The organism is Bradyrhizobium sp. GW821-FHT12B03, from assembly GCF_058807535.1.
This window is the reverse complement of record NZ_JBXAQU010000002.1, coordinates 624,431-679,731: the sequence shown is the minus strand read 5'-3', so window position 1 is coordinate 679,731 and position 55,301 is coordinate 624,431. Positions and strand designations below refer to the sequence as shown.

General features: G+C 64.5%; 56 protein-coding genes and 1 pseudogene (2 of these 57 running past the window's edge). 10 read left to right on the top strand and 47 right to left on the bottom strand.

What is annotated here, in order from left to right; translation table 11 throughout:
* Positions 1-383, top strand: partial view of a hypothetical protein gene (locus tag AC1RUR_RS07125; protein ID WP_492842383.1) — the 3' portion only. The gene continues 172 nt to the left of window position 1, outside the view; only the last 383 of its 555 coding nucleotides appear in the window; the start codon falls outside the window, past its left edge; the stop codon is at positions 381-383.
* Positions 384-890: 507 nt separating this feature from the next.
* On the opposite strand, the gene AC1RUR_RS07120 is transcribed toward AC1RUR_RS07125, so the two are convergent.
* From AC1RUR_RS07120 to AC1RUR_RS07100, 5 genes are all read right to left on the bottom strand, one after another.
* The gene (locus tag AC1RUR_RS07120; RefSeq protein ID WP_492842382.1) at positions 891-1,598 is read right to left on the bottom strand and encodes a hypothetical protein; all 708 of its coding nucleotides are present in this window, start codon (positions 1,596-1,598) and stop codon (positions 891-893) included.
* The gene (locus AC1RUR_RS07115; protein ID WP_492842381.1) at positions 1,595-2,032 is read right to left on the bottom strand and encodes an acyl-CoA thioesterase; all 438 of its coding nucleotides are present in this window, start codon (positions 2,030-2,032) and stop codon (positions 1,595-1,597) included. The genes AC1RUR_RS07120 and AC1RUR_RS07115 overlap by 4 nt, the downstream gene beginning before the upstream one ends.
* A complete protein-coding gene (locus tag AC1RUR_RS07110; RefSeq protein WP_492842380.1) occupies positions 2,032-2,940 on the bottom strand; it encodes a fumarylacetoacetate hydrolase family protein in 909 nt (302 codons plus the stop codon). Before AC1RUR_RS07110 ends, AC1RUR_RS07115 begins: the two co-directional genes overlap by 1 nt.
* A 52-nt stretch (positions 2,941-2,992) precedes the next feature.
* Complete coding sequence (locus tag AC1RUR_RS07105) at positions 2,993-4,099, bottom strand: cupin domain-containing protein (protein WP_492842379.1); 1,107 nt, start codon at positions 4,097-4,099, stop codon at positions 2,993-2,995.
* A gap of 186 nt (positions 4,100-4,285) precedes the next feature.
* Positions 4,286-5,302: a carbon-nitrogen hydrolase family protein gene (locus tag AC1RUR_RS07100; protein WP_492842378.1), complete on the bottom strand. Its 1,017-nt coding sequence runs from the start codon at positions 5,300-5,302 to the stop codon at positions 4,286-4,288.
* 127 nt (positions 5,303-5,429) lie between these two features.
* Here AC1RUR_RS07100 and AC1RUR_RS07095 point away from each other — a divergent pair, with 127 nt between their 5' ends.
* The 4 genes from AC1RUR_RS07095 (at position 5,430) to AC1RUR_RS07080 (ending at position 10,285) form a co-directional block, all read left to right on the top strand.
* Entirely contained in the window at positions 5,430-7,589 is a 2,160-nt protein-coding gene (locus AC1RUR_RS07095) for a thiamine pyrophosphate-dependent enzyme (RefSeq protein ID WP_492842377.1), read from the top strand.
* Complete coding sequence (locus AC1RUR_RS07090; RefSeq protein ID WP_492842376.1) at positions 7,586-9,151, top strand: indolepyruvate oxidoreductase subunit beta family protein; 1,566 nt, start codon at positions 7,586-7,588, stop codon at positions 9,149-9,151. Before AC1RUR_RS07095 ends, AC1RUR_RS07090 begins: the two co-directional genes overlap by 4 nt.
* Positions 9,152-9,308: 157 nt before the next feature.
* Complete coding sequence (locus AC1RUR_RS07085; protein ID WP_492842375.1) at positions 9,309-9,803, top strand: MarR family winged helix-turn-helix transcriptional regulator; 495 nt, start codon at positions 9,309-9,311, stop codon at positions 9,801-9,803.
* A complete protein-coding gene (locus tag AC1RUR_RS07080; protein WP_492842374.1) occupies positions 9,803-10,285 on the top strand; it encodes a MarR family winged helix-turn-helix transcriptional regulator in 483 nt (160 codons plus the stop codon). Before AC1RUR_RS07085 ends, AC1RUR_RS07080 begins: the two co-directional genes overlap by 1 nt.
* 89 nt (positions 10,286-10,374) lie before the next feature.
* Here the strand turns inward: AC1RUR_RS07080 and AC1RUR_RS07075 are convergent, their stop codons facing one another.
* From AC1RUR_RS07075 to AC1RUR_RS07005, 15 genes are all read right to left on the bottom strand, one after another.
* Complete coding sequence (locus AC1RUR_RS07075; RefSeq protein ID WP_492842373.1) at positions 10,375-11,103, bottom strand: SDR family NAD(P)-dependent oxidoreductase; 729 nt, start codon at positions 11,101-11,103, stop codon at positions 10,375-10,377.
* A gap of 2 nt (positions 11,104-11,105) precedes the next feature.
* The gene (locus AC1RUR_RS07070) at positions 11,106-12,722 is read right to left on the bottom strand and encodes an ATP-dependent acyl-CoA ligase (protein ID WP_492842372.1); all 1,617 of its coding nucleotides are present in this window, start codon (positions 12,720-12,722) and stop codon (positions 11,106-11,108) included.
* 7 nt (positions 12,723-12,729) lie between these two features.
* Positions 12,730-13,206, bottom strand: a complete 477-nt coding sequence (locus AC1RUR_RS07065; RefSeq protein WP_492842371.1) for an aromatic-ring-hydroxylating dioxygenase subunit beta — start codon at positions 13,204-13,206, stop codon at positions 12,730-12,732.
* Positions 13,203-14,543, bottom strand: a complete 1,341-nt coding sequence (locus AC1RUR_RS07060) for an aromatic ring-hydroxylating dioxygenase subunit alpha (RefSeq protein ID WP_492842370.1) — start codon at positions 14,541-14,543, stop codon at positions 13,203-13,205. The genes AC1RUR_RS07065 and AC1RUR_RS07060 overlap by 4 nt, the downstream gene beginning before the upstream one ends.
* A gap of 17 nt (positions 14,544-14,560) precedes the next feature.
* Positions 14,561-15,511: a PDR/VanB family oxidoreductase gene (locus tag AC1RUR_RS07055; RefSeq protein WP_492842369.1), complete on the bottom strand. Its 951-nt coding sequence runs from the start codon at positions 15,509-15,511 to the stop codon at positions 14,561-14,563.
* A gap of 36 nt (positions 15,512-15,547) precedes the next feature.
* The gene (locus tag AC1RUR_RS07050; protein WP_492842368.1) at positions 15,548-15,805 is read right to left on the bottom strand and encodes a hypothetical protein; all 258 of its coding nucleotides are present in this window, start codon (positions 15,803-15,805) and stop codon (positions 15,548-15,550) included.
* A 67-nt stretch (positions 15,806-15,872) separates the two neighbouring features.
* Positions 15,873-16,814 (bottom strand): SMP-30/gluconolactonase/LRE family protein, encoded by a 942-nt coding sequence (locus AC1RUR_RS07045; protein WP_492842367.1) that lies wholly within the window; start codon positions 16,812-16,814, stop codon positions 15,873-15,875.
* Positions 16,815-16,831: 17 nt separating this feature from the next.
* Positions 16,832-17,569, bottom strand: a complete 738-nt coding sequence (locus AC1RUR_RS07040; RefSeq protein ID WP_492842366.1) for an ABC transporter ATP-binding protein — start codon at positions 17,567-17,569, stop codon at positions 16,832-16,834.
* Positions 17,562-18,347: an ABC transporter ATP-binding protein gene (locus AC1RUR_RS07035; protein ID WP_492842365.1), complete on the bottom strand. Its 786-nt coding sequence runs from the start codon at positions 18,345-18,347 to the stop codon at positions 17,562-17,564. The genes AC1RUR_RS07040 and AC1RUR_RS07035 overlap by 8 nt, the downstream gene beginning before the upstream one ends.
* Entirely contained in the window at positions 18,344-19,324 is a 981-nt protein-coding gene (locus AC1RUR_RS07030) for a branched-chain amino acid ABC transporter permease (RefSeq protein ID WP_492842364.1), read from the bottom strand. Before AC1RUR_RS07030 ends, AC1RUR_RS07035 begins: the two co-directional genes overlap by 4 nt.
* Positions 19,311-20,207: a branched-chain amino acid ABC transporter permease gene (locus AC1RUR_RS07025; protein WP_492842363.1), complete on the bottom strand. Its 897-nt coding sequence runs from the start codon at positions 20,205-20,207 to the stop codon at positions 19,311-19,313. Before AC1RUR_RS07025 ends, AC1RUR_RS07030 begins: the two co-directional genes overlap by 14 nt.
* On the bottom strand, positions 20,204-21,109 hold the full coding sequence (locus tag AC1RUR_RS07020) for an NAD(P)-dependent oxidoreductase (RefSeq protein WP_492842362.1): 906 nt from the start codon (positions 21,107-21,109) through the stop codon (positions 20,204-20,206). The genes AC1RUR_RS07025 and AC1RUR_RS07020 overlap by 4 nt, the downstream gene beginning before the upstream one ends.
* Before the next feature lie 4 nt (positions 21,110-21,113).
* Complete coding sequence (locus AC1RUR_RS07015; protein ID WP_492842361.1) at positions 21,114-21,863, bottom strand: SDR family NAD(P)-dependent oxidoreductase; 750 nt, start codon at positions 21,861-21,863, stop codon at positions 21,114-21,116.
* Between the two features lie 82 nt (positions 21,864-21,945).
* Complete coding sequence (locus AC1RUR_RS07010) at positions 21,946-23,151, bottom strand: ABC transporter substrate-binding protein (protein ID WP_492842360.1); 1,206 nt, start codon at positions 23,149-23,151, stop codon at positions 21,946-21,948.
* A gap of 90 nt (positions 23,152-23,241) precedes the next feature.
* Positions 23,242-24,045, bottom strand: coding sequence for an HpcH/HpaI aldolase/citrate lyase family protein (locus AC1RUR_RS07005; protein WP_492842359.1), 804 nt, complete (start codon positions 24,043-24,045; stop codon positions 23,242-23,244).
* A 113-nt stretch (positions 24,046-24,158) separates the two neighbouring features.
* Between AC1RUR_RS07005 and AC1RUR_RS07000 the strand changes: the two genes are divergently transcribed.
* Positions 24,159-24,836 carry a GntR family transcriptional regulator gene (locus AC1RUR_RS07000; RefSeq protein ID WP_492842358.1) on the top strand — a complete coding sequence of 226 codons (678 nt, stop codon included), beginning with the start codon at positions 24,159-24,161 and terminating at the stop codon, positions 24,834-24,836.
* Positions 24,833-25,408 (top strand): cysteine hydrolase family protein, encoded by a 576-nt coding sequence (locus tag AC1RUR_RS06995; protein ID WP_492842357.1) that lies wholly within the window; start codon positions 24,833-24,835, stop codon positions 25,406-25,408. Before AC1RUR_RS07000 ends, AC1RUR_RS06995 begins: the two co-directional genes overlap by 4 nt.
* A gap of 40 nt (positions 25,409-25,448) precedes the next feature.
* Here the strand turns inward: AC1RUR_RS06995 and AC1RUR_RS06990 are convergent.
* Positions 25,449-26,130 (bottom strand): annotated as a pseudogene (locus AC1RUR_RS06990) (IS5 family transposase).
* Between the two features lie 169 nt (positions 26,131-26,299).
* Complete coding sequence (locus tag AC1RUR_RS06985) at positions 26,300-27,118, bottom strand: alpha/beta fold hydrolase (protein WP_492842356.1); 819 nt, start codon at positions 27,116-27,118, stop codon at positions 26,300-26,302.
* A gap of 289 nt (positions 27,119-27,407) precedes the next feature.
* Here AC1RUR_RS06985 and AC1RUR_RS06980 point away from each other — a divergent pair, with 289 nt between their 5' ends.
* Positions 27,408-27,890: a cupin domain-containing protein gene (locus AC1RUR_RS06980; protein ID WP_492842355.1), complete on the top strand. Its 483-nt coding sequence runs from the start codon at positions 27,408-27,410 to the stop codon at positions 27,888-27,890.
* A 125-nt stretch (positions 27,891-28,015) separates the two neighbouring features.
* On the opposite strand, the gene AC1RUR_RS06975 is transcribed toward AC1RUR_RS06980, so the two are convergent.
* From AC1RUR_RS06975 to AC1RUR_RS06880, 20 genes are all read right to left on the bottom strand, one after another.
* Positions 28,016-29,035 (bottom strand): ABC transporter substrate-binding protein, encoded by a 1,020-nt coding sequence (locus AC1RUR_RS06975; protein ID WP_492842354.1) that lies wholly within the window; start codon positions 29,033-29,035, stop codon positions 28,016-28,018.
* A gap of 37 nt (positions 29,036-29,072) precedes the next feature.
* Positions 29,073-29,864, bottom strand: a complete 792-nt coding sequence (locus tag AC1RUR_RS06970; protein ID WP_492842353.1) for an ABC transporter permease — start codon at positions 29,862-29,864, stop codon at positions 29,073-29,075.
* Positions 29,861-30,688: an ABC transporter ATP-binding protein gene (locus AC1RUR_RS06965; RefSeq protein WP_492842352.1), complete on the bottom strand. Its 828-nt coding sequence runs from the start codon at positions 30,686-30,688 to the stop codon at positions 29,861-29,863. Before AC1RUR_RS06965 ends, AC1RUR_RS06970 begins: the two co-directional genes overlap by 4 nt.
* Positions 30,689-30,744: 56 nt before the next feature.
* A complete protein-coding gene (locus tag AC1RUR_RS06960) occupies positions 30,745-31,596 on the bottom strand; it encodes an HTD2 family dehydratase (protein ID WP_492842351.1) in 852 nt (283 codons plus the stop codon).
* A gap of 23 nt (positions 31,597-31,619) precedes the next feature.
* Positions 31,620-32,810, bottom strand: coding sequence for a CaiB/BaiF CoA transferase family protein (locus AC1RUR_RS06955; protein WP_492842350.1), 1,191 nt, complete (start codon positions 32,808-32,810; stop codon positions 31,620-31,622).
* A complete protein-coding gene (locus AC1RUR_RS06950) occupies positions 32,807-34,006 on the bottom strand; it encodes a CaiB/BaiF CoA transferase family protein (RefSeq protein WP_492842349.1) in 1,200 nt (399 codons plus the stop codon). Before AC1RUR_RS06950 ends, AC1RUR_RS06955 begins: the two co-directional genes overlap by 4 nt.
* Positions 34,007-34,099: 93 nt before the next feature.
* A complete protein-coding gene (locus AC1RUR_RS06945; RefSeq protein WP_492842348.1) occupies positions 34,100-35,311 on the bottom strand; it encodes an FAS1-like dehydratase domain-containing protein in 1,212 nt (403 codons plus the stop codon).
* Positions 35,312-35,346: 35 nt separating this feature from the next.
* Positions 35,347-36,237 (bottom strand): succinate--CoA ligase subunit alpha, encoded by an 891-nt coding sequence (locus AC1RUR_RS06940; protein ID WP_492842347.1) that lies wholly within the window; start codon positions 36,235-36,237, stop codon positions 35,347-35,349.
* Positions 36,234-37,370 carry an ATP-grasp domain-containing protein gene (locus AC1RUR_RS06935; protein ID WP_492842346.1) on the bottom strand — a complete coding sequence of 379 codons (1,137 nt, stop codon included), beginning with the start codon at positions 37,368-37,370 and terminating at the stop codon, positions 36,234-36,236. The genes AC1RUR_RS06940 and AC1RUR_RS06935 overlap by 4 nt, the downstream gene beginning before the upstream one ends.
* Before the next feature lie 319 nt (positions 37,371-37,689).
* Positions 37,690-38,490: an N-acyl homoserine lactonase family protein gene (locus AC1RUR_RS06930; RefSeq protein WP_492842345.1), complete on the bottom strand. Its 801-nt coding sequence runs from the start codon at positions 38,488-38,490 to the stop codon at positions 37,690-37,692.
* A 9-nt stretch (positions 38,491-38,499) separates the two neighbouring features.
* Positions 38,500-39,456 carry a Bug family tripartite tricarboxylate transporter substrate binding protein gene (locus AC1RUR_RS06925; protein WP_492842344.1) on the bottom strand — a complete coding sequence of 319 codons (957 nt, stop codon included), beginning with the start codon at positions 39,454-39,456 and terminating at the stop codon, positions 38,500-38,502.
* Positions 39,457-39,529: 73 nt separating this feature from the next.
* Positions 39,530-40,423, bottom strand: coding sequence for an NAD(P)-dependent oxidoreductase (locus AC1RUR_RS06920; protein WP_492842343.1), 894 nt, complete (start codon positions 40,421-40,423; stop codon positions 39,530-39,532).
* Between the two features lie 34 nt (positions 40,424-40,457).
* Positions 40,458-41,165, bottom strand: coding sequence for an ABC transporter ATP-binding protein (locus tag AC1RUR_RS06915; protein WP_492842342.1), 708 nt, complete (start codon positions 41,163-41,165; stop codon positions 40,458-40,460).
* Positions 41,158-41,919, bottom strand: coding sequence for an ABC transporter ATP-binding protein (locus tag AC1RUR_RS06910; protein ID WP_492842341.1), 762 nt, complete (start codon positions 41,917-41,919; stop codon positions 41,158-41,160). The genes AC1RUR_RS06915 and AC1RUR_RS06910 overlap by 8 nt, the downstream gene beginning before the upstream one ends.
* Complete coding sequence (locus AC1RUR_RS06905; RefSeq protein WP_492842340.1) at positions 41,916-42,863, bottom strand: branched-chain amino acid ABC transporter permease; 948 nt, start codon at positions 42,861-42,863, stop codon at positions 41,916-41,918. Before AC1RUR_RS06905 ends, AC1RUR_RS06910 begins: the two co-directional genes overlap by 4 nt.
* A gap of 41 nt (positions 42,864-42,904) precedes the next feature.
* Positions 42,905-43,774 carry a branched-chain amino acid ABC transporter permease gene (locus AC1RUR_RS06900; RefSeq protein WP_492842405.1) on the bottom strand — a complete coding sequence of 290 codons (870 nt, stop codon included), beginning with the start codon at positions 43,772-43,774 and terminating at the stop codon, positions 42,905-42,907.
* A gap of 67 nt (positions 43,775-43,841) precedes the next feature.
* Positions 43,842-44,999, bottom strand: a complete 1,158-nt coding sequence (locus AC1RUR_RS06895; protein ID WP_492842339.1) for an ABC transporter substrate-binding protein — start codon at positions 44,997-44,999, stop codon at positions 43,842-43,844.
* A gap of 78 nt (positions 45,000-45,077) precedes the next feature.
* Positions 45,078-46,091: a hypothetical protein gene (locus AC1RUR_RS06890; protein ID WP_492842338.1), complete on the bottom strand. Its 1,014-nt coding sequence runs from the start codon at positions 46,089-46,091 to the stop codon at positions 45,078-45,080.
* Positions 46,088-47,608, bottom strand: coding sequence for an FAD-dependent tricarballylate dehydrogenase TcuA (gene tcuA, locus AC1RUR_RS06885; RefSeq protein ID WP_492842337.1), 1,521 nt, complete (start codon positions 47,606-47,608; stop codon positions 46,088-46,090). Before tcuA ends, AC1RUR_RS06890 begins: the two co-directional genes overlap by 4 nt.
* 207 nt (positions 47,609-47,815) lie before the next feature.
* Entirely contained in the window at positions 47,816-48,520 is a 705-nt protein-coding gene (locus tag AC1RUR_RS06880; protein WP_492842336.1) for a GntR family transcriptional regulator, read from the bottom strand.
* Between the two features lie 187 nt (positions 48,521-48,707).
* Here AC1RUR_RS06880 and AC1RUR_RS06875 point away from each other — a divergent pair, with 187 nt between their 5' ends.
* Both AC1RUR_RS06875 and prpB read left to right on the top strand, forming a co-directional pair.
* A complete protein-coding gene (locus AC1RUR_RS06875; protein WP_492842335.1) occupies positions 48,708-49,940 on the top strand; it encodes a 2-methylaconitate cis-trans isomerase PrpF family protein in 1,233 nt (410 codons plus the stop codon).
* Positions 49,941-49,959: 19 nt separating this feature from the next.
* Complete coding sequence (gene prpB / locus AC1RUR_RS06870; protein ID WP_492842334.1) at positions 49,960-50,889, top strand: methylisocitrate lyase; 930 nt, start codon at positions 49,960-49,962, stop codon at positions 50,887-50,889.
* A 36-nt stretch (positions 50,890-50,925) separates the two neighbouring features.
* On the opposite strand, the gene AC1RUR_RS06865 is transcribed toward prpB, so the two are convergent.
* The 5 genes in view from AC1RUR_RS06865 to AC1RUR_RS06845 are tightly spaced (at most 35 nt apart) and all read right to left on the bottom strand, a layout consistent with a single transcriptional unit that may run on beyond the window.
* Entirely contained in the window at positions 50,926-51,687 is a 762-nt protein-coding gene (locus tag AC1RUR_RS06865) for an SDR family NAD(P)-dependent oxidoreductase (protein WP_492842333.1), read from the bottom strand.
* 35 nt (positions 51,688-51,722) lie between these two features.
* Positions 51,723-53,462 carry a nitrilase-related carbon-nitrogen hydrolase gene (locus tag AC1RUR_RS06860; protein WP_492842332.1) on the bottom strand — a complete coding sequence of 580 codons (1,740 nt, stop codon included), beginning with the start codon at positions 53,460-53,462 and terminating at the stop codon, positions 51,723-51,725.
* 10 nt (positions 53,463-53,472) lie between these two features.
* Positions 53,473-54,462, bottom strand: a complete 990-nt coding sequence (locus tag AC1RUR_RS06855; protein WP_492842331.1) for an acetamidase/formamidase family protein — start codon at positions 54,460-54,462, stop codon at positions 53,473-53,475.
* Between the two features lie 27 nt (positions 54,463-54,489).
* Positions 54,490-55,209, bottom strand: coding sequence for an ABC transporter ATP-binding protein (locus AC1RUR_RS06850; RefSeq protein ID WP_492842404.1), 720 nt, complete (start codon positions 55,207-55,209; stop codon positions 54,490-54,492).
* Position 55,210: 1 nt separating this feature from the next.
* Positions 55,211-55,301, bottom strand: the 3' end of a protein-coding gene (locus tag AC1RUR_RS06845) for an ABC transporter ATP-binding protein (RefSeq protein ID WP_492842330.1). 626 nt of this gene lie beyond the right edge of the window; 91 of the gene's 717 nt are visible here — the last part of the coding sequence; its start codon lies off the right edge, out of view; it ends in the stop codon at positions 55,211-55,213.

The window sequence follows — 55,301 nt, the reverse complement described above, 5'->3', positions numbered from 1 at the left end:
ATGTGGGTTTGGCAGAATTGGCGAGAGCCGAAGCCGCCAGGCACGCAGGGACGTGGGATGCCTGGGCCTTTGCCTGCATCGCTCTCCAGCCAAATGACAAAGAAAAGCCCGTCCTTCTCGTGGATGCGGGAGAAGCGCCGGTCGCGAACAACGTTCGTGTCATCCAGGAGCTTCGCCTGCCCGATAACGGCTTCGGCCTGTACGGCAGACCACGGTTCAGCTTGAACGTCGACGGCGATGCCTTGCCGCTGGATGAAGCGGAGGCCTCGCGTTGGCATGCCTTTCTCCACAAGGGGATCAGCAAGCTGAAGGCCGCCGCCGACAATTGGGAACGATGGAGCATCCCGTCACCCGATGAAACGGCGTTGCTTACACCGAGATGACGCCAAGGGCCGTATATGGTCCACCGCAATGGATTTCGACTGACGCCGCTTAGGTCCGCCTTGGCTCGAGGAGTAGATCTGGTTTACCGATCGTGAATATTTCGGCTTCCGCGGCCCTTTTCGGACGCGTTGAGCCCTGCAATTCGAGTCTGCCATGAGCGCCAAAGCGGACGTCAGGCGATCAATTCCAATTCACGGGCTCACGCAGCATTCTTTCACGCTCTCGGCCGTCTATCGCGGAAGCGGCCGCAGGCTCGGTGCACCTCTCCCGCCTGCGGGACGGGATCTCCCCGCGTCGAGATTGCCAGGGATTGCGGAGGTTGTCCCTGCGTGGTGAGAGCCCTCACCCGCCGCGCTCTGCGAGCGCGTCGGCCTCTCCCGCAAGCGGGAGAGGCGAAGCAAGCCCACGGACAATCTTCGTGAAATTCATATCCGATTGCCCTACCTTGCGAGGGAGGGAGCACACTTCCCTCGTTGCGGCATTTGAACCTGATCCCCTCATGGCTCCTAGCGCCCAGGGATCACCACCTTTGTCAGCATCGGAAAATGCTTGTTGCCGCCGGCGAATGGCGGAAACTTCACGAAATCCGCGCGCATGCGCTTGATGACGTCGGAGCTGAGCGCCTGCGCGAGAGCTTGCGGGCTGTCGAACACCAGCTTGTTGCGCTGCATGTGCTCCACGCGCTGCGACGGCAGCCGGTCGATCCAATCGATGCGGGTGTAGATCTCGATCTGGCGGACGTTGGGGAAGGTCCGCATGATCGACGGATGGTGCTCCAGATAATGCAGGTTCCAGGCGTTCATGTCCTCGGCCGGGCCGGGATAGTGCACGAGGTAGCTGCACGGAGTTATAGCCCCAACGGGATGTTCGGCGACATCGACGGAAAACGCGCGCGTCAGCATCGCCTGATGCGTGACATCAAGTCCGGCGAGGCCCGGCAAGCCCGCGCCCGTTGCAAGACCGGCAAGGACGCCGCCGCGGTCCATCGCCGCCTCGCAGGCGAACAGGTCGGGAAAGCGCAGTTGAAGCGCAAACACCGGGCCGGAGCCGTCGGCCTTGTAGGGATGATCGACCGACTGTTCGAGCGGCGTGAACAGCAGGCCCTCGGTCATGTCAGGGATCGATCCGAGCAGCCTGGCTACGGCGGCAACCTCGTCAGGGTGAATGCGCCGTTCGCCTGTGGACTCCGAGAATGTCATGAACAGCGAGATCATGCGGGCGTTACCTCCGCGCCCTCGCCTACGCCCACCTGGGCCATCAGTGCGGCCCTGATATCATCGGGCCACGGGATCGCATGATGATCCACCAGCGACGTTGCGGCCAGGATCTGGCGGGCGCGCCAGCGCACGACGTTCGCGCCGGAGACGACATGCTCCAGATGGAGCGACGATCCGCCGACCCTGGCGATGCGCAAGTTGAACGTCAAGAGATCGCCGAACATCGAGGGACGGGAGAAGTCGCACGCGAGATGCACCGTGGGCGTCCCGATCTTGCGGACCGTGATCAGCTCCGGCCATGGAAATCCGATTGTCGCCCAGAAGTCCTCGACGACGCCGTTGAGGATGTTCAGGTAGGACGGGAAATACGCGATGCCGGAAGGGTCGCAATCGCCGAACCTGAGCTCGCGATCGAACGAGAAATTCGTCATCAGATCGCAACGACCGGGTGCCTGATGACGCCGACCCCGTCGACCCCTGCTTCCACCACGTCGCCCGGCCACAGCCATTCCTGCGGGCTCATGCCGGCGCCGACGCCTTCCGGCGTTCCCGTGGCAATGATGTCGCCCGGCTCCAGCGTCATGCCCGACGATATGTCGGAAATCAAAACCGGGATGTCGAAGATCATGTATTTGGTGTTGGAGTCCTGCTTCATGACGCCGTTCTTGGTCAGCCACAGCCTGAGATCATGTGGATCGGGAATCTCGTCCGCGGTCACGATGCAGGGGCCGAACGGCGCATAGGTGTCCATGCCCTTGGAGAAGATCCACTGGCCGGCGCGGCGATTGTCGCGCGCGGAGATGTCGATCATCACCGAATAGCCGAAGACGTGGTCCATCGCCTTGTCGGTCGCAATGCGCGTTGCGGTCTTGCCGATGATGACGGCGAGCTCGACCTCCCAGTCGAGTTGCTGCGTCATCTTCGCGTTATGCTGGATCGCGCCGCCCGGGCCGATCACCGAGGTCGGCGGCTTGGAGAAGACGACCGGCTGCTTCGGCAGGTCCTTGTCGGTATCCAGGCTCTTGGCGGATTCGGCCACATGCGCGCGATAGTTCAGCCCGATGCCAAAAATGTTCTTGCGGGGCCGCGGGATCGGGGCCTGCAGCTTCACGTCCTCGACCGGAACGGCGGAGCCGGCGGGCAAGCGTCCATCGGCGTCGTCCAGCCGCTCCTTCAGCGCCGGCAGCAGCGTCACGCTGTTGTCGATGAATGACAGCATGTCGCTCGGCCATGTCACACCGCTGGACGCACCGAGGTGCTCGACATCGACGACCAATCCGTTGACGAGAACGCCGAGACGGGCACCGCTGGAGCCCAAAGTGTAAGTGACGAGGCGCATGGAAGCTTGATCCGGCTCTTTCGGTTGAATTCTGGAAGCGGGCGGTAGAGCGTCAGGCGGCCACTGGCTGGTGACCGGCGTTGTCGCCATAGGCTTCTTCCCGATAGAAGCCGAGGCTTTCGATGACGGGAAGATCGTTGAAGCAGAACAGGCAGGCATCCTCGCCGTCCGAGAGGTTGCCATGCTCGTGCCAGGCCCAGGACGGCACGCAAAAAATGTCGCGCTCCTGCCACTCGAAGCGTTTTCCGCCGATCACGGAATAGCCGCGTCCCTTGGCGACCTGGTAGATGAAGCTCCCGGTATGCCGGTGCGATTTTGTCTTCTCGCCGGGCCGCAGCAGCTGCATGCTGGCGCCGATCGTCTGCATCACGTGGCCGCCGGTGACGGGATTGACGTAGTTCATGAGAATGCCGTCATAGAGCGAGCCGTCGGTCGCAGCGGCGTATTTGCGCAAGGACTCGTAGGTCGGCTCCCACTCGTATTTGAACATGGGGGAATAGCCCTTCGACCATGTCGAGCCGGCCGGGCGCAGGCCGGGATTGCCCCAGGTCTTGGTCGTGCCGTCCACGGGATAGCCTGACTCTTCCTGCTGCACCCTGGGATGGACCGCGAAGAAGTTTGCTTCCAGCGCATTGACCAGGGGGATGTCGAGGCCGTCCTGCCAGATGCAGACCGAGCCGCCGGCTTCGACGCCATGCTCATGCCAGGTGCCGTTCGGCGTGAGCACGAAATCCCGCGCGCCCAGCGTCATCTTGTGACCGTCGACGATGGTGTAGGCGCCCGCCCCTTCCATGATGAAGCGCAAGGCGGAGGCCGAATGCGCGTGCGCCGTTGCGACCTCGCCAGGATGCATCACCTGCAATCCCGAATAGAGCCAGCCGACCGCGGCCGAGACGTCGCGCCGGCCGGGATTGTTGAGATAGATCACCCGCCGCCCCGCCTTCTCCGGCGAGACCAGCTCCACCGAGCGCAGCACGTGCTCGCGCAGATCGTTGTAGCGCCACAGCACGGGAACGGAGGCCGATTGCGGCTCCCATGGCTCGATCTTGTTGGCGACCGTCCACAGTGCGCCGGCCTCGTACTTTTCGAGGTCCTTGTAATAGGCCTTGAGCTCGGGGGTGTCTTCGACATTGGCCCGGCCGATGACGTTCTCGCGCATCTTATCCTCCAAGTCCCGTCTTGTGGCGTTAGCTAGAGCATGGTGACCAAGCTCGTCATGCCCGGGGTTGTCCCGGGCATCCACGTTCTTTGTCCCGCACGAAAGGTCGTGGATGGCCGGGACAAGCCCGGCCATGACGGTGTGGATGTATTAGCACCATGCTTCAAGTCAGCGTGTCCCAAACCATTATTCCGATCTCAGTGGGATCGGCGTGAAGCCCTGCCCCGCGGCATCGCCCTCGCCCTCCATCAGGCCAAGCGGCGCCAGCGGACGACGGTTGACCCGCAGATCAAACACGTCGAACCGGTTATAGTGCCCGACGATATCGTGCATCTGCTTCGGCTGGATGCAGCGCTCGAGATCGATGTCGGCGTAGACGATGCCTTCGTCGTCGATCAGGGCATTGCCGACCACGCGGCCGTCAGGCCCGATGATGCCCGAGAAGGCGCTCGACTTCCGCTGCAAACGCGCGCGTGCGTCCGGAACGATTGCCTCCATCGCGGTGATGATCTCCTCCGACACCGTCGAACAGGCGACGACCGTAAAAATCTTGCCTTCAAAGGAGTGGGCAATCGCGCGCAGCTTGATCGCCTCCGCCATGTCGTAGTCCGGCGGCGCGACGGGCAGCGAAATGTAGCTGGCGACATGCACGAGCTCACCCTGACCCAGCAGCGCAAAGCGCGCGAGCGTGTTGGTGTTCTCGCCGCAGGCAAGGCCGCCGAGACGCCCGATCCCGGTATCATAGACGCGCAGGCTCGATCCGTCACCGCCGGTCCAGGTCAGCTTCTCTGCCCAGGTCGGCACCAGCTTGCGATGCTTGCCGAGCAATGCGCCGTCCGGGCCGATGAAAACCATGGTGTTGTAGATCGCGCCCAGCGAGACGGGGCTGCGCTCGTTGACGCCGAGCACGACGTGGCAGCCGGTATCGCGCGCGGCCTTGCAGACGACATCGACCTCCGGACCCGGCACGAGGACCGAGGCCTTGGCGAGCTTTTCGAACCAGGCGCTGCCCGTGACGGGATCGGTGATCCAGTTCCAGTAGGGATAGCCGGGAACGAACACTTCGGGGAACGCGACGAGCTTGGCGCCGTTGGCTGCGGCTTCACGGACCAGTGAAGCCGCCTTGTCGGCGGTCGCGCCGGCGTCGAGATAGACAGGTGAAGCCTGGACGGCGGCAGCTCTAAAGCGAGGCAGCTTCAGCATGGGCCCTACCCTGTCGCCGGCTCATGACCGCCTTGCCGGAGCGGAGGTCCGCTGGCGTGTTAGCATGGCGCGGCGTTGACTTACTTCACATGTAAACGTATGCTATCGCATATTTCTGGAGGGTGCAATGGCTGAACGTTCCTTTGCTCGCGAGGTCGAGGATCTCCGGCTCGGCGACGGCGATACATTCCGCGGCGAAGGCATCCTCGCCATCACCAAGGCGCTGCTGCAATCCGGTGTCGCCTATGTCGGCGGCTACCAGGGCTCGCCGATCTCGCACCTGATGGACGTGCTCGCCGACGCCAAGGACGTGCTCGACGATCTCGGCGTCGTGTTCCAGAGCTCCGCCAACGAAGCGGCCGCGGCCGCAATGCTGTCGGCCTCGGTGATGTATCCCCTGCGCGGCGCGGTGGCCTGGAAGTCGACCGTCGGCACCAACGTCGCCTCCGACGCGCTGGCCAATCTGGCATCGGGCGGCGTCACCGGCGGCACCATGATCATCGTCGGCGAGGACTATGGCGAGGGCTCCTCGATCATGCAGGAGCGCACGCATGCGTTTGCGATGAAATCGCAGATGTGGCTGCTCGATCCCCGCCCCGATCACGAGTGCATCGTCAATCTGATCGAGAAGGGTTTTGAGCTCTCGGAGGTCTCGAACACGCCCGTGATGCTCGAGGTCCGCGTCCGCGCCTGCCACATGCACGGGACCTTCGCCTGCAAGGACAACCGCAAGCCGGCGCACACCATCAAGGACGCGCTCAACAATCCCAGGCGCGACGTCAACCGCATCGTTCTGCCGCCGGCGGCCTATGAGCACGAGCAGGAGAAGATCAAGACGCGGATGCCCGCGGCCATCGGATTCATCCGCGACAACAGGCTGAACGAATGGATGGGGCCGAAGCACGGCAAGGTCGGCATCATCATGCAGGGCGGCATGTACAACAACGTGATCCGCGCGCTGCAATATCTGGGGTTGTCGGATGCCTATGGCAACACGCAAGTTCCGCTCTACGTCATGAACGTCACCTACCCCGTGATCGACACCGAGGTCGCCGAGTTCTGCGTCGACAAGGATGCCGTGCTGATCGTCGAGGAAGGCCAGCCGGAATATCTGGAGCAGGCGATCAACACGGTGCTGCGCCGCAGGGACATCCAGGCGTGCATCCATGGCAAGGACGTGCTGCCGATGGGCGGCGACTACACCGCGCAGGTCCTGCTCGGCGGCGTCAGGGAATTCCTGGAGAAGACCGAGCCGCGGCTGCTCGGCAACCGGCCGCCGGCGCCGGATGCGGCGCCCGTGCTCAATCACCCCGCGGTCGAGAAGCTCAAGCAGGTCGTGCCGGCGCGTCCGCCCGGGCTCTGCACCGGCTGCCCGGAGCGGCCGATCTTCGCCGCCATGAAGCTGGTCGAGGAGGAGCTCGGCCAGCACCACGTCTCCGCCGACATCGGCTGCCATCTGTTCTCGATCCTGCCGCCCTTCAACATCGGCGCGACCACCATGGGCTTCGGCCTCGGCCCGGCCTCGACCTCGGCCTTCAACGTCAAGGCCGACAAGCGCTCGATCGCGGTGATGGGCGACGGCGGCTTCTGGCACAACGGACTGACCAGCGGCATCGGCAATGCCGTGTTCAACAAGCATGACGGCGTGTTCGTCATCGTCGACAATTTCTACACCTCGGCGACCGGCGGGCAGGACATCCTGTCGTCGCGCGCGACCAACAAGCGGCGCGACACCAATAATTCGATCACCAAGGCCGTGAAGGGCATCGGCGGCCAATGGGTGCGTCAGCTCGACCGCACCTACGACGTCGGCAAGATGCGCGACACGCTGAAGGAGGCGCTGACGACCACGGACGAAGGCCCCAAGGTGATCGTCGCCTCCTCCGAATGCATGCTGAACAAGCAGCGCCGCGTGAAGCCGCAGATCAACAAGGCGATCAAGGACGGGGTGCGTACCGTCAAGGAGCGCTTCGGCGTCGACGAGGACGTCTGCACCGGCGACCACGCCTGCATCCGGCTCTCCGGCTGCCCGTCGCTGTCGGTGAAGCAGCTCGATGATCCCCTGCGCGACGATCCGGTCGCGGCGATCGACAATTCCTGCGTCGGCTGCGGCAATTGCGGCGAGGTCTCCGAGGCCGCGGTGCTCTGCCCCTCGTTCTACCGCGCCGACGTCATCCACAATCCGACCCGTTGGGACATGTTCAAGTCCAAAGTCGCGATGGCCGTGATCGGCTGGCTGCAACGGCGGCGCGATCGCCGGCGCCCCGCGCTCGAGGCGCTGGCATGAGAGACGAAACGGTCCGGCTGGCCCTCCCCGCCGCTGGCGACGCGACCGAGCGGCCGATCTCGATCGCGATCGTCGCGATGGGCGGCCAGGGCGGCGGCGTGCTGACCGACTGGATCGTGCAGCTGGCCGAGAACCATGGCTGGGTCGCGCAATCGACCTCGGTGCCCGGCGTGGCGCAGCGGACCGGCGCCACGATCTATTATATCGAGGCGATGCCGCCGGCGGGCGGCCGCAAGCCGATCCTGTCGCTGATGCCGACGCCCGGCGACGTCGACGTGGTGATGGCGGCGGAGTTCATGGAGGCCGGCCGCTCCATCCTGCGCGGCCTGGTGACGCCGGATCGCACCACGCTGATCGCGTCCAATCATCGGTCGTTCGCGATCGGCGAGAAGATCGCGCCGGGCAACGGCATCGCCGACGGCGGCGCCGTCACCGGCGCCATCGGGATCGCCGCCAAGACCGAGATCATCTTCGACCTGAACGCGCTGGCGATTGCGCATGGCAGCGTCATCTCGGCGGCGATGTTCGGCGCGCTCGCCGCGGCCGCTGTGCTGCCGTTCAGCCGCGACAGCTATCTCGACGTGATCCGTGCCGGCGGCAAAGGCGCCAAGGCCAGCGTCGAGACGTTTGAAGCCGCCTTTGAGCGGGTCAAGGCCGGTCCTGCCGAGGTCGCAGCACCCGCGCACGTCAAACAGGCCGACACGATCCCCTCTTCCGCGACGCCCGATCCGCATCTTGCCGGGCTCGTCACGCGATTGACTCAGGAGCTGCCCGAACCCGCGCTCACCATGGCCCGCGCCGGCTTGAAGAAGGTGGTCGACTTCCAGGACGTCGCCTATGGCACCGAGTATCTCGACATCCTCAAGACGCTGCACGCGGCCGACCGCAACGCCGGCGGTGGCGCGCGGGCCTATGCCTTCACGGAGGTCGCGGCAAAATACCTCGCCAACGCCATGACCTATGACGACGTCATCCGCGTCGCCGACCTCAAGACGCGCGCCGGTCGCCGCGCCCGCATCGAGAGCGAGCTGGAGATGTCGGAAGGACAGCTGCTCCAGACCACCGAATTCATGCATCCCCGCATGGAGGAGGTGATGGGCGTGCTGCCCGTCGGCGTCAGCCGCTGGCTCGCCGCGCGGCCGCGCCTGCTCGGCTGGCTCGATCGCCGCGTCAACAAGGGGCGTCGGGTGCGGACCTACTCGCTGCCCTGGTTCCTGGCGCTCTATGTCGTGGCCGGGCTGCGCGGCCTGCGCCGCCGCTCGCTGCGTCACGCCGTCGAGACGGCGCACCGCGACGGATGGCTCAAGGCCGCGACCGAGGCGGTCGGCAGCAACTACCAGCTCGGTGTCGAGATCCTGCAATGCCACCGGCTCGTGAAAGGCTATTCGGATACCCACAGCCGCGGGCTGTCGAAATTCGACAGGACGCTGGCGGCGATCAAGCTGGTGGAGCGACGCGAGGATGCCGCCGATTGGGCGCGCCGGCTGCGCGAGGCGGCGCTGAAGGACAGCGCCGGCAAGGACCTCGACGGCGTGATCCAGACCATCAAGACTTTTGCATGATTCCATCGCAGCGGGGCGCAGGATTGGATTGCCGTTCGCCTCACGGGACGTCAGGATCAGGCGGCTTGACTACGATTCTCAGGTTGCTAATCGGAGCGAAGGACCCCGCGATCATTTCCTCCAATTGACGAAACATTTTGTCCTCGATGGTCATGCAATGCCGGCAGCACTCAAAGAGAACATTGTTCCCGTCCCCGGGCAGATCGAAACCCGGCTCTGGCTGCAATTGCTGTCGCTGCATGGCGAGCTGTTCGCCTCGCTGAATTCGATGCTGAACTCCGAGTTCGGCCTGTCGCTCGCAAAATTCGATGTGCTGGCCCAGCTCGATCGCTACAGGGACGGCCTTGCGCTCGGGCAGTTGTCGCAAAACCTGAAAGTGACCGGCGGCAACGTCTCGGGCCTCGTGCAGCGTCTTCTCGCCGACGACCTCATCAGCAAGGAAATGTCCAGCGAGGATCGGCGGTCCTTCATCGTGCGGCTGACGCCCAAGGGCGACGCGCTGTTCAGGAAGGCGGCCGACATCCACAAGAAGCATCTCGCCAAACGGCTCGAGAACGTTTCGGCCCAAGAGCTGGACAGCGCCCTGTCCGTGTTGAAATCGCTCTCCTCGAAACTTCGCACCGAGAGCAAAAAGCAAAGTCGCAAGAGATAATGGCCAGAGAATCCAAGAGCAGATGGAAGTCGGGTCCGCCGCGGACGCGGGACCAGCTGCAAACCTACATTCCGTACCTGTTCAACCGGCTCGCCAATCGCTGGAATCTCGACCAGAACCGCGACCTCAGCGAACACGGCGTCAACAATGTCGTGTTCCGGACGCTGTCGGTGCTGTTCATCTACAAGACCCTGACCGTCAACGAGATTGCCGTTCTCGCGGTGACCGAGCAGTCGACGGCGAGCCGCATGGTGGAGTCCATGGTGACGTCGGGCCTCGTCAAGCGCGAGATCGCCGAGGAAGACCAGCGCCGCCGCGTCGTGGGGCTGACGCCGGATGGCGAAGCACTGCTGCGCAAGATCTGGCCGATCATGGCGAACAATTACGACAAGCTGATCGAAGGCATCGACCCCGATGACATCGAGGTCTGCGGGCGCGTGCTGGCCAAGATGGTCGAGAACATCCGCCAGAACCAGATTTAGGCGGCGGGCTCAATACACCTCTCCCGCAGGGGAAGGTGAACCAGCGGCGAAGCTCCGTACCAATCTCGTCATGCCTGAACGCTAGGGAACTACGGGCCAAGCCCGACCAGGCTGGTGCCGCCGCAGACATAGAGCACCTGGCCGGTGACGAAATCCGAGCGCTCGTCGAGGAAGAACTCGATCGCGTGCGCCACGTCCTCGCGCGAGCCGAGCCGCCCGACCGGGACGTTGCGCGCCATCCGCTCCTGCTGCTCGGAACCCTTGGGAATGACGCCCCAGAAATTGTCGGTCAGGATCGGCCCCGGCGCGACCACGTTCACGGTGATGCCGCTCGCGGCAAGCTCCAGCGCCCAGGTCCGCGCCATGCCGTGCACGCCGGCCTTGGTCGCCGAATAGGCCGAGCGCGTCGCCGCGCCCATCGCGGCGCGCGAAGAGACGAACACGATGCGCCCGAAGCGGCGCGACCGCATCCCCTCCAGCGCCGCCTGGGTCAGCAGCATCGGCGCGCCCAAATGCAGCTGCGCCAGCATCAGAATGTCTTCCGGCTTCGCATCGGGCAACAGGTTCGGCAGGATGATTCCGGCATTGTGCACGAGGCAGTCGACGGTGTGATCCCGACCGATCTCCTGCGCGATCGCGCGCGTCTCCGCGATGTCGGTCAGGTCGGCGCGATAGGCCGTGAGCAGATCATGCGTCCAGTCCGGCTTCTCCAGCCCGACCGAGACCACGCGCTGCCCGCGCTCGACGAGCTTTTTCGCCAAGGCCTCGCCGATCCCCGAATTTCCGCCGGTGATGAGTGTGGTACGGATCTCGCCCATGATCAAACCTGCCGCTTCTTGAGATCGCGCAGATCGAAGAACGCGCCATCGCGCATCAACTTCGCGACGAAATCCTTCAAGCCGCCACGCTGGATCTTCTCGGTCGCGGTCAGCGGCAGGCTGTCGACGAAGCAGATCCAGCCCGGCGCCTTGTAATAGGCCATCTGCTCCAGGCTCCAGCGCACGATATCGTCGGCAAGCGCGCGGTCGGCACCGGCCTGCTCGGCGATGATGACGGCCGCCACCTCGTCGCCGCGCACGGGATCGGGCGTTGCGGCAACCGCCGCCTGCCGGATCGCGGGATGGCGGTTGAGGACGGACTCGACCTCGACCGCGGCAATGTTCTCGCCGGAGCGGCGGATCACGTTCTTCTTGCGGTCGACGAAATGGAGATCGCCATCCGCATCGCGCGACACGATATCGCCGGTGTGCAGCCACCCCCCGTCCCACGCCTCGGCGGTGGCTTGTGGATTCTTCAGGTACTCGCGGAAGAACCCGTAGCGCGGGTCTGCGCCGGCGCGCCGCACCAGAAGCTCGCCCGGCGCTCCCACCGCCGCATCGTTGCCGCCGCCGTCAACGATGCGCACCTCGACCTCGGGCGCTGGGCGGCCAAAACAGCTGGTGCCGATCTTGCGCGGCTCGACATTGGCGGCGATGACGCCGCCGCTGCCCGTCTCGGTCATCGCCCAGGCCTCGAGCAGCGGAAAGCCGAAGCGCGCCTCGAACGGCGCATGCAGCAGCTTGTCGACGCCGGCGCCGAAGCCGAAGCGCACGGTGTGCGCGCGGTCCTGCCCGGATGGCGGCGCGCTCATCAGCATCGAGGGCATGACGCCGAGATAATGCAGGCAGGTGGCGCGGCTGTCGCGCACCGACGTCCACCAGCTGCGCGGGTGGAAGCGATCGAGCATGGTCAGGCTGCCGCCGACCGACAGCATCGCCATCAGCGACACCGCCATCGCGTTCATGTGAAACAGCGGCAGCGGCGTGATCATGCGCTCAGAGTCGGGCTTGAGAGCGATCAGCCCGCCGACATCGCGATACCAATTGCCGGAATGCAGGAAATAGGTGTTGGTGAGCACGCAGCCCTTGGGCTGGCCTGTCGTCCCCGAGGTATAGAGCAGCGCGCATTCGGTCGAGCCGTCACCCGTGCTCGACGGCCGCACGCCGCCGAATGGTGCGGGCACGCGGCCCCCGTCGGTCACGACCGGGATCGGCCGCCCCGCCTGGCGCGCCGCCGTCTCGACCTCGTCGCGCCGCTCGGCAAGGACGAACGCCGCATTCATCTCGGAATGCGCGATGATGTATTCAAGCTCGCTGAGCCGCAAATCGGGATTGATCGGCACCACGGAGACGCCGAGCGCGTTGAGCGCGAACCACAGCTCGACGAAGACAGGCCTGTTCTGAAGCAGCAGCCCGACCCGGTGGCCTTCGCCATAACCCTCGCCTGCAAATGCCGCTCGCCAGTGCTCGACCCGGTCGAGCATCGCGCGATAGGAGATCTCGCCCGCGGCGATGCCATAGATATCGGCCGTCTCCGGCAGCACGTTGAGGAAGCCCGCCTCGCCGCGGCGAAGGGCGGTCTCGCGAAAGCGGGCGTAGACTGTGGTCGCAGCGGTCAAGGTAGTCTCACATGAAAAGCTGGATGTTGCCGAACGGTGCGTCGAAATTGACGAGATCGACGCGCTTGAGCTTGATCTTCAGGGCGCCGCCGACCTCTACGAATTCGTGCGAAGCCCAGCCCGAATAGCGCTCCAGCATGTCGCCGCGCGTCTCGGTGTAGATGTAGGACGTCCGCGCCTTGAACACGCCGCCCGCAGTATCGCACGCCACGATCTGCGGCGCCTGCAAAAGATGATGGCAGCGGCTCTTCGGCTTCTGGCTGAAAGTCCGCTCGCCGGCTAGACGCTCGACCCGCACCTTGAGCAGCAGCAGGTCCTCGTACATCAGCGACGGCTGGAGCACCGGATCCTGCTGCTGCCATTCCAGCGGCATCCAGTAGCGTCCTTCCGGATGAAACAGATCGAGCCAGGCCTGCCACTGCATCGTGTCGAGCAGCTCGGCCTCGCGATAGATGAAGTCCGTGATGACCTTCTCGTCGATCATTCGGCGGCCTCGACGCGCTTGTCCATGTCCATGGTCATGAATTTCGCCCAGGCGTGGAACTGGTTTCGCATCTGCCGCTCGGAGGTGCCGTTGATCACCGCCGTGACGTCCTGCTCTTCATGACCGTCGTAGAGACGCCGCAGATTGACCCATTGATTGCCGTTGGACTTCAGCCCTTCCTGCGCCCGCTCGTACATTTCGAGATCGTCGTGTCCGACGATCGAGGTCGGAGCATTGATGAAGCGGTTGTACATCAGCGCCCGCTCGTAGAGCTTGTCGGGCGCGCCGACCAGGCGATAGACCCAGCTCTCGACCAGCGTCCTGTCCACCGCGATCGGGATGAAATTGCGCAGGATCTGGACGGCACCCTTCACCATGATGTTCGGGAAATACACGGTGTTGTGCCGGACCTCGCCGAGAATCTCGTGCGCCCGCTGCTCGCCATAGGCTGTGACCATCTGGTCGAGATAGCCCGGGATGTCCTGATAGTTCGAATGGATGGAGTTGGCGACACCGGTATGGCCATGGCCGTTCGGCCAGATCCGGATGCCGCTCTGCTCGTAGAACTCGTAGGGGCTCATGAAGGGGCCATAGAGCTGCACCGCCATCGGCGTCTCCGTGGAATCGCCCTGCTCGCGCTTCCAGACTTTCACTGCGGTACCGGCCGAGCTCTCATGCGCCACCATCGGATGGCAGGTGTCGGTCTGGTTCTCGACCAGCATCTTCCAGTTGCAGGTGTGCATGTAGCGGATCGGGGTCGCCATGACGGCGAGCTTCCCCTCCGGCGAGCGGTCGACCATGTTGTCGATGGTCGAAAGGCTTTCGCCGAAATAGTCCTCGAAGGAGACGCCGGCCTCGCTCAGCCGCGCGAAGATGAAGTCGCGGTGGATCACAACGTTCTTGACCCTGGACAGCCCCTCATTGGCCTGGGTGTCGCCGAAGCCGGTGCCCTCATAGCCCTTCTTCAAGGGGATCGCGAGCAGCGAGCCGTCGGTCTTGAAAGACCAGGCATGATAGGGGCAGCGGAAGAACTTTCCGGTGTTGCCGCAGGGCTCGGACGCGATCTTCACGCCCTTGTGCGGGCAGCGATTGTAGAACACATGGATGGAGCCGTCGGTGTGGCGGCTCGCCAGCACCGGCTGGCGGCCGATCGTGGCGGTGATGAAATCGCCGGGCTTTCCCAGCTGGCTGGCATGCCCGACATAGACCCAGCTGTTCGGGAACAGATGCTCCATCTCGAGCTCGAAGATCTCGGGGTCGACATAGACGTCGCGATGAACTTCGGCCTCGCGCACCAGCGCGGCGATCGCGTGGGCATCCCTTCCGTATTTCGTCATGGCGTCCCTCGCCTCCCTCACAAATCCAGCACCAGACGTTCCGACTTCGCGCGCGACACGCAGATCTGCATGACCTTGTTGGAGGCCTTCTCGTCGTCGCTGAGGATGACGTCGCGATGGTCGGGCACCCCTTCGATCACGCCGCACTGGCAGATGCCGCAATCGCCGCGCTGGCAGTCGTAGAGCACGTCGAGGCCCGCCGCCTCCAGCGCCTGGATGATGGTCTGGCCGGCTGCAACGCTGACGACCTGCCCCGACGATTTCAGTTCGACCTCGAACGGCCTGTCGGGTGAACTCGACTGCTCCGCCTTGAAGAGCTCGTAGTGGATGCGGTCCGCCGGGACGCCCTCGGCGAGCGCGGCCGCCTTGACCGCATCGATCATCCCCGCCGGACCGCAGACATAGATGTGCGAGCTCGCCGCTGCCCCACCGAGCGCCGCGGCAATATCCAGGCGGGACTCGTCGCCGTCGTAGTGAACGGACAGGTCCTTGGCGCAAAGGTCCCGCAGGTGCGGCAGAAACGCCAACAGTCCTTGCGTGCGGCCCGCGTAATGCAGGCGAAACGGCGTTGCGCGGGCGGTGAGCTCCGCGGCCATCGACAGAACAGGCGTGACGCCGATGCCACCGGCAAACAGCAACGCGGGCGCTGGTCCCTCATGCAGGGAAAAGTTGTTCACCGGCGCGCTCGCCTTCACGACGTCGCCGACTTTCAGCGCATGCATGAACTGCGAGCCGCCGGTCGAGGCCTCCTCGCGCAGCACTCCGAGCGCCAGCGCGTCTGCGGCGAGGCCCGGCAGGGCCATCAACGAGTACGGCCGGTCGCCTCCATTCGGGAGTGCCACGCGGATATGTGCGCCTGCCTGCCATCGCGGCACGGCGCCGTCCTCCACGCCGAACACAAGGCTCCGTATGAACGGCGTCTCCGCCGCATACGACCTGACCTTGAGCTTGAGCGGATGCGCGTCCATTCAGGCATCTCGTGAATTATATGAATTTGCATATTTTTAGACATGTAATAATTGCCTGTCAATCGTCCGTAACCGGTCCGGGCCCCCTGCTCCCGGATCCCGAAGCGATGCGGCGGCCAGCCAGCGGGCGACGGCCGGGACAGCGATAGACCCGTCAAGCAGCTCTGGCGGCTGATCGCCGACAGCGGCATCGCCTGCATGTGCCGGTTCGATAATGTCGTGGGACAATTTGACGAGGAAACGCTTCTTCTGCTCGCGGACGACGAGCGGTCGAAGATCTTTCTCTTGCGTCATGGGTGAACGCCGGCGGCGCCGCCGTCGAGGCCAGCCGGCCGAACTGCAATATCAGCCGTCCGCTGGTTCAGCGCTGCCGGGCCGTGCGGGAGTCGTTGAGCGCGAGACCCGGTCTCGGCCAGTCGATAGCGATGAGCCGTCCGGTGCCGGACAGCGTGATGAAGGCGGTGCGCATATCCGGGCCGCCGAAGCAGATGTTGGTGCAGTAAACCTCATCGGCTTCGTGGAACTCGATCAATTTGCCCTCCGGCGAGAACACGCTGACCCCGCCACGCACCAGCGTCGCAACACAGATGTTGCCGCCCTCCTCGACTGCGAGCGAATCGAAACGCTGATAACCCGGCAGGCCGTGCAACAGCCGGCCGCCATTGGGCGACGGCCAGGGCTCTTTGGCGACCTCGCCCTCACCGATGATCGGATAGCTCCAGATCCGGCTGGTCTCGGTCTCGGAGACATAGAGCGTGCGTCCGTCCGGCGACAGGCCGACGCCGTTCGGCGTCATGATCGGAAAGATCGCTTCCCTGATCATGGAGCCGTCGGTGCGCGCATAATAGACCGCGCCGCGGTCCATCAGCCGGCCGTAGGTCTTGCCGAGATCGGTGAACCAGAAGCCGCCTCTGTCGTCGAAGACGATGTCGTTCGGCCCCTTCAGATGAACGCCGCCGCAACTGTCGTAGAGGGTCTTGACGGCACCGGTGTCGAGGTCGACCTGCTCGATGCGTCCGGTCGTGTAGTCCTCGGCGCGGCCGGTCGGGCGGGCAAAATTGCTTGTGTCCCTGTGCCAGGAGAAGCCGCCATTGTTGCAGACATAGCACTTGCCGTCCGGACCGATGGCGGCGCCGTTCGGCCCGCCGCCGAGCTGAGCGATCGCCTCTTTCCGGCCCGAAGGCAGCACGCGCGTCAGCCGGCCGCCTTCGATCTCGACGACGATGACGCTGCCGTCGGCGAGCGCGATCGGCCCTTCGGGAAAGGCCAGTCCATTCGCAATCTCTCTGCCCGCAAGACGCATCTCGTCACTCCATGTCCTTATGCCGGCACCGGCTGGCCCGCGCCGAGATAGGCCTCCACGACCTCTGCCCGGCTTGCCGGCGTGGCGAGATCCGCCGCGCTGCGATGGCCCACGATGGCGCCGTTGCGCACGAAATGGAGCTCGTCGGCCACCTTCATCGTCATGCGGAAATTCTGCTCGACCAGCATGATGGCAAGGCCGGTGTCCTGCTTGATCGTGACGAGGCGCTCGAACACGCGCCGGATCAGCAGCGGCGCCAGTCCCAGCGACGGCTCGTCGAGCAGCAGCAGCCGCGGCGCGCTCATCAGGCCGCGCCCGATCGCGAGCATCTGCTGCTCGCCGCCGCTCAGCATCCACGCCGGTGACTTCAGGCGGCTTGCGATCTCCGGGAACAGGTCCAGCATGAGATCGCGCCGCTGTCGCTGCATGCGCGCATCGAGGAAGAAGCCGCCGAGCAGGAGATTTTCGGCAACCGTGAGCGAGCCGACGATCTGGCGTCCCTCGGGGACGTAGACGATGCCGCGCCGGACGCGGTGCCGCGTGGCGAGCGCTCCGATGTCTTCGCCGGCAAAGCGCATCTCGCCTTCGGCCGGCACCAGGCCTGCGATGGCCTTGAGCACCGACGACTTGCCCGCGCCGTTGGCACCGAGCAGCGCGACCACGCCTTTCTCCGGCACGGTCAGGTCGACGTTTTCGACGACGCGCGCCCTGCCGTAGCTGACCGAGAGGCCGCGCGCCGAGAACAGCTCAGTCATCGGCATCGTCTCCGAGATAGACGCGGATCACGTCGGGATGCGCGCGGATTTCGGCGGGCGTGCCGTTCGCGATCATCTTGCCGAAATTGAGCACGTAGATGTGCTCGCAGAGCTCCATGATCAGGTCCATGTCGTGCTCGACCACGAGCAGCACGAGGTCGGGCCGCATCAGCCGCTTCAAGGCACGCATCAGATCACGCGTCTCGACGGCGTTGAGTCCGGCGGCCGGCTCGTCGAGCAGGATCGCCCTGGGCTCGCTGGCAATGGCGCGCGCGATCTCGGCGAGGCGCAGCGTTCCCGGCGGCAGGTCGGACGGCTTGTCATGGGCGGCGGAGGCTATGCCGAGCTCGTTCAGCGCCGCCATGGCGCGGCGCTCGGTGTCCTCTTGCTCGGCCCGTTGCGCCGGCGTCGGCACGAAGGCGCTGAACCAGCCGGACCGCCGCTTCAGGGTGAGACCGACGAGGACGTTTTCGAGCAGCGACAGATCCGGGCACATCGCCAGATTCTGGAAGCTGCGCGTGATGCCGCAGGCGGCGCGCCGGGCCGGCCCCATGCCGTTCAGCGACGTGCCGGCAAAACTGCTGTGGCCGCGCTGGCCGTGGTAGAGCCCGGTGAGGCAGTTGAACAGGCTGGTCTTGCCCGCGCCATTCGGTCCGATCAGGCCGGTGATGACCCCGGGCCGCAATTTCAGCGAGACGTCGCTGAGAACCTGAAGCCCGCCGAAGCCGAGCGAGATGCCCTCGGCGACGAGCCCGTCGCTGCCGGCGGCTGCCGTCATCGTGCCCTCCTGTGCGGCAGGAAGCGGCGCAGGTCGCCGGCATTTGCCGCCAGCGTGACGGCGACGAGCGCCACGCCATAGAGGATCGGAACCCAGTCGCCGGCCTTCGCCAGATAGGTCGGCACCAGCGTGATGAAAGCACCGCCGACGAGCGCAGCCGGCAACGACAGCCTGTTCAGGCTGACGACCGAGCCGACCAGCAGGAAGACGCCGCTGAAGAAGGTGAAGCTGTTCGGCGAGACGGTCGAGGAGGCAAACCCCGTCAGAGCCCCCGCAAGCGAGGCCAGCGCCGCGCTCACGGTGAAGATCGAGACGCGCGCCCAGCTCCGCGTGATCCCCATCGCCTCGGCCGCGCGCGGCTGGGCCTGCGCCATCAACAGCGCCAGGCCTTGCGCGGACTTGCGGAAATGCGCGAGCGCAAGGCAGACCATGATCAGAACGATGAGAGCCACGTAATAGCGCTGCAACGGTTTCGAGACGCCGGGGATGAGGTCCTTCGCGATGTACAGACCTTCGAAGCCACCGGTGAACTTCTCGAAGCCGATCAGGATCTCAGGCAGCGCAAGCGCCAGCGCCATGGTCGCCACCGCCAGATAAATTCCGGACAGCCGGCGGGAGGGAAATGCAAAGACGAAGCCGGCGCCGGCGCCGAGCAGGATCGCCAGCGGCAGGCTCACGGCGATCGACAGACCGATCCGGTGCTCGACGATCGCGACCGCATAGGCGCCGAGCGCCACGAAGAAGCTGTGCCCGATCGACACCTCTCCGCCGTAACGCACCAGCATGCTGACGGAGAGAACGGCCAGCGCGTTGGCGAAGCACAGCGACAGGCTGTAGAGCAGGAAGCCGCCGGCCAGGAGCGGCAGCAGCGCCAGCGCCGCGATCAAAGCGAGCATCGACAGCCGCGCCGCATCGACGCTCCCGCCGCGGGCCGACACTGCGGCCTTGGACCCGTGCACGAGTTCAGACACGGCCACCGATCGCCCTTTCCAGCAGTCCGTTGGGGAAGAAGTTGAGCGTCAGCAGGATCACGCCGAGCAGGAACGTGTTCATGAATTCCGGCGAGACGTAGAACGAGAAGAGGTTCATGGCGATGCCGACCAGGATGCCGCCGACGGCAGCGCCCGGCAGGCTGGAAAAGCCGCCGACCACGGCCGCGGTGAACGCCTGCAACATGAAGGACGGCACCGTCGTCGAGCTCAGGAACGTCGTCGGCACGATCAGCAGCGCGGCGACGAGGCCGAGGACGGCGCCCGCGAGCCAGGAGAACAAATGGACGGAGCGGAGGTTCAGTCCGCAGACCTCGCAGGCAAACGGATTGGTCGACACCGCACGGAACGCGACGCCGAGCTTGGTGCGCTCGATGATCACGAACAGCCCGCCGACGATCGCGAGCGTGACGGCGAGAACGGCGAGATCATAGGAGGAGACACGGATCGCGCCGAGGCTGAAGCTGAGGCGGGGCACCGGAAGGTCGAGATTGACGATGTCGGCACCGAACACGAGCTGCACGGCGCCCTGCAGGATCAGCCCGACGCCGAGCGTCGCGATGGTGGAGGCCAGATCGGACTTGAAGACGATCGGCGCGATCAGGGCATAGCTCATCACCGCAATCGCACAGGCGATGCCGAGCGCCAGCGCCACCGCGCTGCCCCAGGACAGGCTGAGCAGGCTGCCGCTGGAGAAGCCATAGACCACGAAGGCGCCGAGACAGGCGAGATTGCCGTGCGAGAAGTTCACGACGCGCGAGCTCTTGAACACCATGACGAGGCCGAGCGCGCCGACGCCGTAGAGACAGCCGGAGATGACGCCGGACCAGAGCAGCGGCAGGATGTCCCGGATGAATCCCGCCACGCTCACGCCTTTGCCTGTCCTTCGTCCGGGATGCCGCCCTGCTCGATGAACTCGATCACGCCAGGGAAATAGCGTCCCGAAAGCCCCTGCCGGCACGCGGCGTCGTAGTAGCGGCGCGCCAGCTCGGCGACACCGGGACGAACGCCGGTGTCGGAGGCGAGCTGGAGCACGTAATCGAGATCCTTCAGCACGTATTCCGGCGGAAAGGCCTTTGCCGGAAAATGGCGCGGCAGCATCGCCTTGGTGCCGTGATTACGCAGCACGAAGCTGTCGCCGGATCCCTTTGACACGGCGCTGAGCAGCGTTTCCGGTTTCACGCCGGCACGCTCGCCGACCACCATCATCTCGGCCAGCGCCAGCGTGTGCTCGAACACCAGCGCGTTGTTGATCAGCTTGACGACCTGGCCGCAGCCGACCTCGCCGCAATGGGTGACGTCGGACCCGATGTAGTCGAGCAGCGGCTTGATCCGCGCGAACACGGCCGCATCCGCGCCAACCATGATGCTGAGCTCGCCGCGCTGCGCAGCTTCCCGCGTGCGCGCCACCGGCGCATCCGCGAAGGCGAAGCCCCTGGCCTTCAGCCGATTGGATACGCTGCGCGCCAGCGCGACAGGCGTCGTGCTGAGATCGACGACCGTGGTCCCCGGTCGCGCGGCCTGCGCGATCGCGGTCGAGACCACCTCGACCTGCGGCCCGCCCGGCAACGACAGGAAGACGACGTCGGCGGCGGCGGCAAGCGCTTCGAGCGACGCGGCCGCTTCCGCCTTGGTGTCGGACAGCGCGGCGACCGCTGCGGCGTCGCGATCGAGCATCAGCACGCGTCCGGCATGCTTCGTCGCCATATTCCTGCACATCGGCCCGCCCATGACGCCGAGGCCGATGAACCCGATGGTCTGTGCTGTGCTCATGAGGTCAATCCATCAACATGCCGCCATTGACGTCGAGCACCGTGCCGGTGATCCAGTTCGACGCCGGCGAACAGAGGAAGAGAATGCTCTGGGCGATATCCTCGGGCTGGCCGAACCGTCCCAGCGGCACGTTGCCGTTCGCCGACGGCGCGGCGCGATCGGTGACGGTCGCCCACATCGGCGTCTCGACCGGACCGGGCGCGATGATGTTGGCATAGACGCCCTTGCCCGCGCCGTTCTTGGCGACCCATTTCATCAGGCCGTGCACGGCGGATTTCGCCGCGACATAGGCCGGGCCCGAAGCAACGCCGCCGATCTTGGCCGCGATCGAGCCGAGCGCCACGATCTTGCCGAAGCCGCGCTCGGCCATGACCGGATAGAGCTTGCGGACGGGATTGACCGTGCCCATCAGGTTGACGGCGAGGATCTTCTCCCACTCCTCGTCGGTCGACTGCGGCAGCGGCGTGTTCGCGATGGTGCCGGCGCAGAGCACCAGGATGTCGATCTTGCCGCGCGCCTTCAACTCGTCGTCGATCAGCTTTTCGATCGCCGCACGATCCGTCACATCGCAGCGACGGTAGCTCGCTCGTTCCGGAAACTTGCCGCCGTCCTCGACAATGTCGGTGGCAATGACGTCGGCGCCTGCCGCGCAGAACGCGGCGACGACGGCGCGGCCGATGCCGCCGGCAGCTCCTGTAATGAGGGCAGTTTGTCCGTCGAGACGCGAGGGCCCGCTCAAGGGCGATCCAGCCATGTCGTACTTTCCTTGTTTTTCTTGGTAGCTAACACGAGCAGCGGGCGGCCGTGTCTTGCGGCCACCCGCTGAAACGAATGGCTCAGGCCGGCTTGGCGTCGAAGGCCACCGCCGGATAGGGCTTGAAGTCGCGCACCATGACGAAAGAGCCTTGTGCCTGGAGGATCGCTTCCTGGCGCGTGCCGCGGTGGTCGGAGCCGGTGAAGGTCACCTTGCGCGCGCCGCCGACCGAGGCGTTGCTCAACGTGTTGCCTGCCTCGACGAGATTGGCCCGCGTGATCGGCTTGCCGCTGTCGATCAGCGCACCGAAGATGCTGCCGAACAGCGCGGCATTGCTCCAGCCGTTGAGGCCGAACACGCCGACCGGATCGTTCGGATAGTACTTCGTCACGGCTTCGCGATAAGCCTTGATCTCGGGCTCGGGGCTGTCGACCGGCAGCAGCCACGACGAGAAGTAGACGCCGTTGAGGAGATCGCCGGTCAGCTTGTAGGTCGCGGGATCGGCGGTGAAGAACGGCGCAAACCAGGTGAGCTTGACGCCCTGGCGATCGGCCGCCTTCAGCGCGGCCGCGAGATTGGCGTTGGATCCGAACAGGATCGCGGCCTGGGCTTCGGAGTTGGCGACACGGCGGATGTGCGGCGTGAAGTCGGTGGTCTTCACCTCGAACGGAACCGATTCCGCGGGCGTCAGCTTGTTCGCCTCCATGAAGAGATCGAAGCCGCGCTTGGCCGAGCGGCCGAGCTCGTCGTTCTCCCACAAGAGCGCGATCTTCTTCAGCTTGAGATCGTTGACGGCGAACTCGGCATTCGAGGCCGCCGACCAGCCGTAGTCGGGCAGGAGCGGAAAGATGTTCGGCTCGGCGAAGAAGGCGCTGGCACCGCCGATCGGCCCGATCATCGCAAGGCCGTTTTCCTTGGCATAGGGAATGACGGCGACGTTGGTGGCCGTGCCCACCGCGGCCACGAGCGCGAAGATGTGGTTGTCTTCGACGAGGCGCCGGACCGCAGCAACGCTGCGGGCGGGATCGTAGCCGTCGTCGAGCGTCACATAATTGATCTTCCAGCCCTTGATGCCGCCGGCCTCGTTGACGCTCTTGAAATAGGCGTCCGCCGCGTGGGTCAGGATCGCGTAGAACGGGACGGGCCCGGTGATCGGCGTGAACCCGCCGATGGTGATGGTCTTGGCGGCCGCATCGACGCCGATCTCGTCGGCGAACAGCGAACTTCCGGGATAGGCCGATGCCAGCGCGGCCGCGCCCGACAATTTGAGAAACTCACGCCTCTTCATAGGCCCTCCCCGGTATTTGTTTTTGTCCTTTGATCTTTAGAGGGAGGAACCCGCTTGGTCAAGAAAAAATGCATTATGCATTATGTCGCGCTATCCACTGGCGCTGGCCAGGATCAGTTCGGCGCGACGGATGACCGGCGCGTCGATCATCTTGCCGTCCAGCGCCACTGCAGCACCATGCCCGTTCCTGGCGGCTTCCATCACCCGGCCGGCCCAGTCGAGCTCATCGGCCGTGGGCAGGAACGCATCGTTGACCGGCTTGACCTGGGCCGGATGGATGCAGAGCTTGGCACCGAAACCCAGTGCCTTGGCGCGGCCGACCGCGGCGGCAAAGATCGCAGGATCCGTCCACGACGTGGTCACGCCGTCGATCGGCGGCGCCAATCCGGCGAGGCGCGACTCCAGAACGATTTGCAGGCGGACGGGATCGAGCTCCTGCGCGGTCTCGGTCACGCCGGCGTCGATGCCGAAGTCGAGATTGCCGAAGGCAAACTGTGAAACCAGGCCGCTCTTGCCGATACTGCGCAGCTCCGCATAGCCCCTGACCGTTTCGATCAGCGCGATGACCTCGCAGGGCCGATCCAGCGATCCCACCAGACGATTGAGCGCTCCGGGCTCGGCCTTCGGCAACATCAGCCTGGTCACACCGGCGCGGCGGATCATGTCCATGTCCGCGGCGAAGAACGGGCTATCGGCGCCATTCACGCGCACGATCGCGTCAGTCCGCCCTGCCCACTGCGCGATGGCGCCGCGCGCCGCCCCCTTGTCGGTCGGCGCCACCGCATCCTCGAGATCGAGGATGACCCGATGGGCACCCGATGCAGCCGCCTTGTCGAAACGCTCGGGCCGGCTGGCAGGAACGAACAGGAAGGAGCGAGACAAAGAGCTGGACATTCGACCTCAACCTTGATTATGCATAATGCATTATCGTTTGTACTTCTACCCTCCCCGGTAGGGCGCGTCTATGGTAGGCGCGGGCAAATCGGTCACGGGGCGGCGGGCATCCAATGGAATATCGGACGAAAGAGGAGCAGGTCGCTGACTATCTCCGCGAGGGCATCATCTCGGGGCGGCTGCCGCGCGGCGCGCGGCTGAAGCAGACGGAAATCGCGCAGGAGCTCAAGATCAGCATCACGCCGGTGCGCGAGGCGCTGAAGCTGCTCGAGGCCGAGGGTTACCTGTCGAGCGACTCCTATCGCGGCGCGACGGTCGCGCCGTTCGACGTCGAGGCCTCCACCGAAATCCTGAAGCTGCGGATCACGCTCGAGACCCAGCTGGTCGAAAGCGCCGTGCGCAACATCACCGCCGAGGAGATCGCGGAACTGCGCGAGCTGGCGCGGCAATTCGAGGAGGCTGCGCTCGCCAACGACAGCACGTCGGCCCGCGGCATCAACTACCGCTTCCATCGCCGCATGTACGATTTCGCGCGGCTGCCGAAGACGCTGCATTTCGTGCAGGTGCTGTGGGCGCAATATCCGTTCGACGTCATCAACCGCATCGGCGGCCGGGCGCTGCGCGCCGCCAAGGAGCACAACGAGCTCCTGAAGAACGTGATCGAGGGCGACGCCGTAAGCGCGATGCTGACGATGCGGCAGCACATCGAGACCGGCTGGACCGAGCTGCGCAACAGCATGCCCGCGAAGGCAGCAACCCCCATCAAGAGCTCTGAGAAGGAGACGCTATGAAGCCGATGCTACTCGTGATGGACATGCTGAACGACCTCGTCCACGAGAACGGTGCCGGGGCCAAGACCTATGTTCCGCTGATGAAGGAGCGTGACGTGCTCGGCCGCACCCGGGCGGTGATCGCGAAGGCGCGCGCGGCCGGCGTGCTGATCGGCTATGTCCGCGTCGGGTTCTCGCCCGACTACCGGGAATGCCCGCCCAATTCGCCGATCTTCTCCCGCGCCCGCACCGCCGGCCTGTTCAAGCTCGGCACCTGGGGCACCGAGGTGCATCCCGATCTCAAGCCGGAGGCCGGCGATTCCGACATCGTCAAGCATCGGGTGAGCCCGTTCTACGGCACCTCGCTGGAGCCGATCCTGCGCGCGCAGGGCGTGACCGACCTGATTCTGACCGGCGTCTCCACCAACGGCGTGGTGCACACCGGCGCGCGCGAAGCACACGACCGCGACTATGCCTGCACGGTGCTGGAGGACTGCTGTGCCGGCGGCACCACCGACGAGCACGACAGCGCGCTGCGCTGCCTCGCCCGCTTCGCCGCCATCAAGACCAGCGCGGATGTGAGCTTCGGGTGAGCCACCCTCTCCCCGCATCTCGCCGGGCGAGATCAAGAAGCTAGGACGCGGACTCATTAAGGCGCAGCCACAACCGGATTGACGCGAGTTGAACAAATGCAAGGTAGTTGGCAGCGAGCCTATCGTAGCGTGTTGCCACCCGACGGCATTGCTTGATCCTGTTGAAGAATCGTTCGACCTGATTGCGAGCGCGGTAGAGGTACGAGCTAAAGCAGATCGGATTGTTGCGATTGCTTTTCGGCGGGATGTTGGCCCACGCGCCCCTCTTCGTGGCAAGCTCCCTGATCCAGTCGGCGTCATAGCCTCGGTCGGCGAGCAGCGTTGATCCGGATTTGAGACGAGACAGCAGTTTTCCGGGCAGTCGAACGTCGTGGGCGTCGCCGGGGCTCAACGCCAGCGTGGTTCCTGCTGATGCAGGCCCCATGTTGATGCACGCGAACAATGGACGTGTCGATCATCTGCACGGCAGCATCATGAGCGCCGGACAGTACACTCATGAGGTTGGCCCACACGCCCGCCCGTCGCCAGCGAACGAACCGATTGTAGCAGATCGTGTACGGACCAAAGTCTTCTGGCAGGTCGCGCCATGGTGCTCCAGAGCGCAAGACCCAGAAGATGCCATTGAGGACACGAGGGTCATTCACTCGCGGCACGCCGCGCGGCTTGTTCGGTAGCATCGGCTTAATGGCAAACCACTCATTGTCTGTGAGTTCGTAGCGCATGATTCGGCCCCTTCCGTCTGGTGGCTTGAACCATGGTTCGGCTCTTAGGCTCAACTGGTCGCTATGCACCCGAAAACGGACCTCTTATGCTCACCGTGAGTCTCGTCGATCATAACCCAATTCGGCCACCGCTTGATTCTGCGTGGCTACACCCATAGTGAGGGCGATCTCAGGCAGCTTGCAGTATTAAGTCACTCAAGCGATCCGGTGCATCCAGCATGGCCATGTGCCCTACGTCCGGCAGTTCGAACGTAATCCAAGACTTATCGCTCTTACAGTCTGCGAATGCTCTATCGAAGGGCGGTTGTGGAAATTTTGGGAGGCGGATGTATGTCTTCTTGGCCACCTTTTGCAACGCGCCGGATAGCTTGATCTGCTGGAGATAGGTGCCGATTGGATGCGGAGTAACCTTGGATTCGGCAAATGCCCGATCGCGTTCAGAAACAACAGCGGCCGGGAACGTCGCGGATCCACGAACTCCTGCCTCGCCCTTGTCAATGGCCGCTTGTATTCCTTTGCGAACCCCTTCGGCTGCGGTGTCCGCCGCCTTTTGTCCGTCGGTTGGAATGAAAGCATCAAGCCACACAATGGATGAGACGCGATCGCCGATGCTTTCGAGTGCACCCGAACCGACATAGCCTCCATAGGACCACGCGACGAGGCAGACGTTGTCGAGACTCTCCCATTTGATCAGATTGACAACGTCTGCGATGTGGGTATCCAGATTGACGTCCTTGCTCAGCAAATGCGAGCGATCGGCCAAACCCGTGAGTGACTGAGCGAATACTTTGTGGCCGCCTTGCTTGAGCCGGTCGGTCACGCGGCGCCAGATCCAACCCCCGCAAAATGCCCCGGTTACAAAGACGAAAGCCTTTCGTGCCGATTGCGCGCGCGCGGCACCGATCACTTCGGGAGCCGCCGCTGCGGCGAGACCGCCAGCTATACCACTGTGAAGAATGCGACGGCGAGTAATTCCGCTATTCGTCATGACGAAATTCCTTAAGGAAGACTGGACTGTCAGCAGGATTGCAACCTCTAGGATATCCGCCCATCGGGGCGTGGCCAAGGTTACAATTTAATCACGACGTCGGTTCATCGGAAGCACAGTCAACATACCGACGAATGAGTAAATTGGACATCGGGCATACCGCCCTAAGCCGATGCGGTTGACGCGAGTAGGATATGCGCAGCCGTCACCCGTTGGGGTGATTGAAACAGGAGGTCGACATGGGTATTTTCGCTGGTGCCGGCTCGCAAAGATACCAATGGAGCGCGAAATGCGTGCTTTCAGCACCATGGTCAGTTTGATGTCTGTTCTTGCCATGAGTGGATTTTGTGCGGTTCTGGCCGACGATGGCTCGCTTGAGTACAATCGCGTGGCATCGACTGATATCAAATGGAGCCCAATCGCCTCCATGCCGAAAGGAACGCAGACCACGGTGCTCCATGGCAATCCGGGCAAACCCGGTCTCTACACTGTTCGTCTCAAGGTGCCGGCGAATTCCAAAATGCCCGTACACTCTCACCCCGACGAACGTGTTCGCGTTATCATTTCGGGGACATACTATTCGGCTCTGGGCGACAAGGTTGATCCATCGAAACTCCTGAGCTTTCCGCCCGGAACGTTTTCGCATGTGCCACCCAAGGTGTGGCAATTCGCCGAGACTCGGGACGAAGAGGTAATTTTTGAGATTACCGGAATAGGACCGACGGGCATTGACTACCTGAATCCTGAAGATGATCCACGGAAGCCGAAGTGATATCCGTATTCATTTTCGCTTTTGGTCCATCGCAACATACTGCGCTGCCACACAAATTTGGTTGCTCTAGGAGCAAAGCAAACGTGGTCACCGGCCACATGAAGCCGGGTTTATAGGTACACGACCTAGGTCCCCAGCCAGCGCGGATTGATCGCCTGCTGGTAGGTGACGCCGCGCACGGCGTCGCTGAATTTCGGCTCGAACTCGATATTGTGTGCGAATTGCTGCTCCGACAGCGTCGGCGGCACCGAGACCGTCATGCGCTGGTCCGACACCGTGCGCTTGATCAGCGCCGCGTCGGTCTGCTGGAAATAGCGGCCGTGCAGGGCCTGGCCGGCCGCGTCGGGATCGCTGCGGATCAATTCCGATCCCCTGGTCATGCCGCGGACCAGCGCTGCAACGACATCCGGATTCTTGTCGAGAAAATCCGGCCGGCCGCACAGCACGGTGTAGAGAAAGTTCTCGATGCCGGGCACCTCGCCGTGCGACGGACGCGCCGCCCAGACCGCAAGGCCGTCTTCCACCGCCTGGTTGTTGGCAGGCGCGGTGGTGTTGAAACCGTCGATCTGGCCGGAACGCAGCGCCAGGTACATCTTGTCGAGCTTGACCACCGTGAGGCTGACATCCTTCTCGGGATCGAGTCCACCGAGCGACAGCAGATAGCGCCAGATCTTGTCGGTGCCGCTGCCACGGCCAGAGATCGCGAGCGTAAGGCCCTTCATGCGGGCCATGCGCTCCTTCAGCGGCATCTCCGGGGCAAGGCCGATCCTCTCCGCCGTCTTCCGGCTGACGACGGCATCGCTCGCATATTGCGACATCAGCGGCGCGAAGGCGTTGATCTTCTGGCCCTTGGCGACCGCCAGGATCGCGTCGCTCATGACGAGACCGGCGACGTCGACGCTGCCGCCGAGGATCGCCGCCATGCTGTTGGTGCCGCTGCCGGTATCGATCAGGGAGACGTCGAGGCCGACATCCTTCATGAAGCCCGCCGCCGTTGCCACCAGCAGCGGCAGATAGGCGAATGTGTAGCCGCCGATCGCGATCGTGACCGGCTTGCCGCCCGCACCTTGCGCCGGGCTTCGCGTAACCGAGCCAGCCAGCGCGCCCCCGGCAATACCACCCAGCATCGTCCGACGTGTGATCATGGTGTCCTCCCTGTATTCTCGTTTCGGCAAAGCTTCCTCAGCGCCAGCGGAAGATCCAGTTTTCCAGCCGTCCGAGCGCTTCGTTCAGGAGCGTGGTGACGACCATCAGCGCGAACAGCGCGGCGAACACGCCGGCGGTGTCGAGCTGACCCGCCGAGTTCTGCGTGAGATACCCAATGCCGGCATTGGAGGCCATCATTTCGGCCGCGACCGCGCCGACGAAGCCGTAGGGCAGACCGAGCTTCAGGCCGGTGAACAACCACGGCAGTGCCGACGGGAAGATCACCATGCGCTGGACGGCGAATTTGCCTCCGCCCATGGTGCGGAGCGCATCGACCATTTTGTGATCGACCTCCCGCACGCCGCGCAAGGTCGAGAAGAACACCAGGAAGAAGACGCTGATCGCGGCCAGCACGATCTTGGGCGCGAGCCCGATGCCGAACCACATGATGAAGAGCGGCGCGAGCGCGACCTTGGGCACGCCGTACACTGCCGTGACGAACGGATCGACCGTGCGATGCAGGGTATCGCTCGCCCCGATCAGCAATGCAAACAGGACGCCTGCGGTCGCGCCCAGCACGAAGCCGGCGGCGGTTTCCTTGAAGGTGATCATGAGGTGATAGGCGAGCTGGCCGCTCGCGGTCCACGCCACCAGCGTCTTGAACACAGCGGACGGACTGCTCACCCAGAACGGATCGAGCAGCGGGCCCGACGCCGCCTGCCAGGCCGCCAATACCGCAACCACCGAGATCGCGCGATAGAGCCAGACGCGGCCGGAGAGGCCCAGGGCCGGTTCGGCCTGCGTCTCGGACAACACTTGCGTGCTCATGAGGGTCGCCTCGCCGGTGCTTCGAGGGCGGCCCAGAGCCGCCGATAGTGCTCTTCGAATGCGGGATGGAAGCGCACCTCGTGCACCTCGCGCGGCCTCGGAATGGCGATCGTCTCGTCGAGCCTGATCTGGCAGGGGCGCGACGAGAACACCAGGACGCGGTCGGCGAGCGTGATCGCCTCGACGATGTCGTGGGTTACGAACACCACCGTCTTGCGCCGCGCCGACCACAGTTTCAGCAGCTCGGCCTGGAGCACCAGCTTGAGCTGGGCGTCGAGCGGACCGAACGGCTCGTCCATCAGCAGCACCGGCGGATCGTAGATCAGCGTGCGGGCCAGCATGGCGCGCTTGCGCATGCCGCCGGAGAGCTGGTTCGGATAATGCCGCTCGAAGCCGTCGAGGCCGACCTGCGCAATGAGGTCGCGCACGCGCAAGGCGGTCTCCGCGCGGTCGATGTTGCGCAGCTCCAGCGGGACAGCGATGTTCTGCTCCACCGTCCGCCACGGCAGCAGGCTGTCATGCTGCGTCAGATAACCGATTCCCGTATTGACGGCCGCAACCGGCGCGCCCTGACACAAGACCGAGCCTGCGGTCGGCTGATCGAGGCCGGCAAGCAAATTCAGGACCGTCGACTTGCCCGAGCCGCTCGGGCCGACGATGGCGAGAAATTCGCCGTTCTGAAGCGAGAAGTTCAGTCCGCTCAGGACGTCGACCCGGCCGCTGCGCGAGTTGAAGGTCTTGCCGACACCGCGCAGCTCGACCGCGGGCGCGCGTTGCGCCTCGCAATCTTGCGCAGGGACAACAGACAGGTGCGCCGATCTCATCGCCTTGACCTCCCCTGCACTCTTCTTGTTGCCGATCCCGCTCCGGGAGCGGGCCGTCAGATCGTTGCGGCAGCGCGCATCGTGAGCGTGCCGTCGGGGCCGCTGGCCCAGAGATCGAGCGCGTTCGCATCGCCCTTCCCTTCCAGCTTGAACGCCGAGCTCACGAACAGCGGCGAGACGCCCCTGAATTCGAAGGATCTGAGCGGCTTGCCGGCATGCCGTTCCGCAAAGCCCTGCAGCAGTGTCGCCGTCAGGGGCCCGTGCACGACGAGATCGGGATAATTTTCCTCGGCCCGTGCGTAGGCCTGGTCGTAGTGGATGCGATGCCCGTTCGAGGTCAGCGACGAATAGCGGAACAGCAGCACGGTGTCGGGACGAAACGCCTCGGACCATGCGGCACCCGGTGGAGCGGGAGCGGCCGCAGGCGCAGGCGATCCCGGCGCTGCCGCCTCGCGATAGACAATGTCCTGTTCCTCGGTGATGCAGACGGCGCCATTGCAGGCAATGCTGTGGCTGACGGTCACGAACACCAGCCTTCCAGCGCGGCCGGATTTGGCTTCGACCTTGAGAATGGTGCTTTCACGCACGCCTTCCCCGCCGATGGTCAACGGCTTGTGGTAGGTGAGCCGACCGCCGGCCCACATGCGGCGCGGCAGCGACACCGGCGGCAGGAAGCCGCCGCGTTTGGGATGCCCGTCCGTTCCAAGCTCATGTCGCGGCACGAGGCGGTTGAAGAAGATCCAGTGCCATCCCGGCGGCAGCGACGCACCCGCCGCGTGATGTCCCTCGATGCCGAGCGTGGCGCCGAGCGCGGCGACACGATCCGGTGCGATCAGCTCCCGGATCGTCTCCTTGCGGCCGACCCAGGCCTGCCAGTCTTCTCCGGCCAGCGCTTCGCTCTCGCTCATGACGGCAACTCCACTTCAAGCGGTCAGTAAATCACCTGCTGATCCATCAGGCTCTGGCGCTCCTCGCGGCTCAGGCCGAGCAGCTCGCCGAACACGTAGTCCTCGTCTTCGCCGAGCCGCGGCGTGCCGCGCGTCATGCCGACGTCGGACTTCGAGAAACGGATCGGCGCCTTCAGCGCGGCGCGCCTGCCGCCGGTCATATCCCCGACCTCGACGACGGTCCCGCGCTCGCGCAGATGCCGGTCGTGCGCAATGTCTTCCATGTTGCAGGAGACATGTGCGGCGATTCCCGCAGCCTGAAGCATTCGCTCGGCTGCGCCGGCCTCGCAGGTCATCGTCCAGTGCTCGATTTCGCCGTGCAGCGCCCGCCGATATTCGTGCCGGCTTGCGGCGGTCTGAAACCGCGGATCGGTCAGCAGATGCGGCGCATCCATCAACCTCACCAGGGCCCGCCATTCGTCGTCGGTCCGCACCGCGATGGTCAGCCAGCGATCTTCGGTGCGGGTCCGGAACACGCCGTGCGGCGCCATCCGCGGGTGATCATTTCCGATCCGTACCGGGCTTCCTCCGGCTGCCGCGAACAGCAGCGCCTCACCGACCAGCGAGCAGGCCACCTCGCGCGCGCTCACGTCGACGTGTCCGCCGCGTCCGGTGCGGCGAAGGCGATACACCGCCGCGACCGCCGCCATGGCCGCGTTCATGCCGACGCTGTGATCCATCACGTGACGCATCTCGACCGGCGGGCCGTCCCCGTAGCCCGTGAGATAGCCGAGCGCGCCCCAGGCACCGAACAACGGCGCATAGCCGGCGAAATGCGAATCCGGCCCGCCCTGGCCCGACGACGACACCGACACCATCACCACCGCCGGCTTCAACGCCGCCAGCGCGGCATAGCCGAGGCCGAGCCGTTCCATCACGCCGGGCCGAAAACTCTCGCAGACGAGGTCGCTGGCTCCGACGAGTTTCCTGGCCAGCGCGATGCCCCTGGCGTCCTTCAGATTGATGCGCACCGAGAGCTTGTTGGCCGCAACCTGGTCGAAGCTCGCAGGCCCCATCCGGCCGTAGACGGGATGCGGCTTGCGGAAGATATCCGGGCGCGCCGCGCTCTCGACCTTGATGCACTCCGCGCCGAGTTGCGACAGGATGTGCGTGCAGAACGGTCCTGCCGCGTGGAGCGTGAAATCTGCGATGCGAACTCCGGCAAGCGGTTTCATGAGGCCTCCGCGGCGACGCGCGGCTGATCGCGATGGCGGCCGGCCGTGAGCAGATGCTGATGTTCGCCGAGCCGAGGGGGCCCGGCTCTCAGGCGCAGTGCCGCGCCGTCGACGTGGAACGGGGCGGACAACACCGGCAGAGAACCAACTCCCGGAATCTCCACAGGCTGAAACAGCTCCCGCGCGCGCTCCTGCGCGCCGGACAACACTTCGGCAGGGCTTGCATATTTCGCCATGGGGACGCCGAGCGCCTGGGCCCGCGCGACGACGTCCGCCGTCCGCTGTCCGAGCGCCCAGGCGCGAACGGCGCGATTGATCTCGGCACCGCGGCGGCTGCGTTCCAGCGAATCCGCGAGCGCGGGATCGAGCATCCAGTCGGGACGGCCCATCAGCTCGACCAGGCCGCGCCATTGCCGCTCTTCCAGCGTCAGCAGCTCGACATAGCCGTCGGCGCATTCGAGCACGCCGCCATACTTGAACGAACGGGTGCGGCGGTGTTCCAGCGAGCCGTCGCCGAAACGCTGGAGCGCGAAAGCGCCCACGGCCAGCGCCGCATCCTGTACGGAAACGTCAACGCTTTCGGCGCCGCCGTGCGCGCGGCCGATCAACGCCGACAAAGCACCGAGCGCGGCCACCACGCCGCCCTGATATTCGGCGAAATGACCGTAGACCTTCAGCGGCGGACGATCGGGGAAGAGTTCGGCGGCAAGGCCGTTTGGCAGCAGGAAGCCTTCGCCCGATGCGTGGATCAGGTTGATCTCCTCGGCCTGCCAGCCGGCCTTCGGCCCGACCGCGCCGAACGGCAGCACCGAGACGTCGATCAAATTCGGATAGCGCGCCTCGAGGGCCTGCTCGTCGACTTCGAGGCTCGCGCGTTCGTCGGCCCGCAGATCGTGGACGAGGACATCGGCCGTCGCCAGCAGAGCCGACACCCCCGCACGCCCGGCCGGCGTCCGGAAATCGCAAGTGATACTCTTCTTCCCCGCGGCCAGGAAAGCGAACAGGGCACTGGCTTCACCCGCCGGCGGAAGGAACGGCGGCTCGCGGCGAAGCGGATTGCCGTCCGGCGGCTCGAGCAGAAACGTCTCGGCGCCGAGGGTCGAGAGCAGCCGGCCGGCGTAACCTGCCGCAACCCCGCGCGAGATCTCGACGACGGTCACTCCGGCGAGCAACGGCGCAACGGCCCCGTCCATCATGGCAACGCTTCCCCTTCTTGTTATTGGCCGGCGTTTTCGGGAGCATGGCGCCAAACCGCGCATCATGCTCCCGGGACGTTGGTCGCGTCCGCGCTAGCGGATCGTCGGCAGCTCCAGATCGAGGGTCGATCCGTCGAAGAACACGCGGTTCTCGACGTTGCGCGACGGCAGCATCACGGTGGCAAGGCCCGGCGTGGTCAATTCACCGCGCTGGTTTTCGCCGCAGATCTCCAGGTCGACCAGCGCGAAGCCGTCCTTGACGTATTTCCGGCTGACCTTGCCCTTGCACCAGGTGGAATCGCCCATGGTGTTGAAGCGCCGCATCTCGGTGCGCACGCGCTTCAGGAAGGCTGCATCGCCCATCCAGTTCGTGACGAGGCTGGCGAGCCAGGAAGAGCGCTGCGGACCGTAATCATAGGTACCGGGAACGCCGACCTCCTTGGCCACCGACTCGCGATGATGTCCGATGCCGGTATATTCGATGCCGCCGCCGGCTTCCGGATTGCGGAAGAAATGGCCGGGATGCTTGACGGCGGATTTCAGCACGATGCCGTGCGTGTGGCCACGGCCGCAGCCGACCAGGAAGCCCATCGTGTCCATCAGCGACAGCGGTCCGCGCACGATCGGCGGCAACTCGTCGCCGACATTGACGTCCTCGAAGTAGCGGACCGCGGTGCCGCGCATCCGCTCGTCCTCCTTCAGGATCGCCTCGTCGAGCGCCGCGAACTCGTCGGCGGTGTACTCATAGGGCTTGACGTCCTTGTACTTGCCGGCGTCGCGCGCGGCCTTGCGCTCGTGACGCGTGCAGGTGCCGAGCGCGCGGGCGACGATGTCACCGCGCTGATTGGAATAAGTCGCCTCGACATATTGCAGCACGAGGCGGCCGGAGAACTTGCTCTCCTTCTCCTCGATGCCGACGACGCGCTCGATCGCGGTGATGCGGTCGCCCGGACGGATGTGGCGGTACAGCTCCCAGTCGTTGCCGGCGTAGAAGCCGTGCACGCCGGGCAAGCCCCAGCGCGTGCGGCCGATCCAGCCGAACGCCATCGGAAACATGGGGTGGGCGACGTTGGTGCCGTAACGGCTCTGGCGGCCGTGCTCGGCATCGCGATAGAGCGGGTTGAGATCGCCAATGCCGTTGCAGAAATTGCGGATGGTGTCTTCGGTCGCGTCCTGAAGATACGGCCCTTCGGGACGAAGCTGGAGACCGATCATGCTGCGCGCCTGCGCGATCGCCTCGTCGGTGATCTTGCCTTCCGCCGGCGCGTGTCCGACCTCTTTTTCTTTTTCCATGACGTCTGCCATTGTGGTCTCCATTCCCTGTTCTGAGTTGAGGCTTTCTAGGCTGCGGGTTTCATGGCGCGGGCCAGGGCCGAGGCGGCCGCGGCCGGAAGACCGTCGAGGTCGCGCGCGATCACCACGCCGGCGCGATCGAGTGCGTCGACCTTGGCGGCCCAGCTCTCGGCGTAGGAGCCGATCATCGCGGCGGCATGTCCCATCTTCTTGCCGGCGGGCGCGGTCCGGCCGACCAGCAGAGCCGCTGCCGGCTTCGCATCCGGACGCCCGGCATATTCGGCGAGCGCGTATTCTTCCGAGCCGCCGATCTCGCCGAGATAGATGATGGCCCGCGTTTCCGGATCATCGTGGAACAGCGCGATCGCTTCCGCCGCGTTGACGCCGCGCACGGGATCGCCGCCGATGCCGATGACGCTGGTCTGGCCGAGGCCGGCCTGCGACAAGCGGAAGCAGGCTTCATAGGACAGCGAGCCGCTGCGCGAGATCACGCCGATCGGTCCGGGCGCGTAGCAGAAGGAGGGCATGAAGCCGAGCTTGGCCTTGCCGGGCGAAATCAGGCCGGGCGAATTCGGCCCGACCAGATGCGCGCCGTGCTTGCGCGCAGCCGCACGCATCTCCATCGCATCGAGCACCGGCAGGCCGTCGCCGGGATAGGCAATCAGCGGGCAGCCGGCCTCGATCGTCTCCAGCACCGCGTCGAGCGCGACCATGGCGGGCACATAGATCAGCGCCGCATTGGCGTGCGTTTCCTTCATCGCGGCGGCGACGCTCGAAAACACCGGAATGCCCTCGATGGCCTGGCCGCCGCGCCCCGGCGCCACGCCGGCGACGACCCGAGTGTGGCTCTGCGCGAGATCCTTGACCGAAAACGTCCCGAACTTGCCGGTGATGCCGACGATCAGCACGCGCGCATCGGCACCGAGGAGAATGCTCATGAGCGCACTCCCGCAACTCTCTTCACGATATCGGCGACGGCCACTTCCAGCGTCGCATGGTTTTGACGGCCGGCCTCAGCGAGAATGGTCGTCGCAAGATCACTGCGGGTGCCGTTCAGCCGCAGGGTCACCGGTTTCGATGAGGCGCGCTTTGCCAGAAGCTCGACGAGGGTTTTGGCCACACGATCGGTGTGCAGCCCGCCGCCGAACATGCTGACCAGAATGCCCTTCACGTTCGGCGCGCGATCCAGCAGATCGAAGGCGAGTCCGAATCCCGCCGGCGTCGGATTTCCGCTGACGTCGAGGAAACAGGCGGGCTTTGCCCCGGCGCCGTCGATCGCGTCCATCGCGGCCATCGTCATGCCGGCACCGCCCGAGATCAGGCCGATCTCGCCATCGAGCCAGACCAGCATCAGATTGGCTTCCTCGCATCGCCGGATATCGCGCTCGGCCTTCTCGCGCGCAGCCGCGATGGTCGCCGCGGTTGCCGCCTTGCGGAACGCCGCGGCTTCGTCGAGCACGACCTTGGCGTCCGCCGCGATCAACGCGCCGCCGCGGGAGACGACCAGCGGATTGATCTCGACCGTCGTGCATTCGTTCGCCTGCGCGACCTCGAGCAGGCGCCGCGCGGTGGAGATCACGCGCTCGCGCACCCTGGCATCGCTCTCGACCGGCTCGAGCAGCGCGCGAAAAACATGGGCACGGAAATTGCGGGCGAGCCCGACCGGATAGCTCAGCGGCGGCGGGCCGTCCTCGATGTTGACGCCGCCACGCGGCGAATAAAGCACGTTGAAACCGCCGACGCGGCTGTCGATCGCAACCGCCAGATACAGCTCGCGCTCGATGTCGAGCCAGCTCTCGACCAGCACCGAGGACGGCGCTTCGCCGCCGAACCGCATTCCCATGATGGCGCCGAAGGCGTCTTCGAGCTCGGATGCCGAGTTCGCCCGGCGAATGCCGCCGGCCTTCCCGCGTCCGCCGGCGGCGACCTGGGCTTTTGCGGCAACGGGAAAATCGATCCGGCAGGCCCGGACTTCGTCGAGCGAGCGCAGTTCCTGGCTTGAAGGCGTGGTGACGGCAGCGGCGCGCAGCAGCGCCTTGCCTTGGGCTTCCGTGACTAACATGAAATGCATAATGCATTCTATTTGTCGGGTGTCAACGCGACTGGGCTTGAAAACTCCCTGATACTCCGTGAAATCTGGCGTGAATTTGCGATTATCTCGATTGGGAAGAGCTTAGGGCGAGCAAAGCCCTCAGGATAATGCATTTTATAGGCCGCCCGATGTTTTCGTTGCCGACCCCGGTCGCCGCATCCCCATCGCCGGGCGTCACGTGGTTTCTCTCCTGCCGCGCACAGCAAAGCGGCCCGGGTTCAGCTCCGGGCGCCTTTAGTCTGCCGGTGCGATCGTTGTCCCGGCGCGCTCACCAGATCGCCGAACTGGTGCCGTCACCCTACACGGGGATTCCGCTGGGATCGGCGTCCAGCCGCGCGATCCCGTCGAGGCCGTCACGCGCGGCGGGAAACAGCGACAACACTTGTCGATCGTGACCGGGAATGATGTGGGACGGACTGTCGGCCAGGTTTTGAATGACCGCAAAGCCATTGAGCATCTGGCTCATGTCGAACAGCACGGGAAATGGCCGGCGCTGCAGGATATTGGCGTAGTAATGCGAGGCATCGGACGCCAGGACCACGTACCCTCGCCGGGTCCTTACTCTCACGACTTGCAGCCCCGCGGTGTGGCCGCCCAGCCAGTGCAGGGAAATTCCGTCGACGAAATCGGAATTCGCATCGTGAAGGGTTACGCTCCCCTCGAAATTCCGCCTGACAATGTGGCTGACGTCTTCGGCATTGTAAGCCTTGTTCTGCTGGGCATCGCACATGCAGCGCCCGGTGCAGAAATGCATTTCACGCTCCTGCACGTGATAGCGCGCCTGCGGGAACAGGCCGTGGTTGCCGGCATGGTCCCAGTGCATGTGGGTCAGGATGACATCCTTGACCGCATCGGGATTGATATCGATCTGCTTCAGGCCCTCGGCGACCGGCCGCGTGACCGCATAGTTGCGCGCCTTTCCGGCGTCCTCGTCGAAACCGGTATCGACGATGACGGTGCGGTCTCGGCCGACGAGAGCCCAGACGAAGAAATCGAGCGGCATCCGGACATCAGGCGCATCGTTCTCGATGAAGTTTTCCGAGGAGCGGCGCTCGTCCTTCCTGGCGTACCGGATCGCGTAGATTTCATACTCGGACATTTTCGTCGCTCACTGGCGTTCGATGCCAGCATCCCTCGTTGTCTTGGCCCACAGCTCCATGTCGTCCTTGACGTGCCTGCCGAACTCGACCGGACCGACCCACTGCACCTCGAAGCCGATATCGGCGAGACGATTGCGGATCTCGGCCTCTCCCAGCACCTCACGCACGCCTGCGGAGAGCTTCGCGACAATCTCGGGCGGCGTGTCCTTGGGGGCGAAAAGGCCCGTCCACGCGGAAATATTGATGAACGGAACACCTCCCTCCCCCATGGTCGGGATCTCGGGAAAACGCGAACTGCGATCCGGATTGATGGTGGCGAGCGCACGCGCCTGCCCGGCTTCCACCTGGGAGACGGCAGGCGTCATGTCCATGAATGCCATGGAGACGCGCTGCGCGATGATGTCGGTCACCACCTGCGGGCTGTTTCGGTAGGGCACGGCGGCGATATCGATGCCCGCCCGGCGCTTGAACGCCTCGCCGGACAATTGACCGAGTGCGTTGGCATAGCCGAATGTCAGCGAGCCCGGCTTGCTCTTTGCGAGCGCCACGAGGTCAGCCACATTCTTGACGGGTAGCCCGGGGTCGACGATCAGAAAGTACGGAAACAGGCCAAACTGCGAGATCGGGACGAAATCGGCGATGGGATCGTATTGTATCGATTTCAACATGCTGGGGTTGGCCGCGTGCGTGGAGGTTCCGCCAACCAGCAACGTGTATCCGTCGGGCGCCGAACGAGCTGCGGCCGCCGCACCCAACGCGCCATTCGCGCCGACGCGATTGTCGACGACGATCGTCGCTTTCAGCAGCTCCGACAGCCGCTGAAAGACGATGCGCGCAACGCCGTCCGTCCCGCTGCCGGGGGCGAACGGGGCGATCACCGTGATGCGTTGCGAGGGATAGTTTTCCGCCCCTGCCTGATTCAGCTGCGAAAGCAGCAGCGCAACCGTCAACAACAGCACCCGCACAGAACCCTCCGATTGATCATTCTTTGCTATTGCTCGCGCCTGAACGGCAACACCCGGCCGTCCTCACCTGCGATCATGACTTCTTCGCAGAGCGTTCAATGATCTTCACGATGACCGGCCAGTAGTTCGCCCCAAAACCGTTCTTGGAGGCTTCAGCCAGAAGACTGGCGCCGAGAGCCGCTTCCCTCGCCTCGATCCCGGCGTCCCTTGCCATATCGAGTGCGTAGGACACGTCCTTGTGCATGTAATCGGTCGAGAACACCCGTTCGGGAAATTCCCGCGCGGCGACTGCCTTGTAACCGTGGTTGCGCAGCGCAAAGCTGTCCGCAGAGCCCTTGGAGAATGCGTCGAACAACGTCTCGGTCGACACGCCCGCCGATTTCGCGATCGCGGCGGCTTCGCACAGCGCGGTCACGGTGCCCACCACGACCATGTTGTTGAGGATCTTCACCACCTGGCCGGATCCGACCTCGCCGCAGTGCGTCACTTCGGACGCAAAGCAGCGCAACAGCGGTTCGATGCGGGCAAACACATCCGGTGAAGCGCCGACGGAAATTGCGAGCGTGCCCGCCTCGGCCGCCGCACGCGTCCGGGCGACGGGCGCATCGGCATAATCGGCTCCCTTTGCGGCAAAGGCGACGGCGAGCTCACGGGTCAATTTCAGCGGGCTTGTGGAGAGATCCACGACGGTTTGACCCGCGCGCGCGAATGCGAGAAGGCCTTCGGACATCTCGCATATCTTCTTGAGATGCTGGCCGCTCGGCATCGAAATGAAAACGACGTCGGCCTTGGCGACCCCGGCGATCGAGCCGGCATCGACGGCGCCCGCCTGAACCAGTCGCGCCACGGGCTCGGCATTGATGTCGTGAACCAGGACCTTGCCCTTCGTCTTCTGAACGAGGTGCCGGCACATGGGCTCACCCATGACGCCCAGACCGATGAAGCCGAAGGTGGTGGTGGCAGCCATGTTATAACTCCGGGATTTCCTGACAGACAGACATTCAGATACCGAGATAGGCCCGCCGCACATAGTCGCTTGCCAGCAGGTCCTTGCCCTTCCCGCTCAGCGCGACCGCGCCGGTTTCCAGGACAAACGCCTCGTTGCAGAGATTGAGGGCGAGCTTCGCATTCTGCTCGACCAGGACGATCGACACGCCGATATCCCGGTTGATGTCGACGATGATGCGCGCGATCTCTTCGACGACGATCGGAGCAAGCCCGAGCGAGGGTTCGTCGAGCAGCAGCAAACGGGGCCTCGCCATCAGCGCGCGGCCGATCGCAACCATCTGCTGCTCGCCGCCCGACAGCGAACCGGCCATCTGGCTTCTGCGCTCGACGAGGCGGGGAAAGTAGCCGTAGATCTGCTCGAGCGTTTTCTTCTGGTGCGCCTTGTCCCGCTGCGAGTAGCCGCCCACCAGGAGATTGTCGAGCACGCTCATCTGGGGGAAGACACGTCGTCCTTCGGGCGAGAGCGCGATGCCGCGGCCGACGCGCTGCGGCGCGGAGGTGCCGTCGATGCGCTCACCGTCGAAATAGATCTCTCCGCCGCTGACGGGCTTGAGGCCGATGATGGCCTTCATCGTGGTGGTCTTGCCCGCACCGTTCGACCCGATGAGGGAGACAATGGCCCCCTCGCCGACCGACAGGCTCAAATTGCGGACCGCCGTGAGCGAACCATAGGCGACATTGATGCCGCGAATCTCAAGCATGGACGGCTTCCTTGCCAAGATACGCCTCGATCACGAGCGGGTTCGACACGATTTCAGCGGGCGTGCCTTCCGCGATCAACGTCCCATGATCCAGCACCACGACGCGATTGCAGAGACCCATCACGGTACGCATGTGATGTTCGACCATCACCATCGTGACACCGCGCTCCGCCTTCACGCGGCGGAGAACCGAAGCGAGTTCGGCCGCCTCCTCCGGATTGAGGCCGGCCACGGGCTCGTCAAGCATCAAGAGCCTGGGATCGCTGGCGAGCGCGATCGCGACGCCCAGGCGGCGTTGCTCGCCATAGGACAGCTCCCGCGCCTTCACGCCCGCGCGGCGCGTCAGCCCGAACAGGTCGAGCACTTGAAACGCCTTCTCTTCCGCTGCAACGCGCCATCTGCGCGAAAAGAACCCGCCCCACAAGCCGGTGAGGCTCGACGCCAAAGTGCCGCGCGCGGCATTCTCAATGACCGTCGCCTCCGGATAGATGGTTGCCGCCTGGAACGTCCGCGAAAGCCCCTGGCGCACCGTTCGATTGGCTGGTTGCCCGGAAATATCCTGGCCCAGAAACCGGACGATTCCGGCCGACGGCCTCAGAACACCGGAAATCACATTGAACAACGTGGTCTTGCCTGCGCCGTTCGGTCCGATCAGGCCGAGAAAATCGCCCTCGTTGACATGGAAGGATACGTTTCGAACGGCGACCAGCCCGCCGAAAGACCGCTTCAGGCCATCGACCTCGAGCATGCTCATGACACTTCCTTGGCCACGACCACTGCACCCGCTCCCGCAACCCGTTGGCGCGACCGCCGCGCTCTGATCAGGCTCGCCAGGCCATCCGGAACGAACATCAGACAGAGCACCAGCATGGCTCCATAGATGATGTGCTGAAGTCCTTCAGTGGACCGGAGCAGTTCGGGCAAGGGCGTCAGGACGAGAACACCAACGACCGGTCCCAGCACACCGTCCCGTCCGCCAACCACGAGCATCGTCAGGTAGGATACGGACTCCCAGAACGTATACGAATCCGGCGAAATGAATCGGAGGTAGTGCGTCGACAGCGCTCCGGCGAAACCCGCGATGCCCGATCCGATCGTAAACGCAATCACCTGCACCCGATGCGTATCGATGCCGCTCGACTCGGTGAGACGCTGATTCTCGGCGGTGGCCGCCATCATCGTACCGAGCGGCGAGCGGTAGAGCACCCAGGTCAGGAGCAACGTCGTCAACGCACAAACCAGCGCGAAGGGATAGAACTGCGGCTTGGTGAGAAGCTTGTGCCCGAAGACCGAGATGGGGGGCACGCCGACCAGCCCGTTCGCGCCGCCCGTGACGGCGCTCATGTCGAGTGCCAGCAGCACCACAATCTGGCTGAATGCAAAGGCCACCAGCACGAAATAGACGCCGCGCAGGCGCAGGATGATCCAGCCAAGACCGGCAGCGGTGATGGCCGCGACCAGTCCCGCGATGAACAGGCCCAACAGCGGCGGCCAGCCGTTCATCGACAACAATGCCGAAACATATCCGCCGATCAGGGCAAAACCGCCGTGCCCCATCGACAGCTGTCCGGCCCTGGCGATGATGGCGAGGCCGAGCACCAGCATGAGGTTGATGCAACCGATGGTCGCGAGGTGAATGTAGAACTGGTTCGGCGCAAACCAGGGCAACAGCGCGGCGAGAACGATCGCTGCGGCCATTCCGACATAATGCGCCGGCTTGAACTCGGTTGTGCGGGACGTCACGCCTCGCGCTCCTTTCGGCCCAGCAAGCCCTGCGGGCGCAGCAGCACGACGCCGATCACCACCAGGAACTGGAGAATCTCGGACAGCGACGCGCTGACGAAAGTGCCGGCAAAGCTCTCGATCAAACCAATGAGCAGGCCGCCGGCCACGGCGCCGGGAACGCTGCCGAGCCCGCCAATGACGACGATGACGAAGGCCTTCAGCGTCGGCGCAAGACCAATGAACGGCGAGACCGACAGCACCGGCGCCATGAGCACGCCGGCAAATGCCGCAAGGCTCACACCCAGCACGAACGCGACGGGAAATATGATGTCGACGCGAATGCCCTGGACCTGGGCAATCTCGGCGTCCTGGGCCACGGCCCGCATGGCGCGACCCATTCGGGTATGGGCAATCAGCAGGTTGAGCGACGCGACGGCGACGATTGCGCCGAGGATCACCACGAGCCGCGACCAGGGGAATACGATCCCGCCGATCGACAGAACGCCGGAGACGACCGGCGGCACCGTGCGCGCCGAAGATCCCCAGATGAGAAGCGCACTGTTCTGCAGGATCAGTGCGACGCCGACGGAGGCGATCATGCCGTTGAGCTCGTTTCCGCGGAACCGGCGGAACACGACCCGCTCCATCAACAGTCCCAGCAACGCCGTGGCGCCGACGGCGAGCCCGACGCTGACGGCGAACGGCATCTCGTTGCTGCCATAGAGGATGGCGAACAGGAACGCGCCGATCATGTAGAACTCGCCATGCGCGAAATTCACGATGCGCATGATGCCGAACACCATGGTGAAGCCGATGGCCATCAGCACATAGATCATCCCCACCATGAGACCGTTCACGACGGTCTGGACCAAAATGGTTTCCATGCTCACGAGACGACAACTCCAATCGCGGCGGCGAGGCGCAGCGCGCCTCGCCTGTTCCAACGGACGTCTATCGACACGCGTTGACGTCGCACGTCGCGACTTTCACGACAACGCCGTCCTTGAACTGCCCCACGTAGAATGGGAGGTCGATCTGGTGCTTGATTCCGTACTTCTGCTCGCCGGTCCAGCCGGCTTTGCCCATGGCGGTGGGCACATCGGACAATCCGTCGAGCGTCGCTGCGATCCGGGTGGTGTCTTCGACGGTCCCGGCCTTCTTCATGGCGGTGAACAACATCTGCAGGCCGGCGTAAAAGAACGGACTGAAGCCGTTCATGTTCGGCCCGTATTTTTCCTTGAAGCGGGCAACATAGGCCGCCGTATCGGGCAGAGTGACGTCGATGGGCAGGTGGACGTAGACGCCTTCCGCCGCCTCCTTGCCTGCCACCTTGAGCATCTCGGCGGTGACGTCACCGCCGGTCACGAACACCGGGCCGCGATAGCCCAACTCGCGCGCCTGCTTCAGGATGAGCCCGGCCGTCGTCGGAGAGTTGCCGCCGAGCTCGAGCCCGTCGGCCTTCATCAGAAGGCGCGTCAGAATGGGCACGAAGTCGACGCGCTCGCGTTCGAAATACTCGACTTGCAGCTTGGCGCCGGCTTTGGCGTATGAATTGAAGTTCGCCACACCGATCTGCTGTCCGGTCTCGTCATTCGGCAGCAGCGACACGACCTGCTTGGACGGCGTGTTCTTCATCAGCCATACCACCTGCGGATCGGAGAATTCACCCGTGGTGATGACCGGTCGATACGCAAACGGCGCGTCGGCCCCAAGCGCCCGCGGCGTGAAGGCCAGCGTCATGGTGATCACTTTTCCCGACGTCGTCTGCTCCTTCGTTGCCACCGCCGCCGCCGAGCCCATCGGACCGACCACGAAACGAATTCCGTCCTGGATCATGAGGCGATCCATCGCCGTGACCGCATCCTGCGCCCGATAGCGATCGTCATATTGCTTGATCAGCACCTTGTAGCGCTTGCCGGCGACATCAAAGCCGCCGTCCTTGTTGATATCCTCGGCAGCGAAATCGGTGGCGGCGAGCATGCCTTGCGCAAACGCCGCACCTGCTCCGGAAAAACTGGCGTGTACGCCGATCGTGACATTGTCTTCGGCCTGCGCGGCGGAGCATGCGACCAGCGCGGCCAGTCCAGCAACCAACTCGAGACGTTTCATTCCAATCACTCCCCAAATGTTCATGTTGTTGTCTGCCTTGCTCTTGGTGTTCAGGTAAGGCTTGTCGTCGTCCGTCCATCAAGGGACCCAGTTGGTCTCCTCCGGCTCATGCGTCCCACGGGGGGCGAAGACCACCTTCTTCGGAGCCGCCGCCTGAGCATCGCGTCCCTGCAACAGGCGCGAAACCGTCGCGAGGTCTTTCACCTTGTCGATGGTCTCGAGCCGCTCGAACAACGGGGCGATGTGATCGCGTGGCAAGACCGCGCCGGCCTGCCGCTCGAAATCGTCCCAAAGGTCGGTCCCTTGTGCCGATCGCATTGCAAGAAGGTCGTGAGCGGCCTCCTTCGGAGCGCCGTCGTTCGCCACTGCCGGAATTGAAGATGAAGCCGCGTGCGACGGCACCGAACCGCCCTCACCGCTCGTCATCGCGGCGCAGGCTGCGTCGTCCATGGCTTCGGCAAGCAGCGCGGCCAACAGCCCGTTCTTCAGGCCCAGGCCCACCATGAGCGACGACGATCCGAGTTGCCCCGGCGAAGCAGCCGCAAGATCAGCCATGAGCAATGCAGCCGCCATTTTCGGGCGGCTCAATTCGAGCACGCGTGTGGCTGCGACGACGGTGCCAAACAATGCCGATCCAAGCTGACCGGCCGTCGACGGGACCATCGAGGCGAGTGCCACGGAGACATCTGCGCCGAACATCAGCGCATCGAGGAATTCCTGCCCGGTCTTTTGCCGTTCTTCGCAAAGTCCAAACAGCGCGACGACAAAGGCCGCATTCGCGGCATCGCGCGATGCTTCGGATCCGGCCGCCGCCGCGGCATTGATCAACGCAGCATCGACCGCGCTCGTGCGCCGTTCGGTGCCGAAGACGAGCGCGGCGCCCCCGGTCATCGCAACGCCTGGCGTCGCCAGCAACGCTTTCGTGATGGGAGCCGGCACTCCCGACAGCGCCCGACCGATCGCAAGAGTGACCGCAGCCCTGGTTCTTGCCATGGTCTTTGCATCTCGCCGCTGCGGACCAAGGGCGATGATCTGCCCGGCCAGACTTTCCGCGGAGAGACCAGGCTTCGACGTCATGGCGCCAACGCTCATCGCGATGCCACCTTTCGCGCCGGCGCATCGCTCTGCCGGCCCGCAGCATTCCGGCCCGCGATCCGGCCGAATGTCGCGCCCGAGACGAGACCGGTGCCCGCGGGATAGTTGTCGTAGAACAGACCGCCGACGAGCTCGCCGCAGCAGTACAATCCCCTGATCGGCCGCCAGTCCGTCCCGATCACCTCGGCGTTCTCGTTGATCTTCAGGCCGCCGAACGTGAAGGTGATCCCGCCGGTTGCGCTGTAGGCATAATAGGGAGGCTTATCGAGCCGGAGCGCCCAGTTGGTCTTTTCGAGATCGAGCCCCTTGGTGGAGAGGCCATCCTTTTTCGTGGGATCGAACCCTTCTTCCGCTGATCGCGCGTGATCGTTGTAGTGCTTGACGGTCTTGAGCGCCTGCTGCTTGTCGTCGATATCGAGTTGCGCAATGAGATCTTCAAGGGAATTGGCCTTGATGGGGTCGCTGGTCGAATAGCGCGGCTCCAGCAGGTGGATCACCTTGCTGTCGAACAGCTGGTAGGCCTTGGCGCCCGGCTCGGCGAGAATGGCACGACCGAACTTGGCATAGGTGAAGAGTGCGCCATCCTCGCCTTCATCGACGAAGCGCTTGCCCTTGCGATTGATCATCACCGAATAGACGTAGGACAGCCGATTGCTGCGGTCGGTCATCTCGCGCGGCGCGAAGTCGCCCCAATCGGCGCTGATCGGCGTTGCATGGCAGCCGCTCCACTGCCCCCACGGCATGGCGCCGATGGCGAGCGCCATCCGCAGGCCGTCGCCCTGATTGTGCGGCGTCCCGCGAACCTTCGCGGCGCCGACCAGCGGACCGATATGTTGCGTACGCATCTGGACATTGGCTTCAAAGCCGCCGCAGCCGAGCACGACGGCCTTCGCGCCAAGCGACCGAACGCCGTCATCATCCTTGGTCTTGACGCCGACAACGCTGCCGTTCTCGTCCAGCACCAGCTCCGAGACGGCGTTGCCGTATCGCACTTCGATTCCCAACCGCTCGCACGTCGCAAACCAGCTGCGCGACAGGCCGACACCCTCGTGCGCTGCGCGCACGACGAGGCCGCGCGCCCAGACCATGACGTTGTCTTTCTTGACGGCGGAGAGGCTGATCGCCGGCTCCATCTTGATGCCGCCGGTGTCCTTCATCCACCGAACGGTCGCCTGCGAGTTCGATACGAGAAGGCGAGACAGCACCGGATCCGTGCGTCCGTTGGTGACGCGCACGAGATCGCCGTGAAAGTCTTCCTGCGTGTAGGGTGAAATGCCGTCGTAGAAATTCTCGAATTCGTCCTCGATGCCCGGCAGCAGAGCGCCGATCTCGCGCGGCTCGTCATAGGCGAAGCGCAGAACGCCGCCGCTCCAGTGCGTGTTTCCGCCTCGCATTTCGCGGGGAGCTTTTTCGAGAACGACGACACGATCTGCGCCGTTTTCCTTGGCGGAGACTGCCGCCGCCAAGGCAGCATTTCCCGCGCCGACGACGATCACATCGAACTCTTCGTGCATTTCCGTTCCTTCCCGCCAAGCCTTCGTCTTTGAGCTTATGTATTCTAATGGATACCAGTGTATACATCCGAATGCAAGACATGCTCGCGCGGCATCGCCCTTGGCGAAAAATCCCTTGAGAACAGTATGTTATGGAAGTACTACAGAGAGACTGGAGATCAGGGACAGCTGGGCGCACGGCGAAAACGGCGCAGCGCATACGTCCCTTCAGGCGCCGTCCTGCTCGCGGCGCATCTCCAGTTCGCGCTCCTTCGCCAGGATCGACCGACGCGTCTCGAGCGCACTCAGGACATGCGCCCGCGCCAGGCGCTCGGCCTTTTCGCCTTCCCTTTGCGAAATGGCCTGCACGATCGCAGCATGCTCCGCCTGCGCGACGGCGAAGCGCCCCTTCTCGGCCAACGTTGTCGGCCCCAGCAGGGCGATTGCGTCTTGCAGGGCCGACAAACTCTTTTCGAGATAGCGATTGTGCGCGGCGACGTGAATCGCGTCGTGCAGCTCCCTGTTGTGCCGATAAAGGTTGAACGGCTCCAAGCCGAGCTTTTCACCCTCGGCAACAAGTCTCGCCAGCGCAGCGAGATCTTTCGGACTGGCGTGCTTTGCAGCCAGGGCGGCCGCGGTGCCCTCGAGGGCCGCGCGCATCTCGTAGAGTTCTTCAACCGCGTCCATGTCGAGCACGGACACGACAAGCCCGGTTCGCGGGCGAAGATTCAGCAAGCCTTCGAGCTCGAGCCTCGTGAGCGCCTGACGCGTCGGCGTCCGGCTGATACCGAGATGTTCCGCCAACTCGATTTCGCGCATGCGCCGGCCCGGCGCAAAGCGCCCTTCGATGATCTCACGCCGCAGCGCTGCATAAGCATAGTCGGCGGCCGATGCGAACTTCGTGCGGTCCGGCAGCACCATGTCGTCGCTCATTAGGTCATCCCAATCCGATTCGGCAGGAGCAAGCTCGCACAATTGGATACGCCCAACTGCCGTTCATTCAGCGGCATCCGATCTTCTGGCTGCATAAGCCACATCGTCGACGCACGAAGGTCGCCGCCTTCTGGAACGAGAACCATGCGCCGGCCGACGACAATAAGGGTAGCAGGCCGACAGATTGATGTATACAGTGGCATCCAAAGTATACAACGGTATGCAGACAAGGGCAGACTTGATGCCACAAGCCAAGCTTAAAGCGACTTTCATGCGCGGCGGCACATCGAAAGCTGTAGTGTTCAACAGACAAGATCTGCCGGCGGATCCCGCGCAATGGGATCCGATCTTCCTGTCGGTGATGGGCTCGCCCGATCCCAACGGCCGCCAGCTGGACGGAATGGGCGGCGGTTTGTCGTCTCTTTCAAAAGTCTGCGTCGTCGGCGCGCCGACACGGCCGGACGCCGACATCGACTACACCTTCGCCCAGATCTCGGTGAAGAGCGCGACGGTCGACTACAGCGCCAATTGCGGCAACATGTCCTCGGCGATGGGACCGTTCGCGGTCAGCGAAGGATTGGTGCAGGCGCCAGCGAACGGCGAGGCCGTCGTGCGCATCCACAACACCAATACCGGCAAGATCATCATCGCTCGCTTCCCGATGAATGACGGAGAGATCGAGACCGAGGGCGCGATGGCGATCGACGGCGTCAGCGGACAGTCCGCACCCGTTCGACTTGAATTCGTCGATCCCGGCGGCACCAGGACCGGACGCCTGCTGCCGACCGGGCGCCCCTGCGATCACCTCGATGTCCCGTCCCTTGGTCCCGTTGAGGCATCGCTGATCGATGCCGCCAATCCCTGCGTCTTCGTTGCAGCCACCTCGCTCGGCAAGGACGGCAGCGAGATGCCCGAGGCGCTGGAGAACGATCCGGAATTCCTCAGTCGGATGGAAGCCATTCGTTGCGCCGCCTCCGTGGCGATGGGCCTCGCAGCTGATATCGCGGCAGCGGCGAAAATTCCAAGCGTGCCGAAAGTCGCAATGATTGTACCGCCACGGCAGATGACGACCTTGTCGGGCCGGCGGCTGGAGCCCTCCGACATGTCCCTGGGCATTCGGATGATCTCGATCGGTCAGCCGCACCGGGCGGTTCCGATCACCGGTGCCACGTGCCTTGCCATCGCCGTCCGCATCGCAGGCTCGCTGCCGAACCGGATGGCGCGTCCCGGCGATGGCCCGATCACCATCGCTCATCCCTCCGGTACGACCGTGGTCGATGCGGCCGTCGAACACGCCAACGACCCTGCAAAGGCGCGGGCGATTCATGGCGCCGTCTATCGCACCACAAGGCGGCTGTTTGAGGGGAACGTCTTTTACCGAGCTACGCAAGCCGCTGCGCAAGCGCGGCGCAGCGCCTGACGATACCGGAGCGATAGTAATGCCTTATCTGACTGCAGCAGACACCAACACGCGCGCTCCGGGCCTTCGGTTTCGCGACCTTCTCGCGCGCCCCGGCATTTTGGAGATACCCGGCGCGCACAATGGAATGGCGGCACTCCAGGCCAGGCAGGCGGGCTTCGGCGCTCTCTATCTGTCGGGCGCCGCGATGACGGCGTCCATGGGCATTCCGGATCTCGGCATCATCACCGTGGATGAAGTGGCGTTCTTCATACGTCAGCTCAAGCGCGCAGCCGACCTTCCGATCCTGGCCGACGGCGACACCGGCTATGGCGAAGTGCTCAACGTGATGCACATGGTGCGCACTTTCGAAGACGCGGGCGCGGCTGCGGTGCAACTGGAAGATCAGCAATTGCCAAAGAAGTGCGGACATCTCAACGACAAGAAGCTCGCGGATCCCCGCGATTTTGCCGCCAAGATCGCCGCGGCCGCCAAAGCCCGGCACCATCTCTATATCGTGGCGCGCACGGACGCTGCGGCAGAAGAAGGACTCGAAGGCGCCGTTGCGCGCGCGCGGCTCTATATCGAAGCGGGCGCCGACGCCATCTTCCCTGAGGCCCTCGTCAACTCCGAGATGTTCCGCGAATTTTCACGTCGCATGCCCGATGTCCCGTTGCTGGCGAATATGACGGAGTTCGGCCGAACACCGTTCTTTACGGCTCCCGAATTCGAAGCGATGGGCTACAAGATGGTGATCTGGCCGGTTTCATCACTCCGGGTCGCCGCTCGCGCGCAGGAGACCCTTTATGCGACGCTGAAGCGCGACCACAGCACTCACGGCGCGCTCGATCTGATGCAGACCCGCGCCGAGCTCTACCGCACGATCGGCTATTCCGACTATGAAGCGCTCGATCAGAATATCGTCCGCACCATCGTCCCGGAAGGCACGCCGCAGAATTCGCCGTCCTGACTCTCGCGCGCGGAGCGCGCTCTCCCGGCGGCGCGCCTAGAACTGCACGCCGCGCGTCAGAGCACCGTCGACGACGAGATTTGTCCCCGTGATGAAGCTCGCCGCGCGGCTTGCGAGAAACACGACCGCATTGGCCATCTCCTGCGGCGTTCCCATCCGGCCCGTGGGATTGAGGGCAAGCGCCGTCTTGTAGAGTTCGGGATTGTTGTCCTTGATGGAATTCCAGACCCCGCCTTCGAAATAGGTGTTGCCGGGCGAAACCGTGTTGGCACGAATGCCCTTCCCGGCCAGTTGGTTGGCAAGACCCTGGGTGTAGTGGATGATCGCCGCCTTGAAGGTGCCGTAGGGGCCGGCCGCAAAATCGACCTCGCGCCCGGAGACGCTCGAGATGGTGACGATCGCACCAGCCGCGCTCTTCTCCAGATAGGGCATGGCCGCGTTCACCAGCCGCACCGTGCCCATCATGTCGGTCGAGAATTCCTTGGCCCAGCTCTCGTCGTCCTGCCCGATGGCGAGCGCGCTCACATTCGCCACCACGACGTCGATCCCGCCCAGCTTGGCCGCCATGTCGACGACCCAGGCCTTGAGCGCTGCGCCATCGGAGACGTCGACCGAAGCGCCATACGCCGCCACACCCTTGCTCTTGATCGCGGCGACGGCGCTGTCGACATCGGCCTGACTGCGCGCACAAATGCCGACGTCTGCGCCTTCGGCCGCGAAGGTTTCGGCGATCGCGCGACCGATCCCCTTGGTGCTGCCGGTGACGAGAACCCTGGCGCCCGCGAGTCCCATATCCATGGCTTTCTCCCTTTCGTCTTGATGAGCTCACGCCCTCAATGATTGCTCGCCACGGCCCGGACCAGTCCCCGATAGCTGTGCGGCATCCGCATCGACACCAGATCCTTCCGTCGCACGACGTTGGTCGGATACACGCTGTCGAGATTGGTGGTGTCGACCACAGCCGTTGCAAGGCCCGTGCCGTCAGTTGCGATCGCCTCGCGGCGCGGGAACTCGAACGTATCGGGACCGAACACACCGCTCAGGCCGGGATAGCCGTGTTCTGGATCGAACACGTTGGCAAACGCCAGGAAGACGTTGTTCTCGCCGGCGCGGACGCGGAAATGATGCCAATGATGCGGATCGGCGCCGGTCGGAATCGGCTGTGGCTGCGAGACGGCCGTTCCCGCATGCGAAGAACTGAAGCGGCCGCTGATCGCCGCCGGACAGGCGATGACGTCGCAGCCGCGGAGGGCGAGCACCCGGCCCGTCTCCGGAAACACGGCGTCATGCCCGATCAGAAGACCGATGCGTCCGATGGCCGTGTCCACGACGCACCACGCCTCTCCGGCCGTAGCCCAGGAGCGCTCGTCCGCAGTCAGGTGCGTCTTGCGATACCGCGAGATCGTTCCATCAGGCGCAACCAGGCAGGCGCTGTTGAAGACCTCGTCGCCCTCGCGCTCGGCCAGTCCGCAGACGAGGTGAATCCCGAGCTCCGCGGCGAGCGCGGTCAGGCCCTCGGTCACCGGGCCAGGAATCGGCTGCGCCGATCCGGCAGGGTCTGCAAGACCCGTGGCGGCGAGCTCCGGAAACACCACGAGCCTCGCGCCAGCCGCCTTGGCCTGCCGCGCGAGCGTGGCGATCTCCCTCAGATTCGATGCGGGATCATCGCCCGGCGCGAACTGAGCGACGCTGATCTCGGAGCGCGATCCCATCGGCCACGGCTGGTGGCCGTAGAGACCGAAGAAGTCGCGCGGATTCCAGCTGAACGTGTCGGTGAGCAATTCGGGGTACAGCTCGGGTCGGCGTTGCAGGAAAATGGATTCGCCGAGCACGCGGCGCGACCGCGCAAGGTCAAGGTCGATCTCCGCAAGGAGGACGCCGTCGCCCTTGTCCAGCACCGCCGTCACCTCGCCGTCGGGCGCGATCACGCAACTGCCGCCGCTGAACTGGACGTTGCGTTCCAGCCCCCAGCGGTTGCTTTCGATCACATAGCAGCCGTTCTCGAACGCGCGGCTGATCCAGTACGGCGCCGGCGTGCGTTCCGCGAGCCAGTTCGAGATGTGGCAGATGACGTCGGCACCGCCGAGCGCCATCAACCGCGCCGTCTCGACGAAATGGATGTCCATGCAGATCAGCAGCGCGATCCGGCCGATCGGGGTCTCGAAGACCTGATTGTGGAGATCACCCGACGCAGCCCATTTCGGCTCCGAAATATAGGGATGGGTCTTGCGATGTCGCCCGATCATCCCCTCAGGACCGATCAGAACGGCGCTGTTGAAATAGATGCCGTCCCGATCGACCTCAGGCATGCCGACCACGATGTAGCAATCATGCTTGCGCGCCAGCGCGGCGAACCGGTCCGTCGTCGGGCCGGGTATCGTCTCGACGAAAGGCGCCACCTCGGCACGATCGAACCAGCAATAGCCGGTCGTTCCCATTTCCGGGGTGACGATCAGTCTCGCGCCGGCGATTGCGGCCTGCTCGCACAGTTCGAGCAGGCGCGCGATATTGCGCTCCTTCTCGAACATGGTCGGCTCGAACTGGACGGTGGCGATCTTGTGCACGCGCGACATCTGCCGTCCCTCAGACGAGAAAGGACTTCTTGATGGACGCGCCGAGCGTGTATTTGGGATCGACCATGTTGCCGAGGCGGACACGGCCGGCCTGGGTCAGCAGCATGTAGGCGTCGATCTCGTCGAAACCGTAATCGGCCGCCATCCAGCGGCACAATTCGCGATAGGCAATGCGCGCGGCATCCTCCATCGGCCGGGCGGAGCCGATGGTCATGATGAAGTCCTTCGTCTCGAGCCGTGGCCAGGCGATGGTCCAGCCCTTGATCAGGTCGACCTGCACCGTGGTGACCGTGGGATGCTCGATCGCGACGCCGCAGAGCTCGCCGTCGCCCTGCGCCGCATGGCAGTCACCGAGATAGAGCAAGGCGCCCTTGGTGTTCACGGGCAGATAGACGATCGCGCCCACACCGACATCGGGCAGATCCATGTTGCCGCCGTAATAGTCCGGGACCAGCGACGAGATCGCCTCGATCTCCGGCGAGGTGCCGATCGTGCCGATGAAGGGCTCATAGGGCAGCGTGATCTTGTCGTTCCATTTGGTCCCGGTCTTGGCGTCGATCACGAGCTTCTTCACGCGCTCCGGCAGCGCCGGGTTGAGCAGTGCGGTCTGCCCGGTCGAGACCAGGCCGCCGAAATCCGGCATGACCACGGTCGTGCCGCACGGCTGCGGCCCACGCGGCACGATGCTCTCGATATAGACCGCGAGCGTGTCACCCTTTTCTGCACCGTTGACGTGGATCGGCCCGTTCTGCGGATTGAGGAATGGAAAGTTGAGAATCTTCGACGGGCTGTCGGTCTCGTGCTTGATCGCGCCTTCGAAGGCATCATGCGTCTCGGCGGCGACGACGGCACCGGGATCGACCGTCAGCACCGGCTTCACATAGGGGCCGTAGACGTAGTGGTACTTGCCCTGCTCGCTCTCCGTGATGGTGTACTGCTTGCCGCGCTCGCCCTTGGCGACGCCTTTGCGTGCCATGATGGAATCGTTCTGCCAGGACATTTGCTTTTCTCCTTCTGTCGTAGGCTTTCAAACTGCCAGATGGCGGCGCATCTCCGCCTCGTCGTCGAGCGCTGAGCGGTCGAGAGTTGCGACGATGCGACCCTTGTCCATGACGTAGCAGCGCTGCGCCATGGCGCGGATCATGTCGAGATTCTGCTCGACCAGGATGATGGTCACGCCGGTCCGGCGGTTGAGCTCGACCATGTTGCGCGCGATGTCCTGGACGATGTTGGGCTGGATGCCCTCCGAGGGTTCGTCGAGCAGGATGAGATGGGGATCGGCGATCAGCACGCGGCCGATCGCGAGCTGCTGCTGCTGGCCGCCGGACATGGTGCCGGCGCGCTGGCTCCAGCGTTCGGCGAGGATCGGAAATGCCTCGACGATCCTGCGCCGGCCGGCCTCGGGAATGCCGCCCTTCCCGATCGCCGCGCCGACGGCGATGTTCTCCGCAACCGTCAGGCGCGGAAACACGTCGCGCCCCTGCGGCACATAGCCCATGCCGAGGCGCGCCCGCTTGTGCGCGGGCAATGCCTCCACGGCCTCGCCGCGATAGACGATCGAGCCGCTCATGGCCGGCACGAGCCCGATCAGGCTCTTCATCAGCGTGGACTTGCCGACGCCGTTGCGGCCGATGACGGCGACGATCTCGCCCTCGCGCACCTCGATCTCGAGGCCCTGGAGCACGGGCTTGCCGCCGTAGCCGGCGCGCAGGCCGAGCGTTGCGAGGATCACTTCCTTGCGCGGCATGTCAAGCATGGGCCTGCCCCAGATAGATGGCCGCGACGCGTTCGTCGGCGATGATCTGGTTGATCGAGCCCTGGGCGAAGACCTGACCGAGA

Bases quoted from the DNA above. Each gene is read 5' to 3' on its own strand.
- AC1RUR_RS07075 (WP_492842373.1), bottom strand. From the start codon at position 11,103: ATGGGCGAGATCCGTACCACACTCATCACCGGCGGAAATTCGGGGATC.
- AC1RUR_RS06905 (WP_492842340.1), bottom strand. From the start codon at position 42,863: ATGGCCGCAGCGATCGTTCTCGCCGCGCTGTTGCCCTGGTTTGCGCCG.
- AC1RUR_RS06910 (WP_492842341.1), bottom strand. From the start codon at position 41,919: ATGAGCATGCTCGAGGTCGATGGCCTGAAGCGGTCTTTCGGCGGGCTG.
- AC1RUR_RS07065 (WP_492842371.1), bottom strand. From the start codon at position 13,206: ATGATCGACGAGAAGGTCATCACGGACTTCATCTATCGCGAGGCCGAG.
- AC1RUR_RS07045 (WP_492842367.1), bottom strand. From the start codon at position 16,814: ATGCGTCTTGCGGGCAGAGAGATTGCGAATGGACTGGCCTTTCCCGAA.
- AC1RUR_RS07110 (WP_492842380.1), bottom strand. From the start codon at position 2,940: ATGCGCCTCGTCACTTACACTTTGGGCTCCAGCGGTGCCCGTCTCGGC.
- AC1RUR_RS06980 (WP_492842355.1), top strand. From the start codon at position 27,408: ATGCGTGCTTTCAGCACCATGGTCAGTTTGATGTCTGTTCTTGCCATG.
- AC1RUR_RS07010 (WP_492842360.1), bottom strand. From the start codon at position 23,151: ATGAAGAGGCGTGAGTTTCTCAAATTGTCGGGCGCGGCCGCGCTGGCA.
- AC1RUR_RS07000 (WP_492842358.1), top strand. From the start codon at position 24,159: ATGGAATATCGGACGAAAGAGGAGCAGGTCGCTGACTATCTCCGCGAG.
- AC1RUR_RS07120 (WP_492842382.1), bottom strand. From the start codon at position 1,598: ATGATCTCGCTGTTCATGACATTCTCGGAGTCCACAGGCGAACGGCGC.
- AC1RUR_RS06890 (WP_492842338.1), bottom strand. From the start codon at position 46,091: ATGAGCGTTGGCGCCATGACGTCGAAGCCTGGTCTCTCCGCGGAAAGT.
- AC1RUR_RS06855 (WP_492842331.1), bottom strand. From the start codon at position 54,462: ATGTCCTGGCAGAACGATTCCATCATGGCACGCAAAGGCGTCGCCAAG.
- AC1RUR_RS06895 (WP_492842339.1), bottom strand. From the start codon at position 44,999: ATGAAACGTCTCGAGTTGGTTGCTGGACTGGCCGCGCTGGTCGCATGC.
- AC1RUR_RS06940 (WP_492842347.1), bottom strand. From the start codon at position 36,237: ATGAGCATTCTCCTCGGTGCCGATGCGCGCGTGCTGATCGTCGGCATC.
- prpB (WP_492842334.1), top strand. From the start codon at position 49,960: ATGCCTTATCTGACTGCAGCAGACACCAACACGCGCGCTCCGGGCCTT.
- AC1RUR_RS06935 (WP_492842346.1), bottom strand. From the start codon at position 37,370: ATGCATTTCATGTTAGTCACGGAAGCCCAAGGCAAGGCGCTGCTGCGC.
- AC1RUR_RS06995 (WP_492842357.1), top strand. From the start codon at position 24,833: ATGAAGCCGATGCTACTCGTGATGGACATGCTGAACGACCTCGTCCAC.
- AC1RUR_RS07085 (WP_492842375.1), top strand. From the start codon at position 9,309: ATGCCGGCAGCACTCAAAGAGAACATTGTTCCCGTCCCCGGGCAGATC.
- AC1RUR_RS06930 (WP_492842345.1), bottom strand. From the start codon at position 38,490: ATGTCCGAGTATGAAATCTACGCGATCCGGTACGCCAGGAAGGACGAG.
- AC1RUR_RS07115 (WP_492842381.1), bottom strand. From the start codon at position 2,032: ATGACGAATTTCTCGTTCGATCGCGAGCTCAGGTTCGGCGATTGCGAC.
- AC1RUR_RS07035 (WP_492842365.1), bottom strand. From the start codon at position 18,347: ATGACGGCAGCCGCCGGCAGCGACGGGCTCGTCGCCGAGGGCATCTCG.
- tcuA (WP_492842337.1), bottom strand. From the start codon at position 47,608: ATGCACGAAGAGTTCGATGTGATCGTCGTCGGCGCGGGAAATGCTGCC.
- AC1RUR_RS06900 (WP_492842405.1), bottom strand. From the start codon at position 43,774: ATGGAAACCATTTTGGTCCAGACCGTCGTGAACGGTCTCATGGTGGGG.
- AC1RUR_RS06850 (WP_492842404.1), bottom strand. From the start codon at position 55,209: ATGCCGCGCAAGGAAGTGATCCTCGCAACGCTCGGCCTGCGCGCCGGC.
- AC1RUR_RS06955 (WP_492842350.1), bottom strand. From the start codon at position 32,810: ATGAAACCGCTTGCCGGAGTTCGCATCGCAGATTTCACGCTCCACGCG.
- AC1RUR_RS07090 (WP_492842376.1), top strand. From the start codon at position 7,586: ATGAGAGACGAAACGGTCCGGCTGGCCCTCCCCGCCGCTGGCGACGCG.
- AC1RUR_RS07040 (WP_492842366.1), bottom strand. From the start codon at position 17,569: ATGACTGAGCTGTTCTCGGCGCGCGGCCTCTCGGTCAGCTACGGCAGG.
- AC1RUR_RS07100 (WP_492842378.1), bottom strand. From the start codon at position 5,302: ATGCTGAAGCTGCCTCGCTTTAGAGCTGCCGCCGTCCAGGCTTCACCT.
- AC1RUR_RS07015 (WP_492842361.1), bottom strand. From the start codon at position 21,863: ATGGCTGGATCGCCCTTGAGCGGGCCCTCGCGTCTCGACGGACAAACT.
- AC1RUR_RS06950 (WP_492842349.1), bottom strand. From the start codon at position 34,006: ATGATGGACGGGGCCGTTGCGCCGTTGCTCGCCGGAGTGACCGTCGTC.
- AC1RUR_RS07060 (WP_492842370.1), bottom strand. From the start codon at position 14,543: ATGACGAAATACGGAAGGGATGCCCACGCGATCGCCGCGCTGGTGCGC.
- AC1RUR_RS07050 (WP_492842368.1), bottom strand. From the start codon at position 15,805: ATGACGCAAGAGAAAGATCTTCGACCGCTCGTCGTCCGCGAGCAGAAG.
- AC1RUR_RS07095 (WP_492842377.1), top strand. From the start codon at position 5,430: ATGGCTGAACGTTCCTTTGCTCGCGAGGTCGAGGATCTCCGGCTCGGC.
- AC1RUR_RS06860 (WP_492842332.1), bottom strand. From the start codon at position 53,462: ATGTCGCGCGTGCACAAGATCGCCACCGTCCAGTTCGAGCCGACCATG.
- AC1RUR_RS07105 (WP_492842379.1), bottom strand. From the start codon at position 4,099: ATGCGCGAGAACGTCATCGGCCGGGCCAATGTCGAAGACACCCCCGAG.
- AC1RUR_RS06875 (WP_492842335.1), top strand. From the start codon at position 48,708: ATGTATACAGTGGCATCCAAAGTATACAACGGTATGCAGACAAGGGCA.
- AC1RUR_RS07020 (WP_492842362.1), bottom strand. From the start codon at position 21,109: ATGAGCACAGCACAGACCATCGGGTTCATCGGCCTCGGCGTCATGGGC.
- AC1RUR_RS06985 (WP_492842356.1), bottom strand. From the start codon at position 27,118: ATGACGAATAGCGGAATTACTCGCCGTCGCATTCTTCACAGTGGTATA.
- AC1RUR_RS07055 (WP_492842369.1), bottom strand. From the start codon at position 15,511: ATGGACGCGCATCCGCTCAAGCTCAAGGTCAGGTCGTATGCGGCGGAG.
- AC1RUR_RS06920 (WP_492842343.1), bottom strand. From the start codon at position 40,423: ATGGCTGCCACCACCACCTTCGGCTTCATCGGTCTGGGCGTCATGGGT.
- AC1RUR_RS06960 (WP_492842351.1), bottom strand. From the start codon at position 31,596: ATGAGCGAGAGCGAAGCGCTGGCCGGAGAAGACTGGCAGGCCTGGGTC.
- AC1RUR_RS06970 (WP_492842353.1), bottom strand. From the start codon at position 29,864: ATGAGCACGCAAGTGTTGTCCGAGACGCAGGCCGAACCGGCCCTGGGC.
- AC1RUR_RS07005 (WP_492842359.1), bottom strand. From the start codon at position 24,045: ATGTCCAGCTCTTTGTCTCGCTCCTTCCTGTTCGTTCCTGCCAGCCGG.
- AC1RUR_RS06915 (WP_492842342.1), bottom strand. From the start codon at position 41,165: ATGCTTGAGATTCGCGGCATCAATGTCGCCTATGGTTCGCTCACGGCG.
- AC1RUR_RS06965 (WP_492842352.1), bottom strand. From the start codon at position 30,688: ATGAGATCGGCGCACCTGTCTGTTGTCCCTGCGCAAGATTGCGAGGCG.
- AC1RUR_RS06945 (WP_492842348.1), bottom strand. From the start codon at position 35,311: ATGGCAGACGTCATGGAAAAAGAAAAAGAGGTCGGACACGCGCCGGCG.
- AC1RUR_RS06865 (WP_492842333.1), bottom strand. From the start codon at position 51,687: ATGGATATGGGACTCGCGGGCGCCAGGGTTCTCGTCACCGGCAGCACC.
- AC1RUR_RS07080 (WP_492842374.1), top strand. From the start codon at position 9,803: ATGGCCAGAGAATCCAAGAGCAGATGGAAGTCGGGTCCGCCGCGGACG.
- AC1RUR_RS06880 (WP_492842336.1), bottom strand. From the start codon at position 48,520: ATGAGCGACGACATGGTGCTGCCGGACCGCACGAAGTTCGCATCGGCC.
- AC1RUR_RS06975 (WP_492842354.1), bottom strand. From the start codon at position 29,035: ATGATCACACGTCGGACGATGCTGGGTGGTATTGCCGGGGGCGCGCTG.